The 48,660-nt window shown below is 39.5% G+C and carries 38 protein-coding genes, 2 tRNA genes and 1 pseudogene; 26 read left to right on the plus strand and 15 right to left on the minus strand.

All coding sequences use genetic code 11. The annotated features are described in order from the left end of the window. Nucleotides 1–518: 518 nt before the first annotated feature. Together RG963_RS07925 and RG963_RS07930 are read right to left on the minus strand one after the other, a co-directional pair. Complete coding sequence (locus RG963_RS07925; protein ID WP_310575728.1) at nucleotides 519–707, minus strand: hypothetical protein; 189 nt, start codon at nucleotides 705–707, stop codon at nucleotides 519–521. Nucleotides 708–774: 67 nt separating this feature from the next. Continuing rightward, nucleotides 775–2,031, minus strand: coding sequence for a tyrosine-type recombinase/integrase (locus RG963_RS07930; RefSeq protein ID WP_310575729.1), 1,257 nt, complete (start codon nucleotides 2,029–2,031; stop codon nucleotides 775–777). 139 nt (nucleotides 2,032–2,170) lie between these two features. Between RG963_RS07930 and RG963_RS07935 the strand changes: the two genes are divergently transcribed. Next, a complete protein-coding gene (locus RG963_RS07935) occupies nucleotides 2,171–2,866 on the plus strand; it encodes a MerR family transcriptional regulator (protein ID WP_310575730.1) in 696 nt (231 codons plus the stop codon). A 30-nt stretch (nucleotides 2,867–2,896) separates the two neighbouring features. Here RG963_RS07935 and RG963_RS07940 read toward each other — a convergent pair whose 3' ends face one another. Next, nucleotides 2,897–3,745: a nicotianamine synthase family protein gene (locus RG963_RS07940; protein WP_310575731.1), complete on the minus strand. Its 849-nt coding sequence runs from the start codon at nucleotides 3,743–3,745 to the stop codon at nucleotides 2,897–2,899. A gap of 120 nt (nucleotides 3,746–3,865) precedes the next feature. On the opposite strand from RG963_RS07940, the gene RG963_RS07945 reads away from it, so the two are divergent. Next, nucleotides 3,866–4,690, plus strand: coding sequence for an alkaline phosphatase family protein (locus tag RG963_RS07945; protein WP_310575732.1), 825 nt, complete (start codon nucleotides 3,866–3,868; stop codon nucleotides 4,688–4,690). Between the two features lie 154 nt (nucleotides 4,691–4,844). On the opposite strand, the gene RG963_RS07950 is transcribed toward RG963_RS07945, so the two are convergent. The 3 genes and pseudogenes from RG963_RS07950 to tnpC form a co-directional block, all read right to left on the minus strand. Then, a complete protein-coding gene (locus RG963_RS07950) occupies nucleotides 4,845–5,462 on the minus strand; it encodes a hypothetical protein (protein WP_310575733.1) in 618 nt (205 codons plus the stop codon). Between the two features lie 258 nt (nucleotides 5,463–5,720). Further along, nucleotides 5,721–6,065, minus strand: a complete 345-nt coding sequence (locus RG963_RS07955) for a hypothetical protein (protein WP_310575734.1) — start codon at nucleotides 6,063–6,065, stop codon at nucleotides 5,721–5,723. A 148-nt stretch (nucleotides 6,066–6,213) separates the two neighbouring features. Beyond that, nucleotides 6,214–7,672, minus strand: a pseudogene (gene tnpC / locus RG963_RS07960) (IS66 family transposase). Nucleotides 7,673–8,171: 499 nt separating this feature from the next. Here tnpC and RG963_RS07965 point away from each other — a divergent pair. From RG963_RS07965 to RG963_RS08000, 8 genes are all read left to right on the plus strand, one after another. After that, nucleotides 8,172–9,308, plus strand: a complete 1,137-nt coding sequence (locus RG963_RS07965; RefSeq protein WP_310575735.1) for a DUF373 family protein — start codon at nucleotides 8,172–8,174, stop codon at nucleotides 9,306–9,308. Between the two features lie 207 nt (nucleotides 9,309–9,515). Continuing rightward, nucleotides 9,516–10,292, plus strand: coding sequence for an S-methyl-5'-thioadenosine phosphorylase (gene mtnP, locus RG963_RS07970; RefSeq protein ID WP_310575736.1), 777 nt, complete (start codon nucleotides 9,516–9,518; stop codon nucleotides 10,290–10,292). 420 nt (nucleotides 10,293–10,712) lie between these two features. Continuing rightward, nucleotides 10,713–13,193 (plus strand): DUF5814 domain-containing protein, encoded by a 2,481-nt coding sequence (locus RG963_RS07975; RefSeq protein WP_310575737.1) that lies wholly within the window; start codon nucleotides 10,713–10,715, stop codon nucleotides 13,191–13,193. Between the two features lie 180 nt (nucleotides 13,194–13,373). Continuing rightward, complete coding sequence (locus RG963_RS07980; protein WP_310575738.1) at nucleotides 13,374–13,772, plus strand: DUF3467 domain-containing protein; 399 nt, start codon at nucleotides 13,374–13,376, stop codon at nucleotides 13,770–13,772. 339 nt (nucleotides 13,773–14,111) lie between these two features. Then, nucleotides 14,112–14,336, plus strand: coding sequence for an LSM domain-containing protein (locus tag RG963_RS07985; RefSeq protein WP_048107204.1), 225 nt, complete (start codon nucleotides 14,112–14,114; stop codon nucleotides 14,334–14,336). Nucleotides 14,337–14,368: 32 nt separating this feature from the next. Continuing rightward, complete coding sequence (locus tag RG963_RS07990; RefSeq protein ID WP_310575739.1) at nucleotides 14,369–14,773, plus strand: helix-turn-helix transcriptional regulator; 405 nt, start codon at nucleotides 14,369–14,371, stop codon at nucleotides 14,771–14,773. A 131-nt stretch (nucleotides 14,774–14,904) separates the two neighbouring features. Continuing rightward, nucleotides 14,905–14,982 (plus strand) — tRNA-Glu (locus RG963_RS07995). A 369-nt stretch (nucleotides 14,983–15,351) separates the two neighbouring features. After that, nucleotides 15,352–15,429: transfer RNA gene (locus RG963_RS08000), tRNA-Glu, on the plus strand. Nucleotides 15,430–15,517: 88 nt separating this feature from the next. Here RG963_RS08000 and RG963_RS08005 read toward each other — a convergent pair. Continuing rightward, nucleotides 15,518–16,429 carry a hypothetical protein gene (locus RG963_RS08005; RefSeq protein ID WP_310575740.1) on the minus strand — a complete coding sequence of 304 codons (912 nt, stop codon included), beginning with the start codon at nucleotides 16,427–16,429 and terminating at the stop codon, nucleotides 15,518–15,520. Further along, nucleotides 16,413–16,559 (minus strand): hypothetical protein, encoded by a 147-nt coding sequence (locus RG963_RS08010; protein WP_310575741.1) that lies wholly within the window; start codon nucleotides 16,557–16,559, stop codon nucleotides 16,413–16,415. Before RG963_RS08010 ends, RG963_RS08005 begins: the two co-directional genes overlap by 17 nt. Before the next feature lie 153 nt (nucleotides 16,560–16,712). Here RG963_RS08010 and RG963_RS08015 point away from each other — a divergent pair, with 153 nt between their 5' ends. The 4 genes from RG963_RS08015 (at nucleotide 16,713) to RG963_RS08030 (ending at nucleotide 23,386) form a co-directional block, all read left to right on the plus strand. Further along, nucleotides 16,713–17,234, plus strand: coding sequence for a tryptophan transporter (locus RG963_RS08015; RefSeq protein WP_310575742.1), 522 nt, complete (start codon nucleotides 16,713–16,715; stop codon nucleotides 17,232–17,234). After that, nucleotides 17,231–18,736, plus strand: a complete 1,506-nt coding sequence (locus tag RG963_RS08020; protein ID WP_310575743.1) for an ABC transporter ATP-binding protein — start codon at nucleotides 17,231–17,233, stop codon at nucleotides 18,734–18,736. Before RG963_RS08015 ends, RG963_RS08020 begins: the two co-directional genes overlap by 4 nt. Further along, the gene (locus RG963_RS08025; RefSeq protein WP_310575744.1) at nucleotides 18,733–19,527 is read left to right on the plus strand and encodes an energy-coupling factor transporter transmembrane component T family protein; all 795 of its coding nucleotides are present in this window, start codon (nucleotides 18,733–18,735) and stop codon (nucleotides 19,525–19,527) included. Before RG963_RS08020 ends, RG963_RS08025 begins: the two co-directional genes overlap by 4 nt. 937 nt (nucleotides 19,528–20,464) lie before the next feature. Then, a complete protein-coding gene (locus tag RG963_RS08030) occupies nucleotides 20,465–23,386 on the plus strand; it encodes a PAS domain S-box protein (protein WP_310575745.1) in 2,922 nt (973 codons plus the stop codon). Between the two features lie 1,026 nt (nucleotides 23,387–24,412). Here the strand turns inward: RG963_RS08030 and RG963_RS08035 are convergent. Next, nucleotides 24,413–25,327: a prenyltransferase/squalene oxidase repeat-containing protein gene (locus RG963_RS08035; protein WP_310575746.1), complete on the minus strand. Its 915-nt coding sequence runs from the start codon at nucleotides 25,325–25,327 to the stop codon at nucleotides 24,413–24,415. 1,515 nt (nucleotides 25,328–26,842) lie between these two features. Between RG963_RS08035 and RG963_RS08040 the strand changes: the two genes are divergently transcribed. The 3 genes from RG963_RS08040 (at nucleotide 26,843) to RG963_RS08050 (ending at nucleotide 29,851) form a co-directional block, all read left to right on the plus strand. Beyond that, nucleotides 26,843–27,106, plus strand: coding sequence for a hypothetical protein (locus RG963_RS08040; RefSeq protein ID WP_310575747.1), 264 nt, complete (start codon nucleotides 26,843–26,845; stop codon nucleotides 27,104–27,106). A 381-nt stretch (nucleotides 27,107–27,487) separates the two neighbouring features. Beyond that, entirely contained in the window at nucleotides 27,488–28,948 is a 1,461-nt protein-coding gene (locus tag RG963_RS08045) for a radical SAM/SPASM domain-containing protein (protein WP_310575748.1), read from the plus strand. 51 nt (nucleotides 28,949–28,999) lie between these two features. Continuing rightward, nucleotides 29,000–29,851, plus strand: coding sequence for a hypothetical protein (locus RG963_RS08050; protein WP_310575749.1), 852 nt, complete (start codon nucleotides 29,000–29,002; stop codon nucleotides 29,849–29,851). Nucleotides 29,852–29,975: 124 nt separating this feature from the next. Here RG963_RS08050 and RG963_RS16685 read toward each other — a convergent pair whose 3' ends face one another. Beyond that, nucleotides 29,976–30,389: a hypothetical protein gene (locus tag RG963_RS16685; protein ID WP_310575750.1), complete on the minus strand. Its 414-nt coding sequence runs from the start codon at nucleotides 30,387–30,389 to the stop codon at nucleotides 29,976–29,978. Between the two features lie 485 nt (nucleotides 30,390–30,874). Next, nucleotides 30,875–31,099 carry a hypothetical protein gene (locus RG963_RS08060; RefSeq protein ID WP_310575751.1) on the minus strand — a complete coding sequence of 75 codons (225 nt, stop codon included), beginning with the start codon at nucleotides 31,097–31,099 and terminating at the stop codon, nucleotides 30,875–30,877. Nucleotides 31,100–31,454: 355 nt separating this feature from the next. On the opposite strand from RG963_RS08060, the gene RG963_RS08065 reads away from it, so the two are divergent. Beyond that, nucleotides 31,455–31,826 (plus strand): hypothetical protein, encoded by a 372-nt coding sequence (locus RG963_RS08065; protein ID WP_310575752.1) that lies wholly within the window; start codon nucleotides 31,455–31,457, stop codon nucleotides 31,824–31,826. A 54-nt stretch (nucleotides 31,827–31,880) separates the two neighbouring features. After that, nucleotides 31,881–32,075 (plus strand): hypothetical protein, encoded by a 195-nt coding sequence (locus RG963_RS08070; RefSeq protein WP_310575753.1) that lies wholly within the window; start codon nucleotides 31,881–31,883, stop codon nucleotides 32,073–32,075. On the opposite strand, the gene uvrB is transcribed toward RG963_RS08070, so the two are convergent. The 3 genes from uvrB to uvrA form a co-directional block, all read right to left on the minus strand. Next, nucleotides 32,041–34,053, minus strand: coding sequence for an excinuclease ABC subunit UvrB (uvrB, locus tag RG963_RS08075; protein ID WP_310575754.1), 2,013 nt, complete (start codon nucleotides 34,051–34,053; stop codon nucleotides 32,041–32,043). The genes RG963_RS08070 and uvrB overlap by 35 nt on opposite strands. A 159-nt stretch (nucleotides 34,054–34,212) precedes the next feature. After that, nucleotides 34,213–35,772 (minus strand): excinuclease ABC subunit UvrC, encoded by a 1,560-nt coding sequence (gene uvrC, locus RG963_RS08080; RefSeq protein ID WP_310575755.1) that lies wholly within the window; start codon nucleotides 35,770–35,772, stop codon nucleotides 34,213–34,215. Nucleotides 35,773–35,812: 40 nt separating this feature from the next. Then, complete coding sequence (uvrA, locus tag RG963_RS08085) at nucleotides 35,813–38,815, minus strand: excinuclease ABC subunit UvrA (RefSeq protein ID WP_310575756.1); 3,003 nt, start codon at nucleotides 38,813–38,815, stop codon at nucleotides 35,813–35,815. A gap of 1,730 nt (nucleotides 38,816–40,545) precedes the next feature. Between uvrA and RG963_RS08090 the strand changes: the two genes are divergently transcribed. The 6 genes from RG963_RS08090 (at nucleotide 40,546) to RG963_RS08115 (ending at nucleotide 46,872) form a co-directional block, all read left to right on the plus strand. Then, nucleotides 40,546–41,328, plus strand: a complete 783-nt coding sequence (locus tag RG963_RS08090) for an inositol polyphosphate kinase family protein (RefSeq protein WP_310575757.1) — start codon at nucleotides 40,546–40,548, stop codon at nucleotides 41,326–41,328. 1,576 nt (nucleotides 41,329–42,904) lie between these two features. Then, complete coding sequence (locus RG963_RS08095; RefSeq protein ID WP_310575758.1) at nucleotides 42,905–43,225, plus strand: hypothetical protein; 321 nt, start codon at nucleotides 42,905–42,907, stop codon at nucleotides 43,223–43,225. A gap of 904 nt (nucleotides 43,226–44,129) precedes the next feature. Next, complete coding sequence (locus tag RG963_RS08100) at nucleotides 44,130–44,306, plus strand: DnaJ-like cysteine-rich domain-containing protein (RefSeq protein WP_310575759.1); 177 nt, start codon at nucleotides 44,130–44,132, stop codon at nucleotides 44,304–44,306. Between the two features lie 446 nt (nucleotides 44,307–44,752). Continuing rightward, nucleotides 44,753–44,941 (plus strand): CxxC-x17-CxxC domain-containing protein, encoded by a 189-nt coding sequence (locus tag RG963_RS08105; protein WP_310575760.1) that lies wholly within the window; start codon nucleotides 44,753–44,755, stop codon nucleotides 44,939–44,941. A 607-nt stretch (nucleotides 44,942–45,548) separates the two neighbouring features. Next, nucleotides 45,549–45,737 carry a CxxC-x17-CxxC domain-containing protein gene (locus tag RG963_RS08110; protein ID WP_310575761.1) on the plus strand — a complete coding sequence of 63 codons (189 nt, stop codon included), beginning with the start codon at nucleotides 45,549–45,551 and terminating at the stop codon, nucleotides 45,735–45,737. 649 nt (nucleotides 45,738–46,386) lie between these two features. Then, complete coding sequence (locus tag RG963_RS08115) at nucleotides 46,387–46,872, plus strand: hypothetical protein (RefSeq protein ID WP_310575762.1); 486 nt, start codon at nucleotides 46,387–46,389, stop codon at nucleotides 46,870–46,872. A 254-nt stretch (nucleotides 46,873–47,126) separates the two neighbouring features. Here RG963_RS08115 and RG963_RS08120 read toward each other — a convergent pair whose 3' ends face one another. Beyond that, complete coding sequence (locus RG963_RS08120; RefSeq protein ID WP_310575763.1) at nucleotides 47,127–47,303, minus strand: hypothetical protein; 177 nt, start codon at nucleotides 47,301–47,303, stop codon at nucleotides 47,127–47,129. Nucleotides 47,304–47,754: 451 nt separating this feature from the next. On the opposite strand from RG963_RS08120, the gene RG963_RS08125 reads away from it, so the two are divergent. Next, on the plus strand, nucleotides 47,755–48,246 hold the full coding sequence (locus tag RG963_RS08125) for a helix-turn-helix domain-containing protein (protein WP_310575764.1): 492 nt from the start codon (nucleotides 47,755–47,757) through the stop codon (nucleotides 48,244–48,246). Nucleotides 48,247–48,660: the final 414 nt, after the last annotated feature.

A 48,660-nucleotide genomic window follows, 5' to 3' on the forward strand; every position in this document is an offset into this window, starting at 1 on the left:
AAACATAATTAACAAGCTTAAAGATGAATGGAATCTGATTGAAATCGAGAAAATTGGTAAATTTACTTGTATAAAACTAAATGACAAAGGAAAAAAAATGTTAGATTATCTTAATGATTAAATCTGTATCCTGTGGTAATCCCAGCTACGTATCTATTAGACCAAAACCTATGGATTGAAACAAAAAAATAATGAATCTATTTTTTATGAAAACAAGCGACAAATATACTTTTAACATTTTACTAAACTCCCAATTGACTGATAGGTTTTACATTTGCTATAACCACCTTTTATAAAAACCGTTTGTATTTTTCTTTTCTCAACATTTCTTACGGCTTAAAATCGATATCTATAAACACTGAAATATCCGGGCATTTTTAAGAAAAGTATAGCGGTGGCTCGGTGCAACAATGAACCTGTTTTCCTGCAGTGTTCAATACACTCACTAGTATTTTTTACGAATTCATTGTCAGCTTGGGCTGAGGCAGAGATATGTGTAGGAAAAAGGCAGAGAGGCATTAAATCCCCCCTGCAGCTATTTTGAGAAAGAGTATAGCTTTCGCTCTTTGAACAGTTGAGCCAAATTGCGAAAGGTAATTGAGCGTTTCTCTGTTCGCCGCCACAAACTTTGCAATTTCTTGCAGATCAGAGGCGGTCACAGGTGCAATACAGGAATTCGTTTTGCTTGTGCTTGCTGTAGTAGTCATATTGCCATTTTGGCTTAAGTCAGTTCAGCACATTGGTAGTTATATTATGCGATCTGTCTATTTAAGGTTAATCCCGACTTTTATTATTAGTCAGTTTATACAATTCTTCTGCAAGTGCTTTCCTCATTTCAGGGTTATTCTCCATTATTTGCATCAACAGCATTTCACCTTCTGCGTCAGCTTTGTCTACGGTTGCCCGCATTTCTTCCTTAAGCGGAAGCCCGCATTTGCTACAGTACAGTGCAATTTCTGGGTTAATTTCTTTGCACCTGGGACACCTTCCAACTCGTAGACCATCGGTATGGGTGTCCTCGATTTGAATTCCGTTCATTTTTAAGAGGGCATTTTCGGTATCTACATTATGCACATACACAGCGGCCATCCTTGAATCGGGTCTCCACCCTAGTACAGCTTTCAACTGCTGGTCGCTCAAGTGTTCTGCTAAATCAGAAGCACGTGCATGTCTCCAGGAATGAGGGTTCACTTTCTTTTTGATACCACATCTATCTGCAATTTTCTGCAACTGTTTATGAAGCCCCTGCATTGCAAGGCACTCATAAACCTGTTTTTGCTCTCCTGTTTTTTCATTTACAAATGATTTTGAATGCAGTGACACACATAAAAGAGCCTCTTTATCAGGTTCTCCTGCTGCATCTCTGCAGGGGTGATTATTTACCCAGTCCCTAAGAAAAGAAGCAGCATAAACAAGCCTTACAGTTCGAGGCCCGGTTTTGCCTTTTGGAAGGGTTACTCTAACCCCATTTGCATCGAAGCCTAGATCCTTTATTCGCACGCTTAGGAGTTCTCCACGTCTAGCGCCACTTTCGTAAAGAGTTGCGATAAGAGCTTTATCTCTGTAGTTGTTTGCAGCGTTGATTAACTGTTCAACTTCCAACTTTGTTAATAAGTTCTCCCTCTTCTTATTATCGTAACTAATTGGAGGTCTCTTTTCTCTGAACAGCTCTGCTATATCCTCTCTTTTCAGTAATTTAAAGAATTTTTTATAAGTTGCTTTATATGAATGGATTGTGGTTTTACAGTATTCCTTTGTGGTACTTTTTGTACTGTACTTGTGATTTTGCAGATAATCTAGAAAACCCAAGATATCTATCTCATCTAGATCTTTCAAAGGTTTTTTGCACCATCGCGAGAACACAATAAAGGCGCTATAATATGCTTTTTGGGTTTCCTCACTTAACCCCTTGTGCCCCTCTTTTTTTATATAAAGCTGTATGGCTGTTAGGTTCTCCTGTGGTTTGTCTTGTCCCTCAAAAACTTTTTTAAGTCTTTTATCATAGTTCCCTAGTGGCTCCACATGTCCCATGTACTATACAACTGTATAAAACTATAAAAAACTGAACTAAACTATTGTAAGCAAAAGCAACCTTTAAGCATTTGTTCCGGAAGCAAAGGACCCTTTTACCGGATACCGTTACTATACCGTTCCCCAGCTGGAAAAAGGAATGAAAATTAAAACCTTAATCTTCCTCGGTTTTTCCCTGGAGGATGTTTCCATACTTCTGGATGCGGAAAGTAAGGGAAATTACGAGCAAATGGGAGAATGCTTCAGGAAAAAGCTTGAAGAAACACGAGCTGAGATTGGGAAGCTACAAAGAATTGACGGCATCTTGCAGGGCGCCTGCAAACATAATGGAAAAGTTATGGAGTTATTCAAAATGTCTGTCACAGAACCCGTTATTAAAGAAATTCCCGAAATGAGAATAGTAAGCAAGCGTGAAAAAGGAACTTTTGCAGTAACTATTGGAAAGCTCATAGGTGAAATCTGCGCCTGCGTCGGCAGCCCTGAAAACCAGCGGAACCGTGTAAAGGTCACAGGTCCCATAATGTTCCTCTACCACGATGAAGAATACAAAGAAACTGATGCCGACATTGAAATTGCCCTTCCGGTTTCTGGCAGAATTGTAGTAGAAGACCCGAAAATGGAGATTAAGACCTTGCCAGCTGTAAAGGTTGTTTCTGTTATTTACCGGGGACCGTATCCGGGAGTTGAAGCTGGCTACAATCGGCTCTTTTCATATGCCGAAGAAAATAGTCTGGAACCTTTCGGCCCAAGCAGGGAACTATACTTCAATGACCCTGCAGAAGTTCCGGAAGAGGAACTTATGACTGAGGTCCAGATTCAGGTCAGGCAAGAATAATTAATTAGCGTCTCCAGCTCTCTGGAGCAATTACCTTTTTTTCTCAAGAAAGACGACTGTATTATAGGTGGGAGGCTCAGGCTGGATTTTCTGTTTCTCAAAACCTTCAGGCAAATCAAGCAGAAAGCCCATATTCAGCAATTTCATTAATCCTTTTTCGTAAATTCTGTAAGAAATCCTGCATTCGAGAGGTACTACCTTTAATAAATGATCGAGAATCTCTTTTTTAGGTTCGGCCTGGGCAGCTATCATGAGAGCCCTGGTGCCTGTGTCAGGATTTATGAAGTCAATTGAATTTAGAGATAAATGATTTCCGTTAATTACAGTGATGTCATCCGAAAGCCCGAGCTTATCAAGTACTTTGATTGAGAGCCTTGCCCTTGCAGGGTCCTGTTCTATCCCTGTGCCCTTTACCCTATAGTGCTTGAGGAAAACAATAAGAGTCAATGGGAGAGGTCCACTCCCAAGGAAAAAAACCCTGTTCCCGGCTTTTAGCCCGAAGCCTTCGTATTCTGTACGGACCAGCCTGAGGTAATTTCTGTAAAAGGGAAATTCCTCAAGGACATTCCAGGGCGATTGGCTTGCAAGGATTTCTTTTGCATACTCGGTTTCCAGTCTCACTGTATACAGGTTTCTAAACCTGTTCATATGAGTGAAAACGGGTTCTAGTTCCCGTTTATTCAGGAGAGTGCAGGCGACATCGCTTTTTAAATCCAGGGTAATTAAAGAATCCAGCTTCCGAAACAGTTTCTCAGTCCGGTCCGAAGAGCAGTACAGGATTTCTTCATCAGACAAACCCCTGATATCCCGATACAACTCGAGCATTTCTCCGAGAAGAGATTCCGAAAGCTCCAGGCTCTCATTAACCGCACTAACCATATCAATCCCCGAAGAATACTATGGTGCGCCTGAATATATCCCTGTTGGGAAAACAGAAAACATGTCTAACTACAGGAAACACATATAAACTGGCTTGCCAGATAATATACTGGAGAGCACATGAAAGTTTTTGAGTGCAGAACCATTGATATTGCCCCTACGATTTCAAGATTGCTGAAAATCCCTATTGTTCCGCCTACTGGCAGGCCAATTCCTGAAGTCGAGAATTACGCAAAGGAGAGGGGCTGCAGGCGAGCAGTAATTATCGTGGTTGACAGCCTTGGTTATTCCCTTTACAGGCATTTTTCTCCAATAATGAAAAACTTGAATGAAGTTGCCGAGAAAGGGTTACTCTTTAAATGCAAATCTCCGGCAACCATAACGTCCCCTGCGATTGCATCAATCTTCACGGGATACCTTCCGGAAGAACATAATATCTATTCAACAGCGGATATTTATACTGAAAGAGCAAAAGACTCTGAAAACCCGAGACTGAAAAGCATCATGGAATGGGCTTGCAGGACAGGCATGAAAGCGTCAGCGGTTATCGAGTCCGAAGGTGCGGAGAGTTTCAGGGGAAGGATAAAAGACTTTTATGGAGTCCCGGATTCCGAAGATATTTTGGATTACGACCAGCAAATCACGAATTATGCAGTGCAGGCCCTCAGGGAAAAACCCGATGTTCTGGCTGTGCACCTCAGGACTCTTGACCGTTTTTCCCACAGGGCAGAAAGCTGGGATGAATTAGAAAAGGCTGCAAAAGACGTGGATAAAAATCTGGGCCAGATTTTCCGGAACGCAGAAAAAGGCACTATTTTTTTTATCTGTGGAGACCACGCGGTTCATGGGGGGAAAAAGTGGTTGAAGAATGCGGCAGGAGAAGAAGCCAAAAACCACAGGCAAAACCTTGTGGCTCTCATCGTCGGCTGTAGCCAGGAGGTTTAAGCCTTTTCAGCCGTGCCCGCTAACTACTAACTTATTTTAATATATTAGGAATTGGAAAATACAGTATTTTTTGGACTTAATAGAGTATTTTTTGGACTTGATACTTCAAAACTTGGATACCTAGATAAAGAAATTTCCCTGGAAAATTAGTACATTAGAACTTTTGCTCGACTTCAAGAACCTTACTGAAACACCGGATTGTCCGGCTGGTGTTCTTATGCAGAATTCCGATACCTCCTGCCTCTTCCCATTCATGGATATTTTCGGAGTTGTCGTCAATCAAAATTCTTGCAATCCCTGATTGTAAAGCCTTTTCCGGGCGGAAACAGAGAATTGCAGTTTCTGCGTAAGAGATTCCGAGTTCTTTCCTGAGCCATTTGATTTTTCCCTCTCTCGCGTTGGCTAAAGCCTTTTTCCGATCGGGGCCCGGGAGCGCAGAAAGAATTGTAGGAAAAAAACCCGAGCTTTTAAGGAACCCATGCAGTTCCCGTCCCCCGGACATCCAGGGCATTCCCGACCAGAATTCGGTCCCTGCATATGTAATTTTTTTCCAGAAGAGGTCTTTATCCTTGCTGTACCAGAGCATCATATCATCACCGAGCTTTTCACAGGCACCCGTGAAATCCGTGAGGACTCCGTCCATATCGAGAAAAAGCTGTATCTCTTCCACCGGCTCGGAAGAATAAGAAATATCGGACGAATAGCTTGAAAGAGCTTTCTGAAGGCTTATCGGATTATTCTGGATAGAACTTTGATTGAAAGAAATAGGCATAACAAACGTCCCCTTGTAACTCTGGCGGCAAATAACTTCCCACTAATACATTAAGGTATTATGATGAAAAAAGTACTCATAGTAAATAAATTTGATGTGATGGATGAATAATTAAGGTAAAAGGTAAAGAAAAGAGAAGAAATAAAAGAGAATATTAAGAGATTAAGAAGATTAAAAATATTAAAAAGATTAAAAAGATTAAGAGATTAAGAAGATTAAGAAGGAGAAAATATCTACCTTCCAATCTGTTACACGGTTTTATTTTTTCTTTGAAAGCGGAGCTTCAATTTTGTCCACCAGTTTCTTAACATCTCCCTTGATCTCTGAGGCAAGTTTTTTTGCACTATCTCCGGTTGCATCAACCAGTTTTTCAACCCTGCCAGTAATGCTTTTTACCTCATCCTTTACATCAATGGACTTTATTTCCCCGGAGAATGTTTTTATTTCCGCATTTATGTTTTTTGCCATTTTAGAGGCTTCATCCCCGGTCTTCTTTGCAAGGGCATCAATATCGTTCCCAAGCTTCCCAACTTTTTCCTGAATTTTGGAACTCTTTTTACTTGATTCGGTTTCTTTGGTTGCACTTTCCTTTGTTGTTACCATATAAACCCCTCTGGATTTAATAGAGATAATAGATTTATCTCAAAAAGAGAGTCTGTTTTTTTAGACACTTACTTATGGACTTTTGTAATTATAAAATTATCTTTAAAAGTCCAATTCAGGACTAATTATAAACAATTTTTGTAACTATTCAGGTTATAGTTATCGGCGCTCCTTTGAGCGCCGCGAGAATACCTTCTATAACCGGCAACCCATTCTTTCTAATTATAGAAATATAAGCTCTAATTCTGCAGAAAGCTTCCGCTCCTTGTGTGGTCCTGAAAGTTCCGGATATTTTCTGCTGTAATTTCATCATTCTGATGTCTCTTTCTGCCTGGTTATTCTCAAATGGAACTTTCAAGTCTGTCAGGAATCTCAGGATCTTTTCTTTATGTTCTATAAACCTTTCAAGTAGATTCCTTGCTTTGGTTTTTGGACTTGCACCTCTTGTTCCTTTCCTTTCAGGATTTAGAGAAGGTGGATTTTCTTCAATTCCTTTAATGATTATAACATTGAACCTTTCTTCCAATGCTTTAATTTGTTCAAAATCCAAATCTTTGACTTGCTCTTTGCACTCATCAGTATACTTTTTCATTTCAGTTAACAGCTCATTCATCTCTTTCGTCCATTGCTGTTTATAATTCTCTTCAATTCCAGTAAGTTCTCGCTGGAGGTGAGCATTACAAAGAGCGTGGTTACAATCATAACCATTGTAAGATTTCCATCCGTCATGAACTGCTGTTCCCTTAAACTCAGGGAGAATTCCCATAGCATCCATCGCTTCTGATCCTCTTTTAAGATGAGCTAAATAACAGGTGTATTTGTCATTAGAAGCTACATGAAGCCACTGTCTTTTTCCTTCAACTTTCATACCAGTTTCATCACAATTGATAACAGGAGACGCTATCAACTTCTCTCTAATAACATTTTCAAAATCTTCCAAATTCCGGAAACATTCTCTTTCTGCCCTAATAATGGTAGCAGGACAGATTTTTATCCCCATAACGTCATCAAAAAACTCAGAAATCCTTTCATAGGGGATAAACTGGTAGTTTTTACAGTAAATTGCTGAAGCTAAGATATTAGGACCATATTGAACTGGATATTTTACTGATTTCGGAAAAACAGCTTTATTCAATTTTCCGCAGTGAGGGCAGCTCTTTATCTGGCTTCGATGTTCTGTAATAATAAGATTTACAGGTGGAATGTCGAAACTCTGTCTTTTCTCATAAGCGGAAACTTCAACATTCTCTAGAGTATATCCACATTCTTTGCAGCAGGTCAAAGAATGCTCTATTACCTAATCAGGATCATTAACCATATCAAGAGTTGATCCAAGGATGACCTTCCTGGCCTCCAGGTTTCTTGCCACTCTTTTTACGGAGACTCTTGGGATTAGGTTTTTCTTTGACAAAAAAGTCACTAGAAGGAGGTTTACTGCTGTTTCTGCTGTTTTGATTTAACCGAGATTCTAAAAACTTTACACGTTCTTCGAGTTCAGCAATCTGAATAGCTTGTTTTTCTATGATAGTCTCAAGTCTCTGAATTAAAAGAATTACAGCTTCGGGACCAGTTTCATAGATAACAAGAACCTCTTCACGTGTAAGCATAATAAAGATCAAAATAAGATTCAAATTATATGCAATTTTTCCTCGAAAAGAGGAAAAATTGTAGCCTTGCAACGGCTACCTGAATAGTTACCAATTTTTTAAGGAAATGAGCCTAAAAAGACGGCTTAAAATTAAGTTTCCCTATCCTCAACAAGGCAACAGATAGTCTCAGCTATTTCATATCGCACTTCAAAAGCAATTTTATACATATAAGTGTGGCTAAACCTCAAGCCATGTTTGCAATTTTCAGCGTTTCCCAAGCCAGCGCTGTAAAATCCGTCACAGTCAAATCTAGTTTTAAAAAATAAAATTTGTTACGCTACAAGCTTATAAAGTATAAATTAAAATAGTATGCTTGTAAAAAGTAAGGTAACTTAACTTATTAAAAGATTTTATGGAAAATTCCGGCAGGAAATGGATAAGAGCCGGATCAGGATATCATATTCGGGAAAATCAGCTCTCTGCGATAGAATAAGCTATTCAAGGCTATAGAGGAGACATGCAGACTTTAGTTATATGCATAGATAGAGATAACGACCTGGGCGAAAAAGCAAAGCTAGGAACCCCAATAGTAGGACGGGAAGCAAACGTCCAAGCCGCAGTCGCACTTGGGATCGCGGATCCGGAGGACTCGGATACGAATACCATTTTTGGCGGAATCAGGATTCTTGACGAATTGCGGGCAAAAGGAGCTGACTCGGAGATCGTTTCTTTTGCAGGAGACAAAAACGTTGGAGTGATCTCAGACCAGAAAATTGCCGAGCAGCTCGAGACTTTTCTCAAAATGAACGACGTGCAGAGAGCGATATTTGTTTCGGATGGGGCAGAGGATGAAACTCTTGTTCCTATTGTCCAGTCCCGTATGAAGATCGACTCCGTGAAAAGAATCGTTGTAATGCAGAGCGAAAATCTGGAAAGTACCTATTATATCCTGAAACACGTCTTCAGCGACCCGAAGATATCCCAGACATTCTTTGTGCCTTTAGGGCTTGCTTTTCTTATTTACGCCATATTCCTGCTTGCTCGCTATCCCGAAGGTGCAGTTGTGGGAATTCTTGCAGCTGTCGGACTTTACATGTTATACCGGGGCTTCGGGCTGGATGATATTGTCGCCCTTGAAAAAGAAAGGCTATGGGACGCTTTTCTCGAACAGAGAATGGTCTTTATCAGCTATACTGCTGCTCTGCTTACACTGCTTGTAGCAACTGTATATGGCGCTATTGAAGTATGGAAACTTTATTCGGCAGAGGGAGTCTGGTATCATGGAACCCTTACACTTGTTTCGGTATTTATCAATGCCTCAGTCTGGTGGTATGCAGGAGCCCTGCTGCTTGCTAATCTCGGAAAAATATTTGACCTGAGGATGGAAAATAGACCCATATACAAAAATATCTCAATCTCTCTCTTTGTGATCGCAACCGGATTGCTCTTCTGGGGTGCAAGCACATATATTTTAGCGACAGCTTCCCTTTCCGAAGGCGTCACTAATGACGCAGCTCTTGCACTCCAGTACTTCGTGTATTCAATCACTATTGCAGTTCTTATTGCTCTTGCAGGCATAAAATACACCATGTCAAATCAATCTCTCGGAAATGAAGATAGAGTAAAGGGAAAAAGAAAAAATAAAATTATGTGATGGCAAGGGACATGACAAAGAAACCTGAGATCTGAGAAACTTAAGACCAAAGCGGAATGGAAATATAAAGATGCAAAAATTCAAATTACATATAATATTTCTTTAAACCTCTCTCAGTTCTAAAAAAATTATTTTAAAAAGACCTTTAAGAATTCTTTTTTGATGAAAAATGGCGGACAAGAGTAAAAACCGCAAGGGAGGCATAAAATGGAAAAGGCAGCTGAAAATGTTGAAATTGCAGTGCTTGGCGGCGTGGGTTTTAATTCATATATGGAATTCGAAAGCCAGCCGGTACATACTCCTTATGGGGAAGTTACAGCCTATCTGACCCTTCTAAAAGGGAAGAGAATTGCACTAATTCCCAGGCATGCCGGAAAAAACCACATTCCGCCGCACAAGATTAATTACAGGGCTAATATCTGGGCGGTACACGCCCTAGGGGCAAGGAGTGTAATCTCCACAAATTCCGTTGGATCGATGCGAGGGCATTCGGTGGGCAGTTTTGTAGTACTTGATGACTTCATTGATTTTACCCGGAACAGACCTTCGACCTTTTACGATGACACGACAGTACATGTCGATGTCTCTGAGCCCTACTGCCCCGAAATCAGTGAAGCTCTCAGGAATGCCCTGGGAAAACAGGGAATTTCCTACACCACAGGAATTTACGCGTGCACTGAAGGCCCTCGTTTTGAGACCAGAGCAGAAATTCGCATGATGAGCCAGTTTGCAGATGTTGTGGGTATGACTGGCGTGCCTGAAGTAATCCTTGCAAAAGAGCTCAGCCTCTGTTATGCTTCTCTTGCCATTGTCACAAATCAGGCATGTGGAATGACCTCTCAGAAATTAACAGCAGACGAGGTCACTGAGGTCGTGGGAAAAGCTCAAGATGCAATCTTTGAGATTATTGTGGATACAATCGAAAATATTCAAGAAACCCGAAATTGCAGGTGCAGATTTGCAAAGGAAGGAGCCTGCCTATAAGAGCCGAATTTTAAAAACCCAGAGAAAATACCCTTTATCGCAATACAGGTTCCATCCGATATTTTGTGCAAATACTTTTCTGTATAATATTCTCTGTAAATACCATCAATATTTACAGAGCTCTTAGCTGAGTTTTATTTATATAATAAATAAGTGATAAAATATTTATATAATAGCCGCCTATAGATGTGTCGCTCAAAAGAAGATAAATATGGAATGTGCACACGAAAAGAAATAAGGTAAACAAGTATGCACCGGAACAATGCTGGAAGAATTAATGGAAGAATTAATAATACTCTCGCCTGTAAATTCAAACATACGATGCAAGAATTAAGAAAACAGCATCCATTAGGCGAATACCATTGATTTTTAAGTTCCTAAAGGAAGCTTACTTATACCATTCACATATCAGGATAAACAATGACGCTCTGGGTCCTAAGCTACGCTGAAAAATCGAAGATAATAGTTATGGCTATAAAGGACCGGATGAAGCAGCCGCTTTATGTGGCCGAGCTCCATGTAAAGGAGAGTTACAAAGGACCACGCCCTCATAAAATAAGGCTTCTCACCGGCAAGAAAAAAGACGAATTTATTCCTCCCCAGCAGTTCATAGAGCTTTTACGCAGTGCAAATAGAATCATGCTTGCAGAAGGAGGGGACTCTTCAAATGAGATTGCTTTTCTCGAAATGCTCAAAGGTTTTCAACTCGATGCAGACAGAGTTAAAATCTGCAAGCACTGCTGGATCAATAAACGTTTCAACTTTGTAAATAACAAGTCTATCAAATATAACAACGAACTCATTTGCTGGGAATGTGCAAAAGAAGAACTCCTGCGTGCAGTCCGTTCGGCGGGTGTGAATTACGGGGAAAAATCCGTAGATTTCCTGGAGCAGGTTCTCTCTAAAACAAGGGATCTGGATAGAACTGTCCGAATGCTGACCCCTGAGAGGCTGGATCCCGAGTTCACTCGTTATGATACTATAAGGACAAAACCTGCAGAAGCTACTGTCAGGATAAAGAATCTTCCCCTTGCAAAAAAGTTCAAGGAAATGCTGCTCCAAAAATCCGAGACCCTTCTCCCTGTGCAGGCGCTGTCTATAGAAGCAGGACTTCTGGAAGGAAAAAACCAGTTTGTAGTTTCGGCAACCGCAACCGGAAAGACCCTTATAGGAGAGATGGCAGGAGTCCAGAACCTTCTGGACAAAAAAGGAAAGATGCTCTATCTGGTTCCCCTGGTAGCTCTTGCAAACCAGAAATACGATCAGTTCAAAGAACGTTATTCAAAGCTCGGACTTACTGTTTCCATAAAGATTGGCGCAATCCTCATAAAGACATCCCAGCGCGTGAAGATGCAGACCAGCCCTGGTGCGGATATAATTGTAGGAACTTACGAGGGCATAGACCATATGCTCAGGTCAGGAAATACCGATTTTCTGGGCAAAATAGGGACTGTGGTTGTGGATGAAGTCCATATGCTCGAAGACCAGGAAAGGGGGCACAGGGTGGACGGGCTGATAGGAAGGCTGCGTTATGCAGCACCTGAAGCTCAATTTATTTACCTCTCTGCAACCGTTGCAACTCCCGAAGCCTATGCAAAAAAGCTTGGGGCGCAGCTTGTCCGATACGAGCACAGGCCTGTTCCCATTGACAGACACCTGCTTTTCTCTCAGGAAAATGAAAAGGCAAAGCTGATTTCGCAGCTTGCAAAGGAAGAGTATTCAACGTTCTCTTCCAAAAAGCACAGGGGACAGACTATTGTCTTTACAAACTCACGTAGAAACTGTCACAAGCTTGCAGGAGCCCTTTCAATCCGTGCAGCTCCTTATCATGCAGGCCTTTCCCAGTATGAAAGGAGGAAAGTTGAAACTCTCTTTGCAAAAGGAGAGCTTCCAGTAGTGGTAACTACTGCTGCTCTTGCGGCAGGTGTGGATTTTCCTGCTTCTCAGGTTATATTCGAGTCTCTGGCAATGGGGATAGACTGGATCTCGGTCCAGGACTTCCTGCAGATGAGCGGAAGGGCAGGCAGGCCAGACTACCACGATAGAGGAATTGTCGTGCTTATGCCCGTGCCAGGGAAATCTTATACAAGCTCTCAGTCCGATACCGAAGAAGAGGTTGCAATCAAACTGCTGCAAGGAGAAATGCTTTCTATAGGGGTCGAATATGGAGAGTCCGAGCAGCTTGAAGAAATTCTTGCATCCATTGCAGTCACCTCGTCTGTCCAGGACCTCAGACTGATCCATAACCTGATGTTCGGAAGCTTCGACCTGGATAAACAAATCTCGCGCCTGCAGAGCTACCGCTTTGTAGAAAGAAAGGGAAATAAGATAACGCTTACGCGCTTTGGGAAAATTGTTGCGGCTCATTTCCTTCCGGTATCCAAAGCTTTCCTGATTCGGGATGCAGTGCTTGAAGAGAACGATCCCTTGAAGATCGTAACGAACCTGGAGTTTTTCGATGCTGCGTATTTTAAGTACTCAAACCAGATCGGCAGTTCCCTGCATGTGAATATGCCTTCAAGGGTTTTTCAGGGAGCTACTCTTGATATAGTCTTTGATGGGGAGTCACTCTCCCAGCTTGATGCGAAAATCCGGGAGCTCATGTTGAATTTTGCTTCGGACTTTTTAACCTGTGTGTGCAAAGACTCGCCTTACTGTGGTTGTGCAGAGCAGAAGTTTTCGGAAAAAATTATCAGGCTACGTACTGAAGAGCTTGACCCGACAAACATTATAAAAAAACTGGAAGATAAATACGGGATTTCAGCATATCAGGGCGATGTTTTCGGGTACCTGGACAATGCAGTCCGCAATCTTGATGCTGTGGAACTGATAGCAAAGGTCCACTCAAAAAAGGGTGTTGCAGAAGAGGCAAAGAAGCTTAAAAAGAAAGTCCAGGGCTGAAAGATCAAAAGCTTTTTTGCAGGTAACATTCTATAGTGAAGAGTAATAATATTCCTTTTTATATGGGGAATAAGTCGTTTACATTAAATGAGTATCCAGTATCTGAAATAACTGGACAGTATCTGAGATTAGAACTTGCTCTCAGGAATATTCTTGAGAGCAAAGTATAGAGGTAATTTTATGACCGAGGATGTTGAATCCAGGGAAAAGATAGAAAGCTCAGCTTCCAAAAAAAATAAAAAAAGCATTACTATTGAATTCGTGAAACCTGAAAACTTCCGGCAGATATACGCTATCGGAGCCGCAGGCGGGCACAGCCCCTACGATTTCAGGATCGGTTTTTACAATGATACTCCTAAGATGTTTGGGGATGCTTCCGAGGCAAGAGTTATCGAAAGGAGCGTTGAAACCGAAGTGATACTCTCTCCGGTTGCTGCTCTTGAGCTTAACCGCTGGCTGACCCAGCACATAAATGAATACGAATCCGTTTTCGGACCCATTGCAAGAGCAATCCCGAGGCCGAGAAAAGAAATTGCAAAAACTATTGATGAAAGTACGGATATTCAGGGTTATATCTGACCCGCATAAAACAATTTCCAATTCCTGCGAAATCAAAAAGCTTGAACCGTGTTTTTTGGAAGGAGCTGTTCGAATTCAGAGGTCTTTTAAGAACTCTGGAGATCGATGGTTATATATCTCTGTAAAGGGTATGTAATTTTCAGTTTTCTTAAAAGCCGGTGGAGTGAAGATACAGAATAATTTCTCAGTTGCTAGCAGGAAGCGGCTGATACAAACAGAAAGCGGACCGTAGGTGTGGATACGGCTCTAATGTAGCTCGCCCCGCATCGGCTTGGGACGTAAGAAACAGGAATCCGGGAGTACGGGGAAAATACAGAATAAATCAGCGAGGGTTTAAATTTGTTCCCAAATAAAAAAGTTCAGAAAATCGTTGGATCTAGGATCCAGGTAGAAATGAAAGGCGACCTTAATCTGCTTGAAGGCACTCTTAAAAGTGTGGATGACTACATGAATCTTCATCTTGTGGATACCATGGAGATTGTAAAAGGAGAAAAAGTCCGCTCCCTTGGTTCTGTGGTGCTTCGGGGCAATAACATCATATTGATTACTCCTGTCGAAGAATGAACATTCGTAAATAATTTCATTAGTGTGAAAGCATGGATCTTGAAGAAGAAGCCTACAATATAATACGAAGACATAAAGAAGGCGTTTTTCAGAATGTCATCTGGAAAGAGCTGGATATCGACAGCAGGAAATGCTCCAGAATTATTAAAAAGCTTCTGGATAAAGACCTTATTATACGTGAGGTTGGTGTCTCAAACGGAGCAAGAACATACCTCCTGAAAGCAAAAGAAGAGGTTAAGGAAAAATATGACCTCCTTCTTGCAGGAGAAATGTTTTCGGCCTGCACAGGCTGCACCGGCGACTGTCAGCCCGAATACTGCGGGAGACTCAGCGAATGGATTGGAAACCTCACGGCAGAAGAAGCCCGGAAATCGGAAGAAACCGACGAAATCACAGAAGACATTGAAGATGAGGAAGAAACTACAGAGGAAATCTAAAAAAACAGATTTCTAAAGTAATGCAAAAGCGAGTATATCCCTGGAAGGTTCGGCAATCGATAGTTATATATAACAGAACCCCTTATTGAAGAATCCCTTCAATAGGGGAAATACGTCCAAATATGCAAAAAGCTCCGGTAGTGTAGTCCGGTCAATCATTCCGGCCTTTCGAGCCGAAGACTCGGGTTCAAATCCCGGCCGGAGCACCAGGATCTTTTTTCTGAAATGAATTTCAAATGGTTTTTTATTCTCCGGAAGTTCATGATTTTCTTATGACGTCCCTCCGCAAAGCCGGTGCTTTAAGCTGCAAGGACTGAGTTGAACACGAACCCTTGACTTATGGCCTGTCTGTCTGGATTTCCTTATTTTGAGCCCGGTTATTTGGAAAAAAATTTAGACATCTTAGGACAGGTTTTTCCGGCGAGTTGCGTCATTCCTTTAAAAAAGAACATATAATAATTTCAAAAGTTATTACATAAAGCTTTATCTGAGTAACAGATTGCACCAGAAGGACTTGCAAAGGGAAAGCTATATATATCACTAACATCTATTGAAGGTCTCGCTGTGAGATGCGATGTGCTCCGGTAGTGTAGTCCGGCCAATCATTCCGGCCTTTCGAGCCGAAGACTCGGGTTCGAATCCCGGCCGGAGCACCATATAATTTTTTTCAATACGTTCTTTTCTCAAAATGTTGAAAATTTATTTTCGAAGCTTTTCCCCTTCTTTGCTGAATTTCTTAAGTACTCAGCCCTTTTTCAGAATAAGGGAATGAAATTTCTTTATTTCCTGAATTTTTTCCAGATTCTGTTCTTCATCAAGCATTCCGGCAGTATTCAGGGATTCAAGCGCAGCCTTTGCTTCAAGGCTAGCAGCTTTCAAATCCTGATCCAGGGTAAGAACCCGCATTGTTTCCAGAGACCATGCGATCTGGACGAGTATATTTTTCAGGTCATGCGGAGAAACCGCTGCCCCAATGTTTTCAAGTGCCTGGATTACTGCTTTTGCATAGGATTCGTTCTTTTCCCTTACAGCGGCATTACCCAGATCTTCAAGAATGACTGCAGCCTCCAGAGTGCTGGTTTCGATCACCTGTTCGGCTGAAGAAACTCCTATCTGTCCAAGAAAGCTAATAGCAGCAGGTCCGGTTTCAGAAAGATTTTTTTCCATAGACTTCAGGGCTATGCGCATAAGATAAATCTCAGAAAGGCTTATCAGGGTTTCCATTTTCATTCTTGAAAAAATCTTTCCGCAATTTCCAAGCGATTCAACTGCACCTTTTGCTGCCGTATCCAAACCCTTTCCTGCAAACTCCAGGGAAAGGGTTCCGACAATGGACAGAGCTTTTATGGCAAGTGGCTCCCGCTTCTTACTAGCAGCTTCAAGAGTTATGTTACCCAGAGAGTGACTTGAAGCGTCACATGCTGGTTCCATTTTCATTTCAGCAGCTACTCTGCCTATATCCCCCATCGATATCATGAGTGCCTTTATATCCAGCTCGTTTTCTGCGGTGACGCTCATGTGGATCAACTGCAATGTGAAATCCCTGAGTTTGTCAATAGCATCTACTGTCCCTTTCAAATCCCCCTCATACGCTTTTTTGAATCCCTCTTCAATAGTCCTTACTTCATCAAGCTCATGTTCATTCACCGACGACATAACCAGACCCCGCAATAATCCTTGTTAATCCTATGTCCTTACCCCAGATCAGTTTTCCCATCAAAAGCCGTTTTCGGCCCACCTTCAGCTCTTCAATCGTTCTGGACATCCGGGAAAAAATATGCAACATGAAGTGCTAAAGCATAAGGTATATATAATAATGTACATTATTAGGCCATATTGTACTATATTGTAGAATTCAATTGTTGAGTTTATAAGCACAGTGAGTTTATATTTACAGAAAAAATTTCCGGAAAAAAACGCTTATAGGAAGTGGGTTTTAATGAAATCTCAGGATATTGCTGTCGTTGGAATTTTACTTGCAGTCGGTGCAATAGTGCGCTACTTATCCCTGGCAATCCCGGGCCCGATCGTTTCAAATCTTGTAATAGCCTTTTACTGTCTTGCCATTATCCTTGTAATACCCACATTCACTGAAGTCATAGGGATCGGGATTGTAGCAGGCGTATTATGTGCCCTTCTAAGTCATTCGATATTTCCGCCTGCAAATCTTATCAGCGAACCCGTGGGTGCAGTCGCCTGCCTGTTAACCTACAAAGCCCTTAGAAAGCTTTCAATCTCTCCTGCTCTTTCAACCCTTATCGGAACCCTGGCAAGCGGGACAACCTTCGTAATCGTTGCAATGCTTCTGATTGCCCCTACAATCCTGTCCAAGTTCGCCACCATGGGAGCTTTTGCAGCTGCCGTTATCGAGATCGTAGTATTAACTGCAATCGTCAACGCCAGTATTGTCCTGATACTTTACCTTCCTGCCTCAAGAGTGCTCTCACGGGGGAAAGCATGATTGAACTCAGAGACTTTTCTTATACATACGGCACAGCTGAAAACTCTACTCTGAAAAATGTCAGCCTCGAGATCCGCGAAGGGGAACTGCTTCTGGTCACCGGGCACAGTGCAGCTGGAAAAACCACGCTTGCCCTTGCAATGGCAGGCATCCTTCACCACGAAATCGGGGGCCGGATCGAGGGAGAAATTATTTTCAAAAACAGGAATATCAGGGATTTTGACGGCATGAAGGAATTGAGCCGGCATATAGGGATGGTCTTTGATGATGCTGAATCCCAGCTTATCTTTACAAGTGTCGAAGAAGAAATCCGTTCCGGACTCGAAAACCGCGGCCATTCCGAAGACGAGCTCATGCGCAGGCTGGAAGAGGTAATGGAATTCTGTGAAATCAGCCGCCTGAAAAAACGGGCTCCTCATACCCTTTCTGGTGGGCAGAAGCAGAAAGTTGCCCTTGCAGCAACCCTTGCCCTCGATACCGAAATCCTTATCCTTGACGAGGCCACAGCCGAACTGGATACAAAAGCCATAAAGAGAATCTTTTCGATTCTAAAACGGCTGAAAGAGGCTGGAAAGACTATAGTAATTATCGACCACAATATAGAGGATTTCTTGGAAATCGGAGATAGAGTCGTGCTTCTTGAGAAGGGGAAAATAAAAGCTATAAAAAGCCCGGCAGATTTTGCAGTATCTTCTCCTGCTCCTGTGAGTCCCGAACCTGCAGAAAAAGTCCCGAACATGAATTCTGATAAAGAACTTCAGGCCCGAATCCAAAAAAGCCAGCCGGTAATTTCCGTAAGGAAACTTACACAACGTTACGGAGAAGTCCTGGCACTCGACGGCATAGACTTAGAGATTTACCCCGGCCAGCTCGTTTCAATTCTGGGAGAAAATGGTTCCGGCAAAACAACGCTCGTAAAACATTTTAACGGTCTTCTGCGTCCTTATTCCGGAGATGTGGTCATAAAAGGGCTTGAGACTTCAAAAGTTCCTATAAACGAGCTTGTCAAACATACAGGTCTCGTCTTCCAGAACCCGGACAACATGCTCTTTGAAGATACCGTAGAGGCCGAAATTGCATTCGGATTAAACAATATTGGCATATATGGGCCTGAAGCAGCCAAAGCAATCACCCATTCTCTTGAGCTTGTAAATCTGAGCGAAAAAAAGAAAGTTTTTCCCCGTCACCTGAGCAGGGGAGAAAGGCAAAGGCTGGCTGTTGCCTGCGTAATTGCCATGAAGCCCGAACTGATCGTACTCGATGAACCTACAACAGGCCTGGACGCAGAAGAGTCGGAAAGGATGATGCAGCTCATGCAAAAACTCCAGCACGAAGGGCACACAATAATCATGATAACTCACAATATGCAGCTTGTAAAAGACCATGCTGAGAGGGTTATTCGCATGGAGGCCGGAAAAATAATCGAAGACACGGCTGACAGAGCAGAATGCGCAGGTAGAGAATATATCAGCAGAGAACATATCGGAGGCACTTGTGCATGAAAGAGATTATGCAATACATCAACAGGGATAGCTTTTTACACAGCATGAACCCACTCTCCAAAATCGTTGCCGTCGCAGGAATTATAGTTCTGAGCGTTTTTACGACAAACTCCACAGTCCTGGCCCTGCTGGTTCTGGGAATTTTTCTTGCGTCCCTCAAAGCCGGGCTCCATCACGAACTTCTCAGACAGCTTAAGCTTCTTGTTTTTCTGAGTGTAAGCCTGATCTTGCTAACTCTCTTTACCTTGAAAAGCGGAGACACTATCGGCTACCTTATCCCACCCGGAACCTTAACGGCCGGCGGGATTGTCCCTATCACGACCGGAGCTCTGGATTTCGGAGTGGTTCTTTCCCTTCGCTTCTTTGCAATGCTTTTTGCCTTCCAGCTTCTCGTGGTCACTACAAGGCCCAGTGATCTTATGAAGGCTCTCCTGAAAATCCATATCCCTGTAGACTATGTGCTCATGTTCGTAATCGCCCTTCGTTTTATCCCTAGCCTGCAGATCGAAGGTCAGCGCATCCACGAGGCCCAGCTTGCACGAGGTTACAATCCTGGAAAAGGCCTCCGTGGGAAAGTGAGGAGTGTAAAGCCTCTTCTTGTGCCCCTTGTAGCAAATTCTCTGGGAAGAACCCAGGTGCTTGGCCTGACAATGGATCTGAGAGGTTACAGGAGCAGGCAAAATGTGGAAAAGAACAGGCTTGCCTTGAATAATAAAGTAGGAGTAACAAGTTTAATACATAAAATATTTTATGGAGTTAAAGCTTTTCTGGGAGTTAAAAAAAGGGAGTGATTTTAAGGAAGAGAAGTTAACTTAGACTTAAACTTGCATGTTTTATACAGTTTATAGCGTTGTTATTTAAGCGGATGCTCGCAGTCAACAGCATCATAAAATATATTTATACTTACAAAAAATTAAAGATTTTAGATACAGATTATTATTCTGATTTTTTAAATAATATAAAATATTATTATCGTGGCTATATTTTCTGCAAATTTCCGTGATCAATGCGATCCACTTGTCGAGCTAATAAGTCAGGTTTTTCCTTTCTGTAATTAAAGGCTACAGTATGTTCCGAATAACATCAGTTTCGGATATACCCTTGTCACGGGCAATAGCAGCAATCTTCGGATGCACTTGCTTATTAAATAAACTACCTACGCGTCTTGCAACTTATTACATAAATTTATATTTGCGCACATTGTATGAATATATGGGATTCCAATGTGTCTTATTTAGGACTTACGCACTTGAGAGCAAAATAAAGCACGAGAAGGTCTGTCATAAATATCATGATTTAAACGTTTAAGTCTCATGCTACTATTTACTCAGTTCAACTGCATAAGTAATATTATTTATAAGATTGAATTTTCCTAATCTGTTTACAAACCAAATTGATGCTACCGTAACCAATAACTTCTGTGCATGAACAATTTCTGGCTGAACAAAATATTATTATGAAACAATTTTATAAATATATGTATACTAAATTGACAATTGATAAAAAGATAGAATTTAGGTCGTGTCCGTGAGTTATTGATCAATTGCGAAAAAGCAAGCACATCTTCCGTATTTGAGGAAAATGTAGAGAGCTTATTGTGCTTACGATTTTCAATAACTTACGCCCATTACCAGAATTTGGTCAGAGAAATAGAGAGTAGATAATTTGACCTGTCCTGCTTAACGTCGTAAATATAGTGAATCTTTTTCTGGTCGAAGAAGGTGTTTAATGGAAGAAAAGCTGAGGAAATCTGGTGTTGATATTGTTGGTAATATACCCTGGGGGACGCACTTCTGCCAACTTTATCAGACAAAAGAAGATTTACTAGATATTCTTATTCCTTATTTTAAAACAGGCCTGGAGAATAATGAATTTTGTATCTGGATTACATCATCTCCTCTGGAAGTGAAAGAGGCAAAAGAAGTCTTAAGAAAGGCTTTTCCTGATGTTGATGTTTACCTGGAGAAAGGACAAATCGAAATCATCTCCTATACGTGCTTGCAAGTAATCGGGACTATTTGCGATTCGGGAAGGGTCAAAGAGGACTGGATCGAAAAACTCAATTATGCCCTGAAAAGTGGCTATAAAGGCTTGAGGTTGAGTGGAAATACTTCCTGGGTTGAAAAAAAGAATTGGGGTTACTTTGTCGATTATATGAGAAAAATGGATGATATTCTCGGTAAATACCGAATGATAGCTCTAGGTTCATACTTTATTGACAAGTACAGTGCAGCCGAGATTGTTGAAGTAGTCTCTAACCATCAATTTTCTTTGATTAAAAAGGAAGGAAAATGGGAGAAAATAGATAATTTCGGAAGGAAGAAAGCTGAAGAAGTCGCGTATCAGGCTGCAAAAGACTGGGAACAAACTTTTGATGCAGTGCCAGATCTGATAACCATAATTGACAATGAATGTCGGATTGTTCGGGCAAACAGGGCTATAGCAGCAAGATTGGAGATGACACCCGAAGAATGTGTAGGATTGACATGCTATCATGTTATGCACGGGACTGAAGAACCGCCCTCTTTTTGTCCACATAAACAATTGCTTAAGGATGGAATCGAACGCATCATAGAAGTTCACGAAAAGCTTCTGGGTGGTGATTTCTTATTAAGCGTTTCACCACTATATGATCTGGATGGAAAAGTAACTGGGTGTGTGTATGTTGCTCGTGACATCACAGAGCGAAAGCAGGCGGAAGAAGCTCTGCGTCAGAGCGAAGAACGTGAGAGAGCTCGTTCGAATGAACTGGCAGTAGTGTTGGATGCTGTACCTGCTGCCGTGTGGATAACGCACGATCCCCAGGCACTTAAGATAACTGGCAACCGGCTCTCCTATGAATGGCTCCGACTTCCAGAGGGCGCAAACGCGTCCAAATCCGCTCCGGAAGGGGAAAGACCCGAGACATTTAGAATGTTCAGGGACGGGACGGAGCTCCAACCTGAGGGTATGCCTGTGCAGATATCAGCTGCAGGTAAAGAAATAAGCAACTACGAGTTCGATATCGTCTATCTTGACGGCATGGAGCGACACATATTGGGTAATGCCAGACCCTTGCTTGAAGAACAAGGTAACTCGATCGGGTCAGTTTCTGCGTTCATAGATATCACCGAACGCAAAAAAGCAGAAGAAGCTCTAAAAAAAGCACATGAAAGTTTAGAAGAACAAATTAAAGCACGTACGGCTAAGCTTGAAGAAGCTTATAAGGCATTAATGGAAAATGAAAGAAGACTCTCTGAAGCTCAAAGAATGGCTCATATCGGAAATTGGGATTGGAACCTGGTAACTGATGAAACATACTGGTCTGAGGAAATGTATCTTATTTTTGGGCTTGAACCTCATGAATTCGATGGAGCATATGATAAAGTTTTGAATTATATTCATCCTGATGATCGAGATTATGTGGATAATGCCGTTAAAAAAGCTTTAAATGGAGAGTCTTATGGCATTGATTATAGAATTATCTCAGTTAATGGTGAAGAGCGCGTAGTGCATGCACAGGGTGAAGTTTGTCTTGATGAAAAAAATATTCCCATTAAAATGAGAGGAACCGTTCAGGATATTACCGAGCGTAAGAAGACTGAAGAAGAAATTCGGAGCTTAGCAAATATTGTGGGATCATCAAACGATGCTATTATGACTGGATCTCTTGACGGCATTATTACAAGCTGGAATAAAGGGGCAGAGCACATTTATGGTTATTCGGCTGAAGAAATTCTGGGACAAAACATATCGATACTCGAACCGGAGAATCTTAAAGGGGAAATAAAACAGTTAAATGAAAAGATTAGACGGGGAGAAACGGTTAAGAACTACGAAACTTCGCGATTAAATAAGGACGGTATACGAATAAATGTTTCAGTAACGCTTTCCCCGGTTTTTGATGCGTCTGGAAAGTTAGTTACTATCTCAGTTGTTGCCAGAGATATTACTGAGCGAATCAAAGCGGAGAAATCCCTGATAAAAACTGGAGCCGCCAGAAAAAAAGAAATCCATCATAGGATCAAGAACAACTTGCAGGTAATTTCTTCCCTGCTGGATCTACAGGCTGAAAAGTTCGAGGATGAAAAGGTTAGAGAGGCTTTTAGAGAAAGTCAGAATAGGGTTATATCTATGGCTCTAATCCATGAAGAACTCTATGAAGGGGAAGAGACTGATGAACTAAACTTTTCTGAATACATTAAAAAGTTAGCTGAAAACCTTTTCCAGACTTACAGACTTAGTCGCAAAAATATCCACCTGGGCATGGATCTGGAAGATAATCTTTTCTTTGATGTGGATATTGCTGTTCCTTTAGGAATAATTGTCAATGAACTTGTTTCCAATTCCCTCAAACATGCATTTCCCGACAGAGATCAAGGAGAAATCCGCATTAAACTCCATAGAGAAGAAAATGGAGAATACAAAACCGCTGACTGTAAGAAAACCAGTTTTACACTGAATGTTTCAGACAACGGCGTGGGCATTCCTGAAAAGCTTGATATTGAAAATCTTAATAGTCTTGGGCTTCAGCTAGTAACTTCCCTTGTAGACCAGTTAGATGGGGAACTTAAAGTGAAAAGGAGCAATAGAACAGAGTTTACCATGAGATTCACAGTAACAGAAAAAAATGAGGCATCAGAGCCGGCCCTACAACAATTAATTGAGTAAAGTCCAGGACTGGATTTTCAGCCTGGTTTGGTATATACTCTAAAAATAGAAAGACTGGCATTCCCAATGCAGACTCTTTATGCATAAATCATGATCGAATCAAGTCTTGCAGTACCTACCTTTGTCCAGTAATTACAAATGATACAGTACTGGGTCTCGCTGTCTGAGCTTACTTTCAGTTTAGCATGGCATTTTGGACATATTTTTAGACTTTTCGTAAATAAACCCCCCTTAATACTAAATAAATTCTATATAACCTGTGCGGTTGAACTGAGAAATCAATAGCATTAAACCTTTAACTGTTTAAAACATAAGTTTAAACTATAACTTCTGTTATATTTGATTTTGCACATCATGTGTGTAAGTCATATCCTTTATTGTATCCCCAATACAGCTGTTCTGTATTAATGCTCCATCAAACACATTCATCAGAACATGAAATTTACCCTCAGACTGTTCTTTCACAATGCGCTCATATTTTACCATTAGATCTTTTGGGTCTCTTCCAGTTCAAATTATAGTAATATATAATTACTTTAAATTAATTGTACAAAAAATTGTTTTGTGTCAAAACTTGCCTTTAGATTAAAAATTTCACAGCCGACATCGAACCCTAGATGAGATTCGTTATTAACCACAAATGTCATAAAAACAAGGTTAAAAATCACATATTCCGAAAATCTCATATGCCAAATATATTGGCCGTAGTGAAATAGATAACAGCGATTGGAGTAACTATCTAATCTGACAAAGTCAAGATAGATAGAAGAAAGATAAAGAGACTTTTTAATATCTTCCGGGATCGCCAATATTTACCTTTTATTTCACTTGCAGTTTCCTGCAATCGATCACAAATTTATAAACAATAAATAATAATAATAATAATAATAATAATAATAATAATTATAATAAATTGACATTGTCAGAATAAACTAGTGTCGCGTCAATCCTCAAAGATTTAACGATTCTGAATAGTTGCAATTGATTTTATACGACATTTTGCTGTTGACTCAACACTGGGCAATATTAGATAGTTCTATGCAAGTACTTCTTTAGTGCTTCTAGTGCTAAAGCTGTTGTTAATGCCTTAGAGCCGTAGAACATCTTAAATCCCGAGTAAAATACACATAGATTCCATGATCCATCTGTATTTTGCTTATCTATCAAGTAGTTAGTACCTGTTTCGACAGCATCTCCAGCAAAATCAAAGTTGTGTAGTATATTTAATGCAAATGCGCTTTCAAGGTCATTTCCAAATGACCCATCGATACTTTGCCTGCTTAATATCTCGCCAATAATTGTAACCTTATTATTTCCCAGACTTGTAATGCCATTTTCAAAAGCTCTTGAGACAATATAATAGAATGATAGTTTGTCAGGGTACCATCTGGAAAAAGCCAAGTTTTCTCGAATAACCTTATTTATATGGGAGCAAATATGTGGATCATTTTCGCCTAAGTATAGTAGTACGTTAGCATTGACAACACAATCCACTTCATTTTCAAATGGTGGTTCAATCCAGGTTAGATACTGATTGGTTCCATTGAGATTATTCCGAATTAGATCATTATTGTCGTCGAAGGGTACTCCATAAAGTTTTAGAATGTAAGAAATGGCTGAGATGTCGTCAAGGTCAGGCGGAAGTTTCAAATCCCGGTGATATGGATTTTTTTTCGTATGAGTTCTCCAGATCCCGCCGTTTTCCTGTTCACCGAGTAAGAAACAGAGAGCCTTTTCCGTCATCTTGTTAAGCTTTGAGTGCCTCAAACCTTTGATGGAATAAAGGACAAAAGAGGTAACGAGTGGAGAATTATACAAATATCCTCCGTTCATCTGCTGTGTGGATGCAGCCGTAGTAGGAAACTCCCCACTATCCAATTGGTTTTCTACCAGGAAATCAATTCCATGCTCAATAGCTTTATTAATTCTTTTTTTGTACATGTTTTCCCTCTAGGGTAGGTCGCTTGATGTTGGTTTTTGTTAATGTGAAGATATGCTGACCAATAATTGCGCCAGATAGAGTGGCAATATCTGTGGCCGAAATTGAGGTAGGCTAAACATGTATTTTATTTTGGCTCCACTTGTTAGGGGCTTTGCTCATCATTATTGCGCCAATAATGGCGTAATTGATTTCCTTCCTTCACTAATAATTCGAAATTGCCTCTTTGTCCAAAATTGCTTTGAATCATAGGGTTATCGAAATCGTTCTTTACCTCATCTGTTGCCCAGGTGCTAGGGATGATCATTTTAAAATCTCATTTTTTAATCTTCTTAAGATATTTTTCCTTTACTTGTCGTCTATCTAATGCAAAGACTCACACTCGACTATAAAAATAAATTGCAAAGTTAATTTTTGACTATCGAATGAATCCATTCAATTCAGTAAAATCCTGCATTAAAGACAATTCGAACTATCTCACTAATATTTTGGAGATTGCCAAATAGTCAGGCGACTTATAAATACATTTCTTCAAGAAGTCAGTTAATATTAGCTACCCTAGTATAAAAACAATTTGTAAAAAATCTTTAATTGTTTGAAAATAAATAACTTTTTAGTGTACAAAATATAGAACTGGTGCCTTATTTATTTTGAAATCTGCTCACCAGTTAATCTTTATCAATTGCATAGCTTAAATAATCGTAATTAGTAACTATTCAGCCTACCCAAGATCATTGATATTGATTTTGACATCACAGATAAGTGTAATTACTAACCAATTAAAAAATAAAAAACGCAATCAATAGCCAATAATTAATGGAAACTAATTCAGAGAAATTTGCCTCTTTAATCTTATGGAAGATGGCTATTGAGGTTATTTTTCCCAGGCTGAGTAGTTACGCTTAAATTTATGCGCGAAGTAGATGGCCTTGAGCGTGTACATATTTTTAGGGAGACCGTAGAAAAGAAGGAGTTTTAAGGCTTATTTATCTAATGTACTAAAATGTACAAAATTTTACCTATTTAAAATTTACGTATAAGCAGGCATTACAAAAGAAACAGTACTTTTCGTACAATTTCTGAGATATGTGTAATCTTATTGCTAAACTATTGAGCTTGTTAGCCAATAGGATTTTCTCAAATGGAAAAGGTAGCTTAATGGCGAATCGTAGTATAGTATACAGCTTTTTGTCCACTTGCGGAATATGGGATAAAGATGCAGCAATTGTTTTTAGATCACTGCAGTGGATTCCAGATTTCAGCGTCAGGATTTTTAATGATTTTTGTGTTAACAACTAGATTATAATACAGTTTATAATGTTAGGAAGTTTTTTATACATAAAAATATAGTACTGTAACTAACTAGAAATATATGGAAAGTGTCTGTTAAATAGACAAGCTGATCACAAACTCTAATGAGTCTCTTAATTTTCAAATTCTGAGAGATCAATAAGTTTTAGATCATGAAAATGATTCTAAAACATTTATTGATGTAAACAATAAAATTGATTTTTGGGATGAGCTCGACAATTTCCATAGAGCTAGTGAAAAATAAAAGAAACTTAAATAATGGAATGATATACATGGTAAAATTATCCGAAAATGATAAAGCTAAATTACCTGAATTCGTAAAATTGGTAAAGGCCGAATTAGAAAAAAAGAATGTAAAAGTTGAAGCAAAAGACCTTGAAAATTCATTGATAAATGCTTATGGAAAGGTATCTGCAACTACTGTAGAAAGTTGCCATGATATTTGCATAACTGAAGGCTCGAAATGGTAAACTGTTTATTCACTTATTTTCACTATTATGGTGAGTAATATGGTGAGTAATTATGAGCCTATCCCAAAACCGAGTAGACTCTCTAAAATTATCAAATTATAAACGATCAATCATTTCGACTAGAAAACGATTCTGAAAATTTATCGTTGTAAGAAAAATGGGTTTTGGGATTAGCTCTATTTATAAATGCTATCTAAATATAAGTATTTAGATATGGAACATTTGAAGACATTTAGTTGAAAAATGAAAGTCAGATCATGTTTTTCTCATTTGTGAGACCAATTTTCAACTTGAGAATTATTAACTTCCCCAAAAGCGAAGAGCTGCTAACTTGGTGCGCACTTATTCGTAATAATTTACATCTTTTGGTTGTTGATAAACGTGCTACTTTGTGAACAGGATAGTCCCCATTTAGCAAAAGACCAGATCCTAAGAAACGACGGAGAATATGTTATAGCTTACGAAACTATTTCAAAAAATAGTTATCGAATTTTACCTTTTAATATAGCTCTAATTCTCCCTTTATTTGATGGTACAAATAATCTCTCGGATATCAAAAAATTCTCTTATGAGATATTTTCCGAAATTTCAAAAAAATGTCCTCTCGAAAAGATAGAAGGAAACAACACAAAATTATCAGAAATAGTTGATCAAACAATCACAGCAATTGTTAATTTAGATATTTTAGAGCTTGAGGGTGAAAAGAGTCCTTCACTAAACAATCCCGAAAAACTAGTTCCCGATATTTATAAATATCGATTTCCTGTAGTAAGACTATCCAGGCCCTTGTCTGTTAGCATATCATTCACAGACCGATGTCAATTTGACTGCATATATTGCTATGCTGAGAGAAAAAAATGCGAGGAAAGAGAGCTAAGTCAGTGGATAAAAATTTTTGATGAACTTCAAGAGAATGAAATCTTCCATGTGGACATCGGTGGAACTGACATCTTTTCACGATCAGATGCTCTTAACATATTAAGTGCCATGGTAGATAGAGATTTTGCTTTTATGCTCTCTACAAAGTCCGCTATTGATGAAAAAGCTGCAAAGTCTTTGGCAGCAATGCAAATAGGTATTAGGGATATACCTGAGCATTTAATTCGGCATGTCCAACTAAGTATAGATAGTGTCGATGCATCAACTGCAGGATATATGGTTAAAAGGAAAGACCATTATGAAAAGACAATTCAATCAGTTAAAAATTTAGTGAACGAAGGGATCTTTCCTAAAATAAAATGCGTACTGACTCCTTTAAACTATCTTGAAATTCCTAGTATTATTAACGAATTTTCAAATCTCGGAGTTCAAGATTTTCAGTTTGTGCAATATAGCAGAAGTCGATATAGACATAATGATAATCTATTTTTATCTATTAAACATAAGGAATTTATATGTAATTTTGCAGAATCCGTACATCAAAATTATCCCAATCTTAATATAAACATTGAAACGAAATTATACATGGGGGGAAGCAGAAACTTTTCGTTAAATAAATGGATTAATCGACGGGTGTGTTCGGGGGGACGTTCAAACATGATAATCCAACCTAACGGTGATGTTACTTTATGTGAGCAAATCCCCCATGAAGAAGAATTTATTGTTGGCAATGTCTTTGATGAAGGAATCATGGGAGTATGGAACTCAAAGAAAATAATAGAATTTATTTATCCCCCACGTGAAAAATTCAAAAATTCGGTGTGTTATGAATGTTTGGAATTCGAAGATTGTCATCGAATTAAAGGATATTGTATCAGAGATACACTTTCTTCATACGGTACAATTTATGATGCACAACCAGAATGTCCCTGTCAAACAAAGATGCCCATTAGAGAAATTTGATTATCAATTTCTAGTTTTAGTCTACTTTAAAACCGTTAAGTTGTGATCAGAATGAATGAGTATATAAGTTTGATTAAAAGTGGACAAAATGAAAGTGCTATCGAAAAAGCCTTAGATTTTTATTATTCGATTGAAGAAATCCAAACTTCTTGGGGAATCTCTTTTTCTCCAAAAATTGAAAATTCGATCAAGATAAGTTCCAGTTCGATTAGTTACAATAGATATTCTATTCCAATCTTTGGAATAAATGGTACTAATGTCTGGCAGAAAACAGAAAAATTGCTGAATACAATGAATGCTCCCAGAGAGTTATATAACGTAATAAAAAAAAGGCACAATGAGAATGGCTTAATAATTGCAGGTTTAAATTTAGATATGAATACTAAAAGAATTTATTTTCGTGAAAGAGATAAAGGATATGGCTATGAATTTGACTCAAATGGCAATTGGGATCTGAAAGTCTATCCAGACGTTCCTTCTGCAGATTATACACATGTTATTGAAGATTTAAAGTTGATCACATCGGAACAGATTTTCTATGAAATAAAAAATATAGTCCCTCTAGACAATTTGAATCTAGTTACTGCTAGAAGTACTCCAAAATTAGTACTTGGTTACCATATTTACACATCTCCAAAACAGCTGAAATTGCTGGAAAATTACATTTTTGCTTTAGTTTCGAATCTAAATAACAATCCAACTGAGTTTTATATATGGTTTGAAAAAAATAAAAACATGTATTTACATTGGTTAGGTATTGGTTATACTGAAAAAGCAGGATTAGAAATAACACTTTATATTAGAAGTAATGATGAAAATTGGAATATCTATTATCCACCATTAGATTTTTTTACATTTCTAAAATGGAAGGTTTTCAATATCGATCTACCAAATACCAAATAAAATTGGTTTTGGGATGAGCTCATCCAGAATACGCGATTAGAGAATCAATTTTGAGTTCTGGGATTAGCTCGTGGAAAAAAAATAATCTTCATTTTGATGGCGAGTTTAAGAGGACCCTATTTACTTATATTGTCTTAATTCCCCAAATTACTGAAATCACAGCTCCTATTAGAACTACCCACAGAATGTCAGCCCTGTAGAACAATGCAATAAATGCAACGTTGGTCGTCACGGCATGGAAGATATCCAACGGCATGCTTAAGGCAAAGTGGAAGGCAGCCGAGGCCAGCAGCCCTACAAAAGAAAGATACCATTGACTGCCCTGTTGAACCAAAGAGAGCTGCTGAATTTGTCGTAATAAGGAACAATCCCTACTACCATAAGGAACGAAGGCAAGAATATGCTTGCCGTGGCTATAACAGCGCCGACAGGGCCGTAAAGTACGTAGCCCAAGAATGTCGCCGTGATAACTATTGGCCCTGGCTTGGCACAAGGCTACACCAGCACGAAATGTTGGATCATCGAGCCATTTTTTCATTAACGTAAGTAGTCCTGTCTTCAGCGTCGAGACTTTTTAATATCTGTTGGGATCGTCAAAATTTATCGTTATTTTCCGCATTCTGTGGTCGCAATCAATTAAAAACCCAGAGAATAATAAAAAGTCTCATATTCCGAATAACATTGGTTTCAGATATACCCGGTCATAGACGATAGCAGCAATCGTCGGGCGCACTCGCTTATTAAATGTCCTGAAGACACCTACTGTGGTCCTGTCTCAGAAAAGGGAGAATAAGGAAATGAATTTCATGTGCAAAGGCTCTGTGTGAATGGCAAGGAGCCATAACTGCTTGTTATGTACAGCTTTTTTGAATAATCCTGATATTTATGGTTATTTAAAGGAGTAAAATTAGATGGTTGGCGGTTTTCGAGATAAAAGAAAAAGATGCCATATATAAGGAAAATATACAAGGTTTTTCTTAACCTTATATCCTGGCACAATTCTTCCACTTATGATTGTCGGGTTTAATAACGGATCGGAGTAGAACCATACCTTGAACCATGTACTTTTTCATCTTCTACTTTTATTTTGTGCGATACAGTTGCACCTGTTGGTTTTTCGTCTTCTACTTTTGTTTTATGCCAGCCACACAAACAGCAGCCTTCTTTGCAATGCCTGATGTGTTTTACAACACAAGCAAATCCTATTATTGCCAAAATACAACTCACTATTTTCATAAATTTATCCACAGTTATTCACTCCAAGCTATTATTGTACCTTATCGTTTATGAATATAAGCAAACAAGCAGGTCCTCACTATACAGCAAATGAGTTACAAATATGACTACAAAAATGCAGAGTATCTACTACAGAGTATCTACGAGATAGTACGAGATAGAAGAAAAAAATTGTTTCTATAAGAAATAAACTTTTACTGGTTTTCTATTGGCTTTTTTAGAGTCCTTTTCAAAAAGGCCCGGCAGTTCTAAAAAATCGGTTCTAAAAAGTTCTAAAATTAATCTTGAACAAACTCCAACCCTTATTCTCAAGGACATCCTTTGTTTTTAAGATGTTTTATATATATCCACTTTCCAAACTAAGCATATGGAAGAGGGTAAAATCAAGAACACAATAACAAGAAGTTTCGAGCTTCAGGACTACACAATAGAAGGAACTGAACTTTCCGGCTTCTGGGCGGATTTAGTAAGCAAGGAAGAACTTGTAGTTGAGGTAAATTACAGTCCTGAAAACAAAAAAACCTTCAGTCCCGAAGAAACAGGAACTCTTACCCGGAAAATCTGCAATAAATGCGACAGCTTTGAGGCTCAACTTCCCACAAATACAAAATGCGAAGTCACTTTCAAAAATTTAGGGGGAAAAATTTACAAATCCGGACAGCCTGATTTTGGCCCGGAACCGAGAGAAATGAAAGAACTGCAGGTTGCTTACCGCTTCTACGTTGAGTATTATGTTTAATCAGATTCGATAATAAATATAGAACAAGCAGCTAAGATCGGTCAAAAAAATTAAATGAGGGCAAAAAGAGTCCAGGTATTACCCACCAGCGGATCCTTCTTTTCACCACCAAACGAGATAGACAATAATTCTATTCCCGTCAAAGTTTTTGAAGGTATACGAAAAAGGCAGATGAGAAAAAAAATATTAAGAGCTAGGAGGCTTCCTAACTCTCTCAGGCCACTTTTATCTCTTTCTCCAGCTTTTTGATCAGTTCCCTTACCTGGATTGCACGCTCAAAGTCCAGTCTGTCGGCAGCTTCCCTCATCTCCGCATCCAGCTCGATGATTACATTGGGTATATCTGTTTTCGGGATATGTTTGGTGTCGGTAATATCCACTACCTTTTCCTTTATGGATTTCCTGATAGTTGTCGGGACAATGCCATGCTCTTTATTATAGGCAATCTGCATGTTGCGACGGCGTTCGGTCTCATTAACAGCTTTTTTGATGGAATCGGTCATCCTGTCTGCATAAAGGACAACCTTCGAACTTGCGTTCCGGGCTGCGCGGCCTATGATCTGGATCAGGCTTTTTGAGTCTCTCAGGAAACCTTCCTTATCTGCGTCCAGAATACCGATGAAGCCTACTTCAGGGATGTCAAGCCCTTCCCTGAGCAGGTTGATCCCGACGAGGACATCGAATTTGCCAAGGCGCAGTTCCCGGATAATTTCAGTCCTTTCCATCGTTTTGATATCAGAGTGAAGGTAGCGGGCTTTGATCTCATTTCTGGCAAGATATTCGGTTAATTCCTCAGCAAGTTTCTTGGTCAAAGTAGTTACGAGAGCGCGATCTCCTCTTTCCACAATCTTCTGGATCTCCTGCATAACATCTTTAACCTGGCCTTCAAGAGGGCGAATCTCAACTTCAGGATCAACAAGGCCTGTCGGGCGGATGATCTGTTCTACAATCCGGGCTGAATGCTCCCTTTCGTAATCTGCAGGGGTTGCCGAAACAAAAATCACGTTTTTCATATATTGTTTGAATTCATCAAATTTGAGAGGCCTATTATCGTAGGCGCTGGGAAGCCTGAACCCATAATCGATAAGGCTTTTCTTTCTGGAGCGATCCCCGTTATACATCCCGTGAAGCTGCGGAATGGTCTGGTGACTCTCATCAATGACCAGCAGGAAATCATCAGGGAAATAGTCCAGCAGGCAGAAGGGTTTCTCTCCTGGCTTGCGGTGGTCAAAATGCCTCGAGTAGTTTTCAATTCCTTTACAACTGCCGGTTTCCTCAATCATCTCCATATCATAAAGCGTACGCTGCTTCAGCCTGTGAGACTCAAGCAGCCCGAGAGCAGGAAGAGATTCTTCAAGTTCTTCGAAGATGGACTTAATTGCACTTTTCTGCTCCTCTTCAGGAATCACATAATGCCTGGCAGGATAGACAAAGAAATAGTCCATTTCCTCTGTTTTCTGTCCTGACTGCTTGTCTACCTCGGAAATCCGGTCAATTTCGTCCCCGAAAAGTTCAACCCGGATGATATTATCAAAGTACCCGGGAATAATGTCAATAGTATCTCCTTTTACCCTGAAACGTCCGGGCATGAGTTCAAGGTCATTGCGTTCGAACAGGATATCGATAAGTTTCAGGAGGATTTCTTTTCTCTGAACCTTGTCTCCAACTTTCAGTTCAAATCCCATTTTCTGAAAGTTCTCAGGATTACCAAGGCCGTAGATACAGGATACGGATGCCACTACGATAACGTCCTGGCGCGACATCAGAGAGGCTGTGGCAGCAAGGCGCATCTGCTCGATCTTAGGGTTGATCTGGGCGTCTTTTTCAATATACTGGTCCTTTGCAGGAAGATAGGACTCAGGTTGGTAGTAATCATAATAGGAAACAAAATACTCCACCCTGTTCTCAGGGAAGAACTCCTTGAACTCGTTATACAACTGGGCTGCAAGGGTCTTGTTGTGAGCAATAACAAGCGTCGGTTTCCTGATCTGGTTTATGACATTTGCAACAGTATAAGTCTTCCCGGATCCTGTTACCCCAAGCAGGGTCTGGAGCCGCTCCCCTTTTTTCAGCCCCTCCACAAGTTTTTCGATTGCCTGCGGCTGGGAACCCCTTGGCTCAAAATCGGAAACCAGCTTGAACTGTGGGCTGTCCAGATATCGGGCATCGCGTATCGTTTCGGAGAACTTTTTTGATAGTGCATCTGATGTCTGATCGGAAGATTTCATAGATTCAAGACCTTAATATATTGGAAATTAAAATTAAATATCTTAAAATATTGGAAATTGAAATTAACTACTTTAAAATATCGGAAATTAAAATTAAATACCTCAAAGTATCGGAAATTTAAATAGCGGACACATCTAAACACAAAGACGATTAAGGAATCAACTATTTTCAGGAATCAATGATTTTTGCCTCAGCAGGCGGTTATAGGTAATTGCAAACCTGTGGGCTTCGTCCCTGATCTCCTGGACAAAGAGGGAGGCCTTTTCATCTCTTTTGATGGGAAGAGGAGATTTGATACCTGGCATATAGATTTCTTCTTCCCTTTTGGCTATGGAAATGATAGGAATCCTTATTTTGAGCTTCCGGAGTTCCTGAAAAGCTGAAGAAAGCTGCCCTTTCCCCCCGTCTATAATAATTAAGTCAGGCATATCGTGTTTATCCTCAAGCAGGCGGGAATAACGCCTGCGCACAACCTCGGCAATGGAAGCGAAGTCATCAATTCCTTCAACACTTTCTATTTTGAAGCGGCGGTAGTTGTGTTTATCGGGCCTGCCTCCCCGAAACTGAACCATGGAGCCGACTGTAGCCGTGCCTGAAAGGTGGGAGATATCAAAACATTCTATAACAGTCGGAAGTTTCGGAAAGGAAAGTTTACTCTGCAGGGCTTCGAGCTTTTTCCGGTCTCCGAAAAATCCGATCTCAACATTTTTCAGGGCAAGGTCAAGAAGTTCTTTTTTCTCCCCCTGCTTCGGAACCGTAACTCTAACTTTTTTTCCTTTAACGTGGGACAGAAAATCAGCAAGCGACTCTTCGAGAAGCTCAGGCAAGATCAGTTCTTCAGGTGGCTCATTTTCTGAATAATACTGTACCAGGAACTCTTCCAGGAAATTTTCTCCAAAGGCAAAAACATAGTCCTGCTTGTCCTCAAGAGTACCTTTGTAAACCTTGAAGAGCATGAGGTAGACAGTATCATCCCTGACAATATAGTTCAGGATGTCCTCGTTGTACTTTTTTTGCCTTTCCATATTTTGCTTTTCCTGGAGATTTTCAAGGGCTGCAATCTCATCCCTTAGAGCCATAGCCTGCTCGAATTGCTGCTTTGCTGCCAGTTCCCTCATATCTTTTTCTATGGACTCTATAAGCTCTCTGATATTGCCTTTCAGGACAGATATAGCTCTTTTCACCTTCTCCCCATATTCTTGCGTGGAAACTGCACCTATACAGGGCCCGCTGCATGCGGCTATATGGTATCTGAGGCAGGCACGCTTCGGCATCTGTCTGCAGGTCCTGAGCTGGAATGTCTTTCTTACAACCTCAAAAATATAATCTCTTTCCCGTGCAGAAACGAAGGGCCCAAAAAAATTTCCACCCTCTATTTTCTTTCGGGCAAGCCTGATCCGGGGAAACTTTTCTTCAGTCAGGTGGATGCAGGCATACCGTTTTGAGTCCTTGAGAGCAATGTTGTACCTTGGCCAGTGTTTTTTAATAAGGGTATTTTCGAGAAGAAAGGCTTCTACTTCAGTGTTTGTGACAATGAAGTCAAGGTTCCTGGCAGTCTGCACAAGGCTCTCTGTTTTCGAGTCATGATCTCGTTTCTGGAAATAGCTACTCACCCGTTTTTTAAGGTCCTTTGCCTTGCCCACGTACAGCACAACCCCATCTTCATTCTTGAAAAGATAGCAACCAGGCAGATGAGGAAGGGCCTCCAGGTCAATCATTTTTAAACCTCATTTAATTAAATTTAAGTATATACGGAATTTAAATTAGCTGCTCTTCAAATGCTTTATCTGCCCTGTGTTTGAATCCTTCGGAACTTTCTTCGGAGTCTTCTTCAAAGTCTTCAGAGCCATCACTCATATCGTCTTCAGACTCTTCATAATAGGCCTCAAACACTTCTCCTTCTTCACAAACTGCCTCAATTGGCTCTGCCTCAGATATTTCCAGATATGATGCCCCCCCTGAAAGCCTGGGAGCAAGGAAACGCGCAGTATGGCTTCCCTGAACCATGGACACTTCCTCCGGAGTCCCTGAAGCAATAATTTCTCCGCCTGCGTCTCCACCTTCGGGACCAAGATCGATGATATAGTCTGCCGATTTAATTACGTCCAGGTTATGCTCTATCACGACTACGGTATTTCCTTTTGCTACAAGCCCGTTAAGGACCGAGATCAATTTTTTTACATCATGGAAGTGAAGTCCGGTAGTGGGTTCATCAAGGAGATAAATGGTCTTTCCAGTGCCCTTTTTAGAGAGCTCCCTTGTCAGCTTTATTCTCTGGGCTTCCCCTCCAGAAAGGGTTGTTGAACTCTGCCCGAGCTTGATATAGCCCAGCCCGACTCTTATTAAAGTGTCGAGCTTGCCTTTGATTGCAGGGATATTCTCGAAATGTTCTGCAGCCTCTTCTACTGTCATATCCAGAACGTCTGCAATCGATTTGCCTCTGTACTTTACTTCGAGAGTTTCCCGGTTGTAGCGTGTGCCTTTGCATTCCTCGCATTCGATGTACACATCAGGTAGGAAATTCATTTCAATTTTTATCAGCCCATCTCCCTGGCAAGCTTCACAGCGTCCTCCCTTTACGTTGAAGGAGAAACGCCCGCTTTTGTACCCCCGAATTTTTGCCTCCTTCGTTTCGGCAAAAGCCTGCCGGACGGCATCAAAGACCTTGGTATAGGTGACAGGGTTCGAGCGAGGAGTCCTGCCAATAGGGCTCTGGTCAATAACGATTACCTTGTCTATCTCGGAATCAAAAGCCAGCTCGTCATAGTCGCCTGGTGTTACACTTGATTTATTTATCTTTTTCATCAGTGCTTTGTACAGAGTGTCATAAATAAGCGTGGACTTTCCAGAACCCGAAACACCTGTGACAACTGTCAGGAGCCCTATAGGGATATTCACATCCACATCCTTCAGATTATTTGCCCTGCAACCTTTAAGCCGGATGAACTCATCGCTCTGCCGGCGGAGAGCAGGCGGTTTTATCTGCTTTTTTCCTGAGAGGTACTGGCCTGTCAGAGACTCAGGATTCTTTTCTATTTCTTCAGGCGTACCTTCGGCTACTACATAGCCGCCATGGATGCCTGCCCCTGGTCCTATATCCAGTACATAGTCCGCAGCCCTGATAGTATCCTCATCGTGCTCTACAACAATCAGGGTATTTCCCAGATCTCGCAGGGTCTGAAGAGTCTGGATAAGCCGCTCGTTATCCTTCTGGTGCAGCCCTATGGAAGGCTCGTCGAGTACATAGAGCACTCCCATAAGATTCGAGCCAATCTGTGTAGCCAGCCGGATTCTCTGGGCTTCCCCTCCTGAGAGAGTGCCTGAACTCCGGGAAAGAGTGAGATACCCGAGCCCCACATGCTCAAGGAAGCCAAGCCGGGAACGGATTTCCTTTAAGACCTGTTTAGCGATCCCCTTTTCCTTTTCAGAGAGTTCCAGGTTTTCGAAAAACTGAATACAGTCTATGATTGAGAGGTCTGTCGTATTCACAATGGATTTATCGCCGAGCTTTACTGCGAGCACTTTTTCCTTCAGACGCTTGCCTTCGCATTGCGGGCAGGGCTGGACCTGCATGAATTTTTCAAGTTCCTTTCGTCGGTAATCAGACTTTGTCTGGCTGTACAGCCTATCAGACTGCGGGAGCAGCCCTTCCCAGGTGCCTTTGTGAGACCAATGAGCATCGCCGTTCTTCATACTCATGCTGAACTGAATGCGTTCGTCTGAGCCGTACATGAGGACCCTGTACTGCTCGTCTGATAGAGCCTCAATAGGGGTAAAAATGTCAAAACCGAAATGTTTTGCCACAGCTGCCAGGTGCTGGCTCCGGTAACTGTCCAGGTAGTTTCTGTACAGAGCGACAGCTCCGTCTGCAAGACAGAGAGTTTTATCCGGAATAATCAGGTCAACGTCGAACTCCATCTTGATCCCGAGCCCATTACAGGCTTCACAGGCCCCGAAGGGGCTGTTGAAGGAAAACATCCTGGGCTGGAGTTCTTCGAAAGACATTCCGCAGACCGGACAGGCCATGTTAGAGGAATAGAGGTGGTCTTTTCCTTCAGAATCAATGGCAATCAAGAGCCCGTCTGCTTTTTTGAGGGAGTTTTCGCAGGCTTCCACCAGCCTTGAGCGGTCTTCTGCAGGATCCAGCCGGTCGATCACCACTTCGATATCGTGTTTTTTGTAACGGTCAAGGGCAATATTATCGTCAGTCCTGTGAATTTCCCCATTTACTCTAACCCTGGTGAAGCCTTCGCTGTTCAGGTCTCTGAAAAGCTGCTGGTATGTCCCTTTCTTCTGGCGAATGACTGGTGCGAGAATGGTTACCACACCTTCACATTCTCTGCTGATGCTGTCCGCAATCTTTTCAGGAGATTGCGACTTGATTTTTATATTGTGAACCGGACAGTAGGGAGTTCCGATTCGCGCAAAAAGCAGCCTAAGGTAATCGTAGATTTCGGTAACTGTCCCGACCGTACTTCGAGGATTTTTCGATGTTGTTTTCTGCTCAATGGAAATTGCCGGAGATAACCCCTCGATGCTGTCCACATCCGGCTTGTTCATAATCCCGAGGAACTGCCGCGCATAGGCAGAGAGGGACTCCACGTAGCGCCGCTGCCCTTCGGCATAAATAGTGTCAAAGGCTAGGGTAGATTTCCCTGAGCCTGAGACGCCTGTAATAACAATGAACCTGTCCCTCGGGAGTTCCACTGTGATATTTTTCAGGTTGTGTTCCCGTGCCCCTTTGATGATAATATTTTTCATTTTTTTTCTCTCGGGTTTTTCTTGTATCAGTTGAATCGGTTAAATGAGAATTTTTAAAGTTGGAGATAAAGTTTGAGATCTCAGAGATCTGGAAACAATATGAACTAAGAAAATCTTTTGAAAAGCTTATATTTGCTTCTCGAATAGTTTGTTCAGGGAGATAATTCTATGTATTATTATAAATAACTGATTATAATTAAATAATACTTACTTTGCTAAATTCTGGCTTTCTCGTTAATATCCTGGCTCTCGCCAATTGGTGCCCTGATTTCTCTGCGGGTTCCTCAATATAAACTCCCAGATTTTTTAACACATATAACAAAATGCAGACTTTTTATTAATAGAGTAATATAGCAGATTGAAAGTATTAAGCAGTAAATAAACTGCTCTTCGAATTGATATTTATCAGGCTAAGCCGATTGACAATGAATTGTATAATTTACTTACATTTAATTTTTCATCTGTTTGCCTTCAATACTTTCAGTTTAGAAAAAACTGTTTCCCCTGCAAAATAGCGTCAGAAAACCTGTGAAGCCAGAAACAGATCCTCAAAAAAGCAAGGAGGAAAACATCGGTAAAATGCAAGAAGAGTGGAGTTTGAGGTTTTAACCATGTGATAAGTGGGTAGATTATTGTTATCGTATATATATTTATCCACTTTTGTATATTTTAATGAATTCATATGAAATTTATTTGTAAGTATCTCAAAGTAAGTATTTTCCGTATATCCACTTATAGGTATCTTACTGAAAGTATACTCGTCGAGAGCCGATACCAAAACTCAAAATTACTTCTTTGAACTTGGATTCTCAAATCCATAAGAGTCTCATAACTATTCTTCATTTTAAAATCGATAACACCATCATAGATAGCAACATGATGTTCTAAAATTAATAGAAAAACAGTTTTTTTATATCCAATTTTTCCTAGTTCCGAGGAAAATTGTGCAGCCTTCATAGAAAATTGTGTAGCCTTCACAGGCGACATGAATAGTTACGGAAAATATTAAGAAAAAAGAGAATTTAATAGAGACCTTAGCATAAGTAACATAGAAGAAGCCTAGAGGTGCTGTCTCTACCGTATCCCCCAATACAGCATCTCCGAAGTATTATGCTCCCCCAAGCAATTAGTTCGAAGAAGGATCAGCGGCCCCCAGGATATTCTTTTATTTTTGATGATACCCCAAGCTCTACTCCACAACTCCAGTATGTACTAATAACGTAAATTATTTTAAATTAATTATATCAAAAATTGTTTTTAAGCAAAAAATAGCTAGGCGTAAAAAATTTTAAGCTAATGGTATTTTTTAATCCAATGTTCACTTTGTTCCTTTTACCATCCCTAAAATCAGCAAGGGATAGGTCGCTGGGTTAAAGCTTTTTTTCGTTTGTTACTCCCGCAGGAAGTTCTGAGAAGACTAATTGACAAAAGTCTGCCGAATATCTGTAATGGCTGTTTCTATAGTGACTTCTCCAGACAGGAAAGTCACTGACGTTATAGCCCTTTTGTAATTCTTTTATTGATATGAGTGATGTAAGGTTTCATTATAATTCGGATAAACTTTTAAAGGAAAGGGTTTTGGCTTATTACCTAAGGGACAAATATTATGTAACCGATAGGACAGACATTTGCCCCATAGGCGTGGCATGTGTATGGTTCAGCAGGCTCAGAGTATGCAGATGACGAGCTTGAACATAAACAATAATGTCAACTTGCAGTGAGATGAAGATATGAAGAGATTAATTTCTGAAGCCATCGGGATGCAATCCATAAATATAATTCAAATGGCTGGGCATGTTGAAAATTTTCGAAGAATAAATGAGGGTAGGAAAATAGCAAAAAGAACAAATCAGAAAGAATATGAGATATATGCCAATCCAGGGGAACTTCGAGATATTATACCTGCCACAGAACGAACCAATCGAGATGATCAAGAAGTAAGCGACATGGGTGAGAATGTTATAATAATGCAAAACAGGTTTTATGGGATTGAAGAACAGCCGCATGTGGCTCTGGATATAAAAATAGGGAAGAGTACTGCCTCCAGATCTCAACTCTTAGAATCCGGGGAAAAAAATCGAGCTGGTGCTTTATTTAAAGAAATGAAAATGAAGCTATACGATATTTATACTAAATCTTATACTCGAGGATGGCGCGCTATTCCAATAGATGATGGAAATAGGGCGAAAATCGGTAGAAATTCTGAAACCTTCTTGAGAGAACAATTGGATAGAATAAATGTGAGCAAAGGTGCTGCGTTAAGAAATATTATAACTCAACTTTACCTGATCAAAAAGAGATTAAAGCAAAATCAAAGAACGTTTATCGCATCCAGTATCCTGATAGTTATTGATCTTCAACATCCAGAGAACGCAAGTGCAAAATTAATTGATTTAGCACATCCTATCGATGCGAGTAATAGATTATTTCAAAAATATAAAGAAAGTTTTGATGAGGGAATAATTTCACTTATCACTTTTGTTGAAAATTATGCAGCAGAACAAAAGGTATAAGAGTACAGGTATAAGAGTACAAGTAGTATGAAATCTCGAAAATCTAGAGATCCGGTATTCCCTCTTGCGACTCTTTTATTCATCTTATTATATCATTTTTGAAAAAGATAGAACAAAATCATCTCCGTAGAAGAGAATTGTTATTAAAATTAGTAACATGTTATTAAAAATAGTGACATAAGAAGAAGCCCAGAGGCGCTGTATCTACTGTATCCCCCAACACAGTATTTCCGAATTTATGCTTCCCAAACATATTAATTCGAAGAAGGATCAGCGGCCTCCAGGAGATTCTTTTATTTTTGATGATACCCCATCTCTACTCCACAACTCCAGAATATACTAATAACACAAATTATTTTAAATTAATTATATCAAAAATTGTATTTAAGCAAAAAATTGTTTGACGTAAAAAGTTTCAAGCCCATGATAGCCCTTTTTATATGTAGGATTTTACGCACCTGAGACCCAAAATCAAGTACAATAAATGTTATGGTTAAGTATGAAGAAGACTTGCAAAGAAGGTATGTAACTTAACTGAGTAGAGAACTAAATTACATGAATTGGACCAGGCCTTATGGATCACTTTTAAAGACTCTCAAAGACTCTGGAAAACTCTAAAAGGCTTTTCTTACACCGATTTTTTATTAAACCTTGTCTGATTTTAAATTCTTATTCTGTTGCGTTCCGGTTTCATGCTTGGTTTAGCCGCAGACACTGATGATTTTTAGCTTTCAAAACCCAGAATTCTCACCAGATTCCAATCTATCTAGTGCTGAACATATCAATAAAATACGCAAAGAATATACAAAGAATATATATGGATCAACCAATCACAGCTTTGTAAATATATTTTTTTACCACATTATATTATTTCAATTTCCGAGCAGGCAAGGCATTGGTAATCTATTTTACTAGAATTATATTATATAATTACAGTAATAAACTATTATTTCTGGAGAAATGAGGTACCAAACAACAATTCAATGGTTGCTTGTCCAAATAATTCATGCAAATTTTATTGTGTTATTGACCAAGGCAGTGTTGTCGGAAATGGAACTTCCATAAGCCGCGGAGAAAAAACCCGAAAATAAATTTGCCGCCACTGTGGGGAAATTTTCTGTGGCCATACAGGCACTTTTTATTATGATATCGCAAAGAGGAATCTCTCGTTGATTTAGCCCTGAAAGTGGTCAGGAAGGGAATGGGTGAAGAAGCTACTGATAATGTATTGAGGACAGAGCCAGTTACTGCAAGCAGATAGTTAAGTCGTGCTGCAGAGCAATGTGATAAGGTAAAGAAAATTTCATGAAAGAAACTACTAACATTCAGGTGGTTCAATAGACAGCGGCCGGAATCTCGAACCCTTAATTGTCCGATTCTCACAACTTCTATAAAGTTTTCAATGCATAAATTTAATATAGAACAGTGTATAAAATATTATTGTGTTGGGTGAGAATAAGGGTGTTTTTTAATTTATAAATTTATTTTTGTTTAGCTCCAGGGCCTCACCTGAATAAAAAAAAGAAGTAAGCGAAACATTTAATGTGATGGGGACAAAATAATAATAGGTGGTATATTGGGAGACATTATTAAGTATACTCGGTACGTAAAAGTGCCTGGAAAAATCTTTGAGCCCGTGAACGGTATAGTAAAAGCGGGTCTGTATAAAGATGAACAGGTGGTCTTACAATGGTTTGTGCACAATAAAGCTGAGCAAAAAATAGATTACTACGACAAAAAGATTACCGAGATGAAGCAGAAATATGATATGGACTTTTCTACTTTTGAGAATAGAATCCATTTGAGAGCATCAGAAACGGATTTTGAAGAATGGGATGATTTAGTACTCTGGGGGAGCTACGTTAAAGCATACCAATACTGGGAACAATTCTGCTGAGTTAAATCTTAAAAAATTGACAATTCGACCATCTCTTCTAAGCCTTAATTCAAATGGATAATTAATTACTGATCTTCTTTGTTGGAATTGAAAAAGCAAAAACAACTATTGAGAATATTCTCCTGACCTGCCGGACTGCTGTGTCTGTCGGATCTACCTGAATCGAGGTCAGGGAATATCTATGAAGCCATTAAAATGCATTTACAGGGACTGGAGGAGAACAATTTACCCGTTCCTGAACCCTAATTATTCGCCGGATATATGGCATTGAATATATGGGCGTAATTGAAAAATCCTCCACCAGCTTTGCAGTTGTGTAAATTGTGTACTTCTGGCACGCAGTCTCACGACATATTTTTCCTTTGCAAACGGCTGAAATAATGTAGAATTTTCTGCTTCTGTTTCCAAAATAACCTTAGAACAATTGGTTGTAGAACCCTCTACACTAACAGACCATGGACACAACCGACCCTTTAATTAAAATACCTGGACAAAAAAAACACAGTCTGACCTACCTTTCAACTATAGGTGATAAGTGCTCAAATGCAACGTTAATTTCAGTATTTCTGTCAAAACCAGAGTTTTTCTCCTCCTTTCCGAATTTATGGAAGTATTTTCTGCCGAGACGAGCTGTATCGATTTATCCTGAATCCTGCTCTCCGGAATCTTCCTCGATTACACCATATATGAATAAAATTCCACAGTATACCCTCATACAAAAAGTTGATTCGATTCGTTTGAAATTTGTTGTTAGGAACATTGTTTCAAAATCATTTTAATATAGGGTATCTATTATAAAAATAACTCCCGTTTTTCATCACTTATCTAAAAACAGTATTATGTGTCCGTAATACATACAGTTTGTTAGATGCGAATACTTTCTAAAAAGCTTGGAGGTAGAATCATGAATGATGTATGCCGTAACTGTGGTGGTAGTGGCAGAGAAAGGTGCTTGATCTGTGACGGAGCAGGTGGGAAATGGAGGGAAATTGAAGGCGAAACGGAATGGGAGAAGTGCTCATTGTGCTGGGGAGACGGAATCAATAGCTGTATCAACTGTGACGGAACGGGCAGAGTCTAATTAAGCCAGGAATACGTAACAATAAAATAAAAAATAATATTCGCTTTTGAAGATGGTCGGGGTTCTGGAAAAATCCACGACGATGTCAAGGGCGCTCCTAAGCTTCCGGTTTACGGGCATCTTTTCAGATTCGGTCTGGCCCCCTTTCTGGTATGTTAAGTATTCTGCTTTTGTAGTATTTATATTTAATAAAGCGAAGCTGAAATCTTTTCAGGGCCGATCAGTTTTGCGCGTTATCAACAGATTTTGTGGAGCCGTTATGTGAGAAATGTGCCTTCATCTACATGGATACATTTATATATTTTAGGTGCTAGGTATGTGCATTGAAAATAAAGAGATGTATAATCATCTGTTGTTAAAAAACCATTTTTTGTTTTTAAACAAAGAGTTCTATACAATCTTATTTTTAAACTATTAACAAAAACTAAAACAAAGGTGAAACAAATATGGCTTTTAATGACAGAAACTTCAGAGGAAATTCTAATTTCGGCGCTCCCAGAGAAATGCACAAGACAACCTGTTCAGACTGTAAAGCTGAGACAGAAGTGCCTTTCAAACCCGACCCAGAAAGACCGGTTTACTGCAGGGATTGTCTTCCTAATCACAGGACACCCAGAGAAAACAGCAGATATTAAGCTACTTTCGCTTCGGTCGAGTTGCGGCTCGACGATGCGCGGTCCGTTTCGCTTTGCTTAAGCGGACTGATACTTTTACTTTTTTTAAATATACTTTAGGTTTGGAATATACCCTTTTCTTAATCCAGAGCTTTGCAGATTCAAAACGAACATTTTACAGGGCCGATCAGGTTTTGCTTTATCAACAGAGCTTCATCGGGGTTATTTTATTGTTTCAAATCGGTACGATTTTTACTTGGGTGGCTGTTTTCAAAGAATAGTTGAATTTTCGACCGAATTTTCGTTTTGATAGTTATCAAAATTTCGTACGCATCGGCCCATTTTGAAGGATATTTCTCCGGTCCAATTCAATTTTAATATTTTTTTGTCATCGGCCAGAATTAAAAATATCAGGTGCTATAATTTTTTCCTCAAGCCGTTGCTCTAAAATGTTGTTTCTTTTGTACAGATATATTTATATATAATAGGTGCCATGTAACTTCATTGAAAATAAAGAGATGTATAATCATCTGTTGTTAAAAAACCATTTTTTTGTTTTTAAACAAAGAGTTCTATACAATCTTATTTTTAAACTATTAACAAAAACTAAAACAAAGGTGAAACAAATATGGCTTTTAATGACAGAAATTTCAGAGGAAATTCTAATTTCGGCGCTCCCAGAGAAATGCACAAGACAACCTGTTCAGACTGTAAAGCTGAGACAGAAGTGCCTTTCAAACCTGACCCCGAAAGACCGGTTTACTGTAGAGAGTGTCTTCCTAATCACAGAACACCCAGAGAAGACCGCAGATACTAAGCCCGAGTTTCGCGTCTTTCGAGTTGCGGCTCGACGATGCGCGGTTCTTTTCGCTCCGCTTAAGCGGACTAATACTTTACTTTTTTAAATTTTTTGATCCTTGGCCGGATAATTTAGTCCTATAAATATCGTTAATCAATTCTCAGAAGTTATTCTTAAAAATGAGTTTTTTAAACTGATTTGTGGCAAATTCCATCTGAAAGTCCTTCATACCCAGGCTGATTGCAAAGGGATTATTGATACACTAATGGAAAATAGTTCTTGTAGAGATTCTTAAGAACAGTTATTTTTCTAGTTAATTTTTCCGGGAGCTTAGAGAATGCGGCAATATGTTCTCCTTATATTCTTTTCAAATTGTTTCTCAGTCCCGCGTAAGAAATTTCCTGCAAAGACTTCTCAAAACTTATTTTCTCCGAATAAAGCATTCAGGACCTGAGGAAAAGAATATTAGGTTTCCTCTGCGAGGATGAGAACGGTTTTTCAAGGTGAGCTATCCAATACAAAAGTTTCATCATGGTAGATTGCATATTTTACAATCGAAATGCCCTCTACAAACATTCTTGTAATTAAGGTAACCTTATACAAAAAATAATAGCGAGCAAATCTGCAGAAGAATATGAATCCCTACTTTTTTTAGAGGTGTGTGGTAGTGTCTCAGGAATCTAAAAAGCAAATTGAAGACTTGATTTCCGAATCTTATGCCTTGATGGAATCTTTACGTGAATTTTTTTATTCTGTTCCCATTCAATGCGACCCTTACCTGGATGTTGGGTTCGGTAGCATATCTGACCTGCCTAAAATGTGGGAATACGATCAGGAAATGAAAATCGATCCCTTTGAGGATCCAGCCCTCCATTACAGATGGTTTAAATTAACTAACGAGCAGTTTCTTGTGCAGGACGAACTATTTAGAAGGTACATAAACTGGGCTTCATCTGCCAGAGACTTGATTGAAATATTTTTGCCTGAAAAACTGGTGGTTTTTGATGAAAAATCCGAAATTATCCGAAAATGGATTGAAATGAGTGAACGAGTTCCGTCGGATGATAATGCGGAACTGTTTTTGAGATTCAGAAAGCACTTTATAAGTCAGCAAAGTATTGTTTCATCTTTATTGGAGAAGATTGAATTATAAATATTTTAAGAACAATATTAAATATTTTTAAAATGACAATACAGGGCATTTTGCAGGGCGATCAGTTTTATGATTTAGCTATACATTTTCCTCTGCCCATTTTTAGTTAGATCAATGTGACTGCTGCTTAGACACGGATATAATAATTTTCAGGATATATTCTGTTGTGCTGGTCAGAAAACCGCCTGTTCCATAAGATAGGGTCAAGGACTTTTTCGCCCAGCCTGGGGTCAATCATGTACACATGTACTGGATCACAGCTCTCCGGGTGTAAAACTCTCCTGCATCGCCTGCGTTTTGCAGGTCTTTGAGGATTTTCTCGTATACGTGCCAAAGGTGTGCAGATTTTTTGAAGTGGTGAAATCGATCTCGTTTATCCTGTTCATGATCTGGAGGATCAGGGTTCCGTTTTTCGTCTCCTGGAGTGCCATTCTACTAATATAATTATTATGCCAATGAACTAGAAGTTATTATGTTTCACTAACAATTATACTAATAAAGAACATTATATGTTAAAAATATTATATAGAATGAGTTCATGGTATAACCTGCGTTCTCATCTCTTTAAAACTCCACTAACAACACCTACTCCACAAGGATCTGCGGTATATAAATAAAAGGATTAAAAATTAAGGCATAATCCGGAATTATATTTCAAACCTCTTTTCAGATTAAGAAACTGAGCATTTTAAATGTCTTTAAGTAAATCCAGAATTTTTAGATGAGAACGTAACCTTCCTTTAAGCAAAAATTTACTTAGAGTTATATTTATCTGGATTTATACTTATCTAATTTTTAGTTATAGCTTCGCAACAGAGATTGAGATTAAAAACTATAGCCATCACATAAATTATTTACATTTATAAAATCATATCTATATTTATGGAGAGACCACAAAAATATCATATTAAAAAAAAGATTTCTCTTGATAAACTTGATTGGCATATAAAAATCGAACAGAATGCTAAAATTCAACAGAAGTTATACTTTGTTCGGTTTAGATATTTGGGAGATTCTATAGAAGAAGCAACTTCCAGATTGGGAATAACTAAAAGAATAGGTTATGATTGGCAAAATAGATGGAATGAGAAGGGTTATGAAGGGTTACTTCCAAAATCTGGTTCAGGCAGACCATCAAAATTAAGTGACGAAGATCTGTTTGAACTGAAGACAATATTGGAAAGTAAAGGCTTTTGGACTGCTGATGAAGTTAAAAATTTGGTGAAAGATAAATTTGACATCGATTATTGCTCAAATTCAATAAGAAACTTACTAAGAAAAATTTGTAAAAAATATAATGTTCATTATTGTTTAGACAATAGAAGCCCTGAAAACGCAGAGGAAATTTTAAAAAAACCTGGAAAAAATAAATAAAAGAAAACATATCACCTCATAAGAATTATGTTATAGGTTTCCTTGATAAATCGTCGCCACAAACAGCACCAGACACTTCAAGATTGTGGTCATTTTTAAGAAAACCTAAAAATTCAAAAATACAGAGAATGAAAGCAAATGCGCACGCTTTCTGTGCTCTAAATGATAACAACGTCATAGATTTTAAAGATCGTTCTAAGGCAAAAGATGTTGTGTATTTTTTATAAAAATTCACAATGAAAGTGAATATGATTAATAGTTGTACTACAATAGTGTAAAGAAACACATCTTAAAATAATTCATTGAATCAATTGAGATACGAAGAGAATTGATCAGAGATAAATATATCGTTAGCTAAATCGAAATCTTTGCTAAAAATTAGATGAAAACACTTGATGAACAAATAAAAAAATG

Source organism: Methanosarcina baikalica, from assembly GCF_031461075.1.
Taxonomy (GTDB): Archaea; Halobacteriota; Methanosarcinia; order Methanosarcinales; family Methanosarcinaceae; genus Methanosarcina; species Methanosarcina baikalica.

Bases quoted from the DNA above. Each gene is read 5' to 3' on its own strand.
- RG963_RS07935 (WP_310575730.1), top strand. From the start codon at position 2,171: ATGAAAATTAAAACCTTAATCTTCCTCGGTTTTTCCCTGGAGGATGTT.
- RG963_RS16685 (WP_310575750.1), bottom strand. From the start codon at position 30,389: ATGAAAAAATGGCTCGATGATCCAACATTTCGTGCTGGTGTAGCCTTG.
- RG963_RS08020 (WP_310575743.1), top strand. From the start codon at position 17,231: ATGATTGAACTCAGAGACTTTTCTTATACATACGGCACAGCTGAAAAC.
- mtnP (WP_310575736.1), top strand. From the start codon at position 9,516: ATGGAAAAGGCAGCTGAAAATGTTGAAATTGCAGTGCTTGGCGGCGTG.
- RG963_RS08040 (WP_310575747.1), top strand. From the start codon at position 26,843: ATGAGCTCGACAATTTCCATAGAGCTAGTGAAAAATAAAAGAAACTTA.
- RG963_RS07930 (WP_310575729.1), bottom strand. From the start codon at position 2,031: ATGGGACATGTGGAGCCACTAGGGAACTATGATAAAAGACTTAAAAAA.
- RG963_RS07990 (WP_310575739.1), top strand. From the start codon at position 14,369: ATGGATCTTGAAGAAGAAGCCTACAATATAATACGAAGACATAAAGAA.
- RG963_RS07980 (WP_310575738.1), top strand. From the start codon at position 13,374: ATGACCGAGGATGTTGAATCCAGGGAAAAGATAGAAAGCTCAGCTTCC.
- RG963_RS08105 (WP_310575760.1), top strand. From the start codon at position 44,753: ATGGCTTTTAATGACAGAAACTTCAGAGGAAATTCTAATTTCGGCGCT.
- RG963_RS07975 (WP_310575737.1), top strand. From the start codon at position 10,713: ATGACGCTCTGGGTCCTAAGCTACGCTGAAAAATCGAAGATAATAGTT.
- RG963_RS08010 (WP_310575741.1), bottom strand. From the start codon at position 16,559: ATGTTGCATATTTTTTCCCGGATGTCCAGAACGATTGAAGAGCTGAAG.
- RG963_RS08090 (WP_310575757.1), top strand. From the start codon at position 40,546: ATGAAGAGATTAATTTCTGAAGCCATCGGGATGCAATCCATAAATATA.
- RG963_RS07940 (WP_310575731.1), bottom strand. From the start codon at position 3,745: ATGGTTAGTGCGGTTAATGAGAGCCTGGAGCTTTCGGAATCTCTTCTC.
- RG963_RS08125 (WP_310575764.1), top strand. From the start codon at position 47,755: ATGGAGAGACCACAAAAATATCATATTAAAAAAAAGATTTCTCTTGAT.
- RG963_RS07965 (WP_310575735.1), top strand. From the start codon at position 8,172: ATGCAGACTTTAGTTATATGCATAGATAGAGATAACGACCTGGGCGAA.
- RG963_RS07925 (WP_310575728.1), bottom strand. From the start codon at position 707: ATGACTACTACAGCAAGCACAAGCAAAACGAATTCCTGTATTGCACCT.
- RG963_RS08050 (WP_310575749.1), top strand. From the start codon at position 29,000: ATGAATGAGTATATAAGTTTGATTAAAAGTGGACAAAATGAAAGTGCT.
- RG963_RS08120 (WP_310575763.1), bottom strand. From the start codon at position 47,303: ATGGCACTCCAGGAGACGAAAAACGGAACCCTGATCCTCCAGATCATG.
- RG963_RS08025 (WP_310575744.1), top strand. From the start codon at position 18,733: ATGAAAGAGATTATGCAATACATCAACAGGGATAGCTTTTTACACAGC.
- RG963_RS08005 (WP_310575740.1), bottom strand. From the start codon at position 16,429: ATGTCGTCGGTGAATGAACATGAGCTTGATGAAGTAAGGACTATTGAA.
- RG963_RS08070 (WP_310575753.1), top strand. From the start codon at position 31,881: ATGAGGGCAAAAAGAGTCCAGGTATTACCCACCAGCGGATCCTTCTTT.
- uvrC (WP_310575755.1), bottom strand. From the start codon at position 35,772: ATGATTGACCTGGAGGCCCTTCCTCATCTGCCTGGTTGCTATCTTTTC.
- RG963_RS08030 (WP_310575745.1), top strand. From the start codon at position 20,465: ATGGAAGAAAAGCTGAGGAAATCTGGTGTTGATATTGTTGGTAATATA.
- RG963_RS07945 (WP_310575732.1), top strand. From the start codon at position 3,866: ATGAAAGTTTTTGAGTGCAGAACCATTGATATTGCCCCTACGATTTCA.
- RG963_RS08015 (WP_310575742.1), top strand. From the start codon at position 16,713: ATGAAATCTCAGGATATTGCTGTCGTTGGAATTTTACTTGCAGTCGGT.
- RG963_RS08110 (WP_310575761.1), top strand. From the start codon at position 45,549: ATGGCTTTTAATGACAGAAATTTCAGAGGAAATTCTAATTTCGGCGCT.
- RG963_RS08035 (WP_310575746.1), bottom strand. From the start codon at position 25,327: ATGTACAAAAAAAGAATTAATAAAGCTATTGAGCATGGAATTGATTTC.
- uvrB (WP_310575754.1), bottom strand. From the start codon at position 34,053: ATGAAATCTTCCGATCAGACATCAGATGCACTATCAAAAAAGTTCTCC.
- uvrA (WP_310575756.1), bottom strand. From the start codon at position 38,815: ATGAAAAATATTATCATCAAAGGGGCACGGGAACACAACCTGAAAAAT.
- RG963_RS07955 (WP_310575734.1), bottom strand. From the start codon at position 6,065: ATGGTAACAACAAAGGAAAGTGCAACCAAAGAAACCGAATCAAGTAAA.
- RG963_RS07950 (WP_310575733.1), bottom strand. From the start codon at position 5,462: ATGCCTATTTCTTTCAATCAAAGTTCTATCCAGAATAATCCGATAAGC.
- RG963_RS08065 (WP_310575752.1), top strand. From the start codon at position 31,455: ATGGAAGAGGGTAAAATCAAGAACACAATAACAAGAAGTTTCGAGCTT.
- RG963_RS08100 (WP_310575759.1), top strand. From the start codon at position 44,130: ATGAATGATGTATGCCGTAACTGTGGTGGTAGTGGCAGAGAAAGGTGC.